This window comes from Paenibacillus sp. RC73 (assembly GCF_044908085.1).
GTDB lineage: Bacteria > Bacillota > Bacilli > Paenibacillales > Paenibacillaceae > Paenibacillus > Paenibacillus terrae_A.
The window spans coordinates 57,672-115,342 of record NZ_JBIYCV010000013.1; the positions used below are offsets into that span (position 1 = coordinate 57,672).

Annotated in this window: 52 protein-coding genes, 1 pseudogene and 1 riboswitch (2 of these 54 cut by a window edge); of the genes and pseudogenes, 29 read left to right on the forward strand and 24 right to left on the reverse strand. The window is 48.2% G+C overall.

All coding sequences use genetic code 11. The annotated features are described in order from the left end of the window. The 3 genes from ABH897_RS23795 to ABH897_RS23805 form a co-directional block, all read right to left on the reverse strand. Positions 1 to 378: the beginning of a copper resistance CopC/CopD family protein gene (locus ABH897_RS23795; protein WP_404592819.1), read on the reverse strand. 1,305 nt of this gene lie to the left of the window's left edge; 378 of the gene's 1,683 nt are visible here — the first part of the coding sequence; its start codon is at positions 376 to 378; its stop codon lies off the left edge, out of view. A gap of 268 nt (positions 379 to 646) precedes the next feature. Further along, positions 647 to 2,497, reverse strand: coding sequence for a bifunctional diguanylate cyclase/phosphohydrolase (locus ABH897_RS23800; protein ID WP_404521534.1), 1,851 nt, complete (start codon positions 2,495 to 2,497; stop codon positions 647 to 649). A 283-nt stretch (positions 2,498 to 2,780) separates the two neighbouring features. Next, complete coding sequence (locus ABH897_RS23805) at positions 2,781 to 3,374, reverse strand: DUF5317 domain-containing protein (protein ID WP_283654315.1); 594 nt, start codon at positions 3,372 to 3,374, stop codon at positions 2,781 to 2,783. A 202-nt stretch (positions 3,375 to 3,576) separates the two neighbouring features. Here ABH897_RS23805 and ABH897_RS23810 point away from each other — a divergent pair, with 202 nt between their 5' ends. The 7 genes from ABH897_RS23810 (at position 3,577) to nfsA (ending at position 11,218) form a co-directional block, all read left to right on the forward strand. Beyond that, on the forward strand, positions 3,577 to 4,812 hold the full coding sequence (locus ABH897_RS23810) for a multidrug effflux MFS transporter (RefSeq protein ID WP_283654316.1): 1,236 nt from the start codon (positions 3,577 to 3,579) through the stop codon (positions 4,810 to 4,812). A gap of 112 nt (positions 4,813 to 4,924) precedes the next feature. Continuing rightward, on the forward strand, positions 4,925 to 5,275 hold the full coding sequence (locus ABH897_RS23815; protein WP_283654317.1) for a metal-sensitive transcriptional regulator: 351 nt from the start codon (positions 4,925 to 4,927) through the stop codon (positions 5,273 to 5,275). 58 nt (positions 5,276 to 5,333) lie between these two features. After that, positions 5,334 to 5,534, forward strand: coding sequence for a copper ion binding protein (locus tag ABH897_RS23820; protein ID WP_283654318.1), 201 nt, complete (start codon positions 5,334 to 5,336; stop codon positions 5,532 to 5,534). Positions 5,535 to 5,646: 112 nt separating this feature from the next. Next, entirely contained in the window at positions 5,647 to 8,112 is a 2,466-nt protein-coding gene (locus tag ABH897_RS23825; protein WP_404581134.1) for a heavy metal translocating P-type ATPase, read from the forward strand. A gap of 193 nt (positions 8,113 to 8,305) precedes the next feature. Then, entirely contained in the window at positions 8,306 to 9,406 is a 1,101-nt protein-coding gene (locus ABH897_RS23830) for an AAA family ATPase (protein WP_283654320.1), read from the forward strand. 5 nt (positions 9,407 to 9,411) lie between these two features. Further along, on the forward strand, positions 9,412 to 10,170 hold the full coding sequence (locus ABH897_RS23835) for a DUF3226 domain-containing protein (RefSeq protein WP_283654321.1): 759 nt from the start codon (positions 9,412 to 9,414) through the stop codon (positions 10,168 to 10,170). Positions 10,171 to 10,474: 304 nt separating this feature from the next. Next, positions 10,475 to 11,218 carry an oxygen-insensitive NADPH nitroreductase gene (nfsA, locus tag ABH897_RS23840; RefSeq protein ID WP_283654322.1) on the forward strand — a complete coding sequence of 248 codons (744 nt, stop codon included), beginning with the start codon at positions 10,475 to 10,477 and terminating at the stop codon, positions 11,216 to 11,218. Between the two features lie 142 nt (positions 11,219 to 11,360). Here nfsA and ABH897_RS23845 read toward each other — a convergent pair whose 3' ends face one another. The 5 genes from ABH897_RS23845 to ABH897_RS23865 form a co-directional block, all read right to left on the reverse strand. After that, complete coding sequence (locus ABH897_RS23845) at positions 11,361 to 12,215, reverse strand: TatD family hydrolase (protein ID WP_283654323.1); 855 nt, start codon at positions 12,213 to 12,215, stop codon at positions 11,361 to 11,363. Continuing rightward, positions 12,212 to 13,159, reverse strand: coding sequence for an ABC transporter ATP-binding protein (locus tag ABH897_RS23850; RefSeq protein WP_283654324.1), 948 nt, complete (start codon positions 13,157 to 13,159; stop codon positions 12,212 to 12,214). The genes ABH897_RS23845 and ABH897_RS23850 overlap by 4 nt, the downstream gene beginning before the upstream one ends. Positions 13,160 to 13,204: 45 nt before the next feature. Next, entirely contained in the window at positions 13,205 to 13,981 is a 777-nt protein-coding gene (locus ABH897_RS23855; RefSeq protein WP_283654325.1) for an ABC transporter permease, read from the reverse strand. Beyond that, positions 13,978 to 14,271 carry an MTH1187 family thiamine-binding protein gene (locus ABH897_RS23860; RefSeq protein ID WP_283654326.1) on the reverse strand — a complete coding sequence of 98 codons (294 nt, stop codon included), beginning with the start codon at positions 14,269 to 14,271 and terminating at the stop codon, positions 13,978 to 13,980. Before ABH897_RS23860 ends, ABH897_RS23855 begins: the two co-directional genes overlap by 4 nt. Before the next feature lie 399 nt (positions 14,272 to 14,670). Next, positions 14,671 to 15,717: an ABC transporter substrate-binding protein gene (locus ABH897_RS23865; RefSeq protein WP_283654327.1), complete on the reverse strand. Its 1,047-nt coding sequence runs from the start codon at positions 15,715 to 15,717 to the stop codon at positions 14,671 to 14,673. 200 nt (positions 15,718 to 15,917) lie between these two features. Next, a riboswitch (TPP riboswitch) is annotated at positions 15,918 to 16,027 on the reverse strand. Positions 16,028 to 16,292: 265 nt separating this feature from the next. Here ABH897_RS23865 and ABH897_RS23870 point away from each other — a divergent pair. The 6 genes from ABH897_RS23870 to ABH897_RS23895 all read left to right on the forward strand — a co-directional run bounded on the left by ABH897_RS23870 (position 16,293) and on the right by ABH897_RS23895 (position 23,797). After that, the gene (locus tag ABH897_RS23870) at positions 16,293 to 16,727 is read left to right on the forward strand and encodes a pyridoxamine 5'-phosphate oxidase family protein (RefSeq protein WP_134911456.1); all 435 of its coding nucleotides are present in this window, start codon (positions 16,293 to 16,295) and stop codon (positions 16,725 to 16,727) included. Positions 16,728 to 16,949: 222 nt separating this feature from the next. Beyond that, the gene (locus tag ABH897_RS23875; protein ID WP_404592807.1) at positions 16,950 to 19,052 is read left to right on the forward strand and encodes a bifunctional 2',3'-cyclic-nucleotide 2'-phosphodiesterase/3'-nucleotidase; all 2,103 of its coding nucleotides are present in this window, start codon (positions 16,950 to 16,952) and stop codon (positions 19,050 to 19,052) included. A gap of 273 nt (positions 19,053 to 19,325) precedes the next feature. Further along, on the forward strand, positions 19,326 to 20,387 hold the full coding sequence (locus tag ABH897_RS23880) for an EAL domain-containing protein (protein WP_404592808.1): 1,062 nt from the start codon (positions 19,326 to 19,328) through the stop codon (positions 20,385 to 20,387). A gap of 401 nt (positions 20,388 to 20,788) precedes the next feature. Beyond that, a complete protein-coding gene (locus tag ABH897_RS23885) occupies positions 20,789 to 21,802 on the forward strand; it encodes a zinc-dependent alcohol dehydrogenase family protein (RefSeq protein WP_283654330.1) in 1,014 nt (337 codons plus the stop codon). Positions 21,803 to 21,833: 31 nt separating this feature from the next. Further along, positions 21,834 to 22,991 carry an SMP-30/gluconolactonase/LRE family protein gene (locus ABH897_RS23890; RefSeq protein WP_283654331.1) on the forward strand — a complete coding sequence of 386 codons (1,158 nt, stop codon included), beginning with the start codon at positions 21,834 to 21,836 and terminating at the stop codon, positions 22,989 to 22,991. A 17-nt stretch (positions 22,992 to 23,008) separates the two neighbouring features. Then, on the forward strand, positions 23,009 to 23,797 hold the full coding sequence (locus ABH897_RS23895) for an SDR family oxidoreductase (RefSeq protein WP_283654332.1): 789 nt from the start codon (positions 23,009 to 23,011) through the stop codon (positions 23,795 to 23,797). 208 nt (positions 23,798 to 24,005) lie between these two features. Here the strand turns inward: ABH897_RS23895 and ABH897_RS23900 are convergent, their stop codons facing one another. After that, a complete protein-coding gene (locus ABH897_RS23900; RefSeq protein WP_283654333.1) occupies positions 24,006 to 25,097 on the reverse strand; it encodes a hypothetical protein in 1,092 nt (363 codons plus the stop codon). Positions 25,098 to 25,370: 273 nt separating this feature from the next. On the opposite strand from ABH897_RS23900, the gene ABH897_RS23905 reads away from it, so the two are divergent. Then, the gene (locus tag ABH897_RS23905) at positions 25,371 to 27,071 is read left to right on the forward strand and encodes a glycoside hydrolase family 13 protein (RefSeq protein WP_404519838.1); all 1,701 of its coding nucleotides are present in this window, start codon (positions 25,371 to 25,373) and stop codon (positions 27,069 to 27,071) included. Positions 27,072 to 27,187: 116 nt separating this feature from the next. On the opposite strand, the gene pdaA is transcribed toward ABH897_RS23905, so the two are convergent. Further along, positions 27,188 to 27,985, reverse strand: coding sequence for a delta-lactam-biosynthetic de-N-acetylase (gene pdaA, locus ABH897_RS23910; RefSeq protein ID WP_283654335.1), 798 nt, complete (start codon positions 27,983 to 27,985; stop codon positions 27,188 to 27,190). Positions 27,986 to 28,320: 335 nt separating this feature from the next. On the opposite strand from pdaA, the gene ABH897_RS23915 reads away from it, so the two are divergent. Together ABH897_RS23915 and ABH897_RS23920 are read left to right on the forward strand one after the other, a co-directional pair. Beyond that, on the forward strand, positions 28,321 to 29,343 hold the full coding sequence (locus ABH897_RS23915) for a methionine ABC transporter ATP-binding protein (protein ID WP_283654336.1): 1,023 nt from the start codon (positions 28,321 to 28,323) through the stop codon (positions 29,341 to 29,343). Further along, the gene (locus ABH897_RS23920) at positions 29,340 to 30,005 is read left to right on the forward strand and encodes a methionine ABC transporter permease (protein ID WP_044646264.1); all 666 of its coding nucleotides are present in this window, start codon (positions 29,340 to 29,342) and stop codon (positions 30,003 to 30,005) included. Before ABH897_RS23915 ends, ABH897_RS23920 begins: the two co-directional genes overlap by 4 nt. 24 nt (positions 30,006 to 30,029) lie before the next feature. Here the strand turns inward: ABH897_RS23920 and ABH897_RS27570 are convergent. After that, positions 30,030 to 30,107, reverse strand: a pseudogene (locus ABH897_RS27570) (CysS/YqeB C-terminal domain-containing protein); the annotation flags it as partial. 237 nt (positions 30,108 to 30,344) lie between these two features. Between ABH897_RS27570 and ABH897_RS23925 the strand changes: the two are divergent. Then, complete coding sequence (locus ABH897_RS23925; protein ID WP_283654338.1) at positions 30,345 to 30,779, forward strand: hypothetical protein; 435 nt, start codon at positions 30,345 to 30,347, stop codon at positions 30,777 to 30,779. 71 nt (positions 30,780 to 30,850) lie between these two features. Here ABH897_RS23925 and ABH897_RS23930 read toward each other — a convergent pair whose 3' ends face one another. From ABH897_RS23930 to ABH897_RS23940, 3 genes are all read right to left on the reverse strand, one after another. Then, entirely contained in the window at positions 30,851 to 31,954 is a 1,104-nt protein-coding gene (locus tag ABH897_RS23930; RefSeq protein ID WP_283654339.1) for a WG repeat-containing protein, read from the reverse strand. A 92-nt stretch (positions 31,955 to 32,046) separates the two neighbouring features. Continuing rightward, positions 32,047 to 32,436 carry a MerR family transcriptional regulator gene (locus tag ABH897_RS23935; RefSeq protein ID WP_283654340.1) on the reverse strand — a complete coding sequence of 130 codons (390 nt, stop codon included), beginning with the start codon at positions 32,434 to 32,436 and terminating at the stop codon, positions 32,047 to 32,049. A gap of 51 nt (positions 32,437 to 32,487) precedes the next feature. Further along, entirely contained in the window at positions 32,488 to 33,948 is a 1,461-nt protein-coding gene (locus ABH897_RS23940) for an alpha/beta hydrolase family protein (protein WP_404592809.1), read from the reverse strand. A 261-nt stretch (positions 33,949 to 34,209) separates the two neighbouring features. On the opposite strand from ABH897_RS23940, the gene ABH897_RS23945 reads away from it, so the two are divergent. Next, positions 34,210 to 34,362: a hypothetical protein gene (locus tag ABH897_RS23945; RefSeq protein WP_014279467.1), complete on the forward strand. Its 153-nt coding sequence runs from the start codon at positions 34,210 to 34,212 to the stop codon at positions 34,360 to 34,362. Positions 34,363 to 34,434: 72 nt separating this feature from the next. Here ABH897_RS23945 and ABH897_RS23950 read toward each other — a convergent pair whose 3' ends face one another. Together ABH897_RS23950 and ABH897_RS23955 are read right to left on the reverse strand one after the other, a co-directional pair. After that, positions 34,435 to 35,811, reverse strand: a complete 1,377-nt coding sequence (locus ABH897_RS23950; RefSeq protein WP_283654342.1) for a transcriptional regulator — start codon at positions 35,809 to 35,811, stop codon at positions 34,435 to 34,437. A 138-nt stretch (positions 35,812 to 35,949) separates the two neighbouring features. After that, positions 35,950 to 37,713 (reverse strand): alpha-glycosidase, encoded by a 1,764-nt coding sequence (locus ABH897_RS23955; protein ID WP_404592810.1) that lies wholly within the window; start codon positions 37,711 to 37,713, stop codon positions 35,950 to 35,952. A gap of 150 nt (positions 37,714 to 37,863) precedes the next feature. On the opposite strand from ABH897_RS23955, the gene ABH897_RS23960 reads away from it, so the two are divergent. The 5 genes from ABH897_RS23960 to ABH897_RS23980 are packed head-to-tail and all read left to right on the forward strand — an operon-like array spanning position 37,864 to position 42,347. Next, a complete protein-coding gene (locus ABH897_RS23960) occupies positions 37,864 to 38,538 on the forward strand; it encodes a response regulator transcription factor (RefSeq protein WP_404592811.1) in 675 nt (224 codons plus the stop codon). Next, positions 38,538 to 39,929 carry a sensor histidine kinase gene (locus ABH897_RS23965; protein WP_404592812.1) on the forward strand — a complete coding sequence of 464 codons (1,392 nt, stop codon included), beginning with the start codon at positions 38,538 to 38,540 and terminating at the stop codon, positions 39,927 to 39,929. Before ABH897_RS23960 ends, ABH897_RS23965 begins: the two co-directional genes overlap by 1 nt. Before the next feature lie 59 nt (positions 39,930 to 39,988). Then, positions 39,989 to 40,906 carry an ABC transporter ATP-binding protein gene (locus ABH897_RS23970; protein WP_404592813.1) on the forward strand — a complete coding sequence of 306 codons (918 nt, stop codon included), beginning with the start codon at positions 39,989 to 39,991 and terminating at the stop codon, positions 40,904 to 40,906. Continuing rightward, the gene (locus ABH897_RS23975) at positions 40,903 to 41,619 is read left to right on the forward strand and encodes an ABC transporter permease (protein ID WP_283654346.1); all 717 of its coding nucleotides are present in this window, start codon (positions 40,903 to 40,905) and stop codon (positions 41,617 to 41,619) included. The genes ABH897_RS23970 and ABH897_RS23975 overlap by 4 nt, the downstream gene beginning before the upstream one ends. Further along, positions 41,619 to 42,347, forward strand: a complete 729-nt coding sequence (locus tag ABH897_RS23980) for an ABC transporter permease (protein WP_404592814.1) — start codon at positions 41,619 to 41,621, stop codon at positions 42,345 to 42,347. The genes ABH897_RS23975 and ABH897_RS23980 overlap by 1 nt, the downstream gene beginning before the upstream one ends. 652 nt (positions 42,348 to 42,999) lie before the next feature. Here ABH897_RS23980 and ABH897_RS23985 read toward each other — a convergent pair. Continuing rightward, complete coding sequence (locus ABH897_RS23985; RefSeq protein ID WP_283654349.1) at positions 43,000 to 43,956, reverse strand: L-lactate dehydrogenase; 957 nt, start codon at positions 43,954 to 43,956, stop codon at positions 43,000 to 43,002. A gap of 592 nt (positions 43,957 to 44,548) precedes the next feature. Here ABH897_RS23985 and ABH897_RS23990 point away from each other — a divergent pair. The 3 genes from ABH897_RS23990 to ABH897_RS24000 all read left to right on the forward strand — a co-directional run bounded on the left by ABH897_RS23990 (position 44,549) and on the right by ABH897_RS24000 (position 46,597). Further along, complete coding sequence (locus tag ABH897_RS23990; RefSeq protein WP_404592815.1) at positions 44,549 to 45,370, forward strand: MerR family transcriptional regulator; 822 nt, start codon at positions 44,549 to 44,551, stop codon at positions 45,368 to 45,370. A gap of 172 nt (positions 45,371 to 45,542) precedes the next feature. Next, positions 45,543 to 46,358, forward strand: coding sequence for a serine/threonine protein kinase (locus tag ABH897_RS23995; RefSeq protein ID WP_404592816.1), 816 nt, complete (start codon positions 45,543 to 45,545; stop codon positions 46,356 to 46,358). Positions 46,359 to 46,498: 140 nt separating this feature from the next. Then, the gene (locus ABH897_RS24000) at positions 46,499 to 46,597 is read left to right on the forward strand and encodes a YjcZ family sporulation protein (protein WP_412177974.1); all 99 of its coding nucleotides are present in this window, start codon (positions 46,499 to 46,501) and stop codon (positions 46,595 to 46,597) included. A gap of 169 nt (positions 46,598 to 46,766) precedes the next feature. On the opposite strand, the gene ABH897_RS24005 is transcribed toward ABH897_RS24000, so the two are convergent. The 4 genes from ABH897_RS24005 to ABH897_RS24020 all read right to left on the reverse strand — a co-directional run bounded on the left by ABH897_RS24005 (position 46,767) and on the right by ABH897_RS24020 (position 50,838). Further along, positions 46,767 to 46,949, reverse strand: a complete 183-nt coding sequence (locus ABH897_RS24005) for a hypothetical protein (protein WP_044646279.1) — start codon at positions 46,947 to 46,949, stop codon at positions 46,767 to 46,769. Positions 46,950 to 47,055: 106 nt separating this feature from the next. Next, on the reverse strand, positions 47,056 to 48,609 hold the full coding sequence (gene gntK, locus ABH897_RS24010; RefSeq protein ID WP_404519821.1) for a gluconokinase: 1,554 nt from the start codon (positions 48,607 to 48,609) through the stop codon (positions 47,056 to 47,058). A 41-nt stretch (positions 48,610 to 48,650) separates the two neighbouring features. Further along, positions 48,651 to 50,012 (reverse strand): GntP family permease, encoded by a 1,362-nt coding sequence (locus ABH897_RS24015; protein WP_404592817.1) that lies wholly within the window; start codon positions 50,010 to 50,012, stop codon positions 48,651 to 48,653. Positions 50,013 to 50,142: 130 nt separating this feature from the next. Continuing rightward, positions 50,143 to 50,838, reverse strand: a complete 696-nt coding sequence (locus ABH897_RS24020; RefSeq protein ID WP_283654354.1) for a GntR family transcriptional regulator — start codon at positions 50,836 to 50,838, stop codon at positions 50,143 to 50,145. A 215-nt stretch (positions 50,839 to 51,053) separates the two neighbouring features. Here ABH897_RS24020 and map point away from each other — a divergent pair, with 215 nt between their 5' ends. Further along, positions 51,054 to 51,800: a type I methionyl aminopeptidase gene (gene map, locus ABH897_RS24025; RefSeq protein ID WP_137061384.1), complete on the forward strand. Its 747-nt coding sequence runs from the start codon at positions 51,054 to 51,056 to the stop codon at positions 51,798 to 51,800. Between the two features lie 488 nt (positions 51,801 to 52,288). Here the strand turns inward: map and ABH897_RS24030 are convergent, their stop codons facing one another. Both ABH897_RS24030 and ABH897_RS24035 read right to left on the reverse strand, forming a co-directional pair. Next, positions 52,289 to 52,786, reverse strand: coding sequence for a CcdC family protein (locus ABH897_RS24030; RefSeq protein WP_283654355.1), 498 nt, complete (start codon positions 52,784 to 52,786; stop codon positions 52,289 to 52,291). A gap of 168 nt (positions 52,787 to 52,954) precedes the next feature. Continuing rightward, positions 52,955 to 53,431: a disulfide oxidoreductase gene (locus tag ABH897_RS24035; RefSeq protein WP_283654356.1), complete on the reverse strand. Its 477-nt coding sequence runs from the start codon at positions 53,429 to 53,431 to the stop codon at positions 52,955 to 52,957. A gap of 239 nt (positions 53,432 to 53,670) precedes the next feature. Here ABH897_RS24035 and ABH897_RS24040 point away from each other — a divergent pair, with 239 nt between their 5' ends. Next, positions 53,671 to 54,297, forward strand: coding sequence for a nitroreductase family protein (locus ABH897_RS24040; protein ID WP_283654357.1), 627 nt, complete (start codon positions 53,671 to 53,673; stop codon positions 54,295 to 54,297). Positions 54,298 to 54,390: 93 nt separating this feature from the next. Here ABH897_RS24040 and mprF read toward each other — a convergent pair whose 3' ends face one another. Continuing rightward, complete coding sequence (gene mprF / locus ABH897_RS24045; RefSeq protein WP_283654358.1) at positions 54,391 to 57,033, reverse strand: bifunctional lysylphosphatidylglycerol flippase/synthetase MprF; 2,643 nt, start codon at positions 57,031 to 57,033, stop codon at positions 54,391 to 54,393. Between the two features lie 213 nt (positions 57,034 to 57,246). On the opposite strand from mprF, the gene ABH897_RS24050 reads away from it, so the two are divergent. Next, on the forward strand, positions 57,247 to 57,671 hold the 5' portion of the coding sequence (locus tag ABH897_RS24050; RefSeq protein ID WP_283654359.1) for an AAA family ATPase. Its footprint extends 337 nt past the window's final position; the window shows 425 of its 762 coding nt (coding positions 1–425); its start codon is at positions 57,247 to 57,249; its stop codon lies beyond the right edge, outside the window.

Genomic DNA, 57,671 nt, shown 5'->3' on the forward strand with positions numbered 1-57,671 from the left:
GGCAGCGGGGTCCGTATACGCATTGGAGCCGTTGCCGACCTGGAATGGAATCACTCCGTTGATCGGATGTCCGTCCGCCGATAAGGCTCTCCAATTGACGGTATAAATTCCATTTTTCATCCCCGGAGTCAGCTTGATTTCCATCGTGTTTTCATGTTCCGGATTGAGCTGCGCTTTTCCTGTATCGACCCGTTTTCCTGTTTCATCGGTCACTTTCATCGACATAAAAGCGGATTGCAAATTCTCATTGAAGGTGATTTTTACCTGTGAAGGCGGCTTGTCCAAAACCTGATTTTCGGTCGGACTGGATTCAACGATAAATGCATGGGCCCATGATAAGTGAGGAAACAGTAAAAGTAACGGTAGACACAGCAGCAGAAGACAAGCCGCGCGGGCTGGTCTGGACAGGTGCAACATGCCCGTGGATTCACCTTCTCTCGATTACTTGAAGCGAGGATGTCCTAAAGTACGACATCTCATACGGTCAAGCCTAAATTCATATCTCTAATCATAGTGCATGTGGCGGAAATAGATGGAGCGAATTATGACATTTATATGAAATTTGAAATAATATGAACACCCCTACCGTTGTTGAAATCTGGACGATTTTAACAACGGTAGGGGTGATGGGCAACCTTATGTGGAATTAGTGGTCTGCTTCTATAGAATCCATGAAAGCAGGCTGCTTATGCCGGACATGGTGGATAAAAATAGCCGTTAGCTCCGGATCGAATTGGCTGCCAGAGCAGGCACGCAGTTCCTCAATCGCTTCCTCAAACGTTTTGGTGGGTTGGTAGGGACGCTCAGTGGTCATGGCATCGAAGGAGTCAATAATCGTCAGCATCCGGCACAGCCGTGGAATTTGCTCGCCCTTGAAGCCGAATGGATAGCCTCCCCCGTCATAGCGTTCATGATGTAGCTCCACAAAAGGAACCAGATCTGCGAATCGTTCGTTGGCCTCGATAATTCGTTTGCCCCACATGACATGTGCTTGCACCATCGTCCATTCCTCACAGGACAGCTTTTCTTTTTTATTGAGAATATTCCACGGAATTTCCAGCTTGCCAATGTCATGAATGAGAGCACCCAATATAAACCGCCGTTTATCCTCCGGGCCGAGCTGAAGCACCTCGCTCATATCTGCTGCATATCTGAATACCCGTTTGGAATGCTTGAAGGTATTAATATCCTTGTACAAAAACAGATTAAGCTGCTGTTCAATATCACGAATATCCTGTCCCAGATCGACTTCACGTTCCAATTCATTTAAACTGCCATGTGTGTGAACGATATTTTTTCCCTGCTTCTTGGCGTAGTACAGTGCTTTATCTGCCAGATCGACCAGCTGTGATTTGTCGTAGATGTCGATGCGGCTTTGTGCAATGCCTGCGGAGAAGGACAAGCAGCCGTGTGGGAAAATTTCCACGCCCTCGTAGCGGGAATCATTCAGCCTTTTTCGGATGGCATTGACCGTTTCGTAGGCTTGCTCCGCGGTATGGTCAGGCATAAGCAGCGTGAATTCTTCTCCGCCATAGCGGGAGACGATAATATTGGAGCCGGAAGTTTCCTTTTTGAGAATCTCTCCGAGGAATCCTAACAGCTGATCGCCTTTCAGGTGACCGAAGTGATCGTTGTACTTTTTGAAATCATCAATATCAATCAGGGCAAGGCTGAGGGGAGTATTCTGGGATCTGGCTATATTCAGCTCGGTTTCGAGTACATTTTCAAAATAACTGTGATTGTACAGCCCTGTTCTGCGGTCCATGTTGGCTTTTTCTTCAATTTCCCGATACATCGTAAACAACTGCTTGAACGCGTGGGATAGAAGCATACTTAGTGCAAGGAACAGCAGAAGCCCCAAAATACCGTTGTGGTAAATCAGTGTGGTCAGTACGAGAGACAGGATGAGTGTGCATAAGTAAACAAGCAGGGATTCAGCGAGAAAAGCCTTTTTTAGCTCATTGAGAGAGCCTTTGTAAGCAATATAAAAGTAGAGACCCAGTGTAACGGTATTCACCGCAAAGTAGCAGAACAGTGCCAGCAGGTAGGCAGTAAAATGCTCATCGTTCAAGCCTCCCTGCGTTCCGCCGCTAAGCTCAAAGACGGCAGAAGACAGGAAAATAGAAAGCGCATAGATGGAAAAATTGGCGGCATGCTTCCACCAGGACAGTTCTCTATACCGTATTGCGGCAATGAGTACATTGAACAATAAAATGAGAATAGCGATTTCAGTGCCATGTACAAAAATACAAGCGAGATACACAGAGGAATCCATCGACTGCTTGTTACTGGCTGGCGGCAGCTGGAAGGTAAAATGCTCCAAAATCAGAACTGCTCCCAGCAGGGAGTAGATCGTGACCCACTCTGTAGGCGAATAGTGCATAAAGGACCAATGATTCGTATACAAGAGGATGCCTAAGCCTGCCATACATATGAGAAAAACGTATAATCCCGTCGCGCTAACCCGTTCTTGCAGCTTTTTTATTATACTCATCATTTCATTCTCCTGCCTTGTCGTATCTTGATGTCAAAGCTACCAGGGGGTAAATGGGATAATTTACAATTTTGTAATCGAAAATTTCACATGAAAAAACAGGCCGGAATCCAGCCTGTTTTGTTGAGCCTGTGCTTCCCTTTTCCTTATCGGTAATTAGCCTCCGATTTTGTAACCGGAAGTCAAAGCGATTACGACAGAAGCGACGATAATAGCGTTGATAATCACACGGGAATATTTCAAATTTTTCATAGGGTTCACTCCCTTCCTTGGAATAAGGCGCACACTAGGCGTGGCGGGGATGGGTTTCTTGCTGAGTGGTCTTCTTTTTGTTCACGACCATGACGCTTTGAATAAACAGGAACATCCCAAAGTTCATGACGACATCTCCAATACTGATCACCTGCGTACGGGGATAGGGCTTGGAGAGTGGAATAATATCACCCAAAAATGATAAACGCGTACCCACATCCATCATGTAATGCTTCGAGATAACGTTTCCAGATTTAAGCATTTCCGTATAATAAGGGCCTAGCACCTCAGAAGCGCTCAACGAGACTGGCATCCTGCCGCCATTGACCGCCATGACGACAAAATTCAACAGGACTCCGATTAAAATAAGCTTGAATCCCTTGTGGTGCCTGTTCAGCCAGAGAAAAATCAATCCAACCCCATAGATGCCCATAAACAGATACCCGTTGATGGACGCAAGCCAGGCCCATTTTTCCTGAGCATAAAAAATAATGAACTGCACCAGCAGTAGCACAGGGAACATCCAGCCAGCTATGAGGCGAATTTGGCTAAAGCGGATTAACCCCTGCTGCCAGCCTCCTCTGAACAGACCTACAATGAGACCAAGCAGCACTCCATCATAGACCATAGTTATTCTCCAGCTTTCGCAAATTTTTTTGTTTTGGTTAAGGTATAATTCGACCTTAAATTGGTAAATTCCTGCCTGATATGTAGCAGTTTCGAAAAAAAATTGCGGATTAGCGTGTAAATGATCGAAGCAGCGTAAAATGAATGTTATCATAATATATTGAAGTGATATTTCTTATTTTCAGAAAAGGATGATTGTTATTATGAATCGGTTTTCCAATACGGTAATGGTTGCCGCAGATATGACCAAATCCCGGATTTTATGGATTGCCTTTGTTCTGGGAGCTTTGAGCGCTTTCGGACCCTTGTCCATAGATATGTATTTGCCGTCATTGCCTACATTAGCCAACAATTTGCATACAACGACTTCGCTGGCCCAGCTCAGCCTGACCGCCTGTCTGTTGGGGCTGGCAGTCGGGCAGATCGTTGCGGGGCCGCTGAGTGATGTAAGAGGACGTAGAGGTCCGCTGGTCGTATCGCTTGTCCTGTACGCTGCCGCTTCGCTGTTATGCGTGTTTGCGCCGAATATCGGCGTGCTTATCGGGCTCCGCTTTATTCAGGGTCTTACCGGGTCTGCGGGGATCGTCATCTCCAGAGCCGTTGCGCGTGATCTATATTCGGGCAAAGAGCTGACGCGCTTCTTTTCACTGCTCATGCTGGTGAACGGTGTGGCTCCGATTGCTGCTCCTGTGCTGGGCGGTGTTCTGTTGAATTTTGTATCCTGGCGTGGTGTGTTCATGGTGCTTTGCGTAGTCGGGGTGGCTATGTTAATTGCCGTCGTGTTGGGGCTACCGGAAACACTGCCTGTCAGCCGCCGTTCGTCGGGTGGTTTGAAGCAGACGCTTCGTACACTCGGTCATCTTTTTACGGATCGGCGCTTTATGGGATACGCCTTCTCGCAGGCGCTCATTACAGGAGCCATGTTTGCGTACATCGCTGGCTCGCCGTTCGTGCTTCAGGATATTTTCGGGGTTTCACCTCAGACATACAGTATTATTTTCGCGGTGAATGGTTTGGGGATTGTACTGTTTTCTCAATTGACCGGGAGGCTTGTCGGCCGTTTCAGCGAACGGCAGTTGCTCTTATCGGGTTTGGTGATTGCGGCTGTAGCCGGAATTAGCTTGCTTACTGTGGCTTTTACCGGAGGTCAACTGTTTGCTGTTCTAGTTCCGCTATTCTTTGTTGTTTCCTGCGTCGGGATCGTGAGCACCACCACCACTTCATTGGCAATGCAAAGCCAGCAGCGCTCCGCAGGCAGTGCGTCCGCTATGCTCGGCTTGCTGCCTCTGTTGCTTGGCTCCATCGCTTCGCCGCTGGTGGGTCTGGGCAGTGGAACAACGCCTATACCAATGGCTATCGTCATCGCTATAGCGGAAGTCGGTGCGTTGTTAAGCTTTATGGTGCTTGCCCAAGGAAGTGCGCGCGAAGGCCTGAAATAAGGCAAACAGGTGACATTTTTCTGGAAGGTTGACATACCCCATAGGGGTATATTATGCTAGAAGCATATTAACAAATGCATGAATGCATATACACAACACAGGAGGCTGATGTATGGCTGAAGAGCAACCTGTTTCCAACGCTGAAGTCCATGAGGCTCATTGCGGAACAGAGGGGGAAAAGACCGTCAGAAAAAGTCATCACTCGGCAGAATTCAAGAACAGCCTTACATCCCGATTGAACCGTATTGAAGGTCAGGTTCGAGGAATCAAGGGCTTGATCGAGAAGGATACCTACTGTGACGATGTGCTGAACCAGATTGCGGCTGTCCAGTCCGCCCTGAATGGTGTCGGCAAGCTGCTGCTGGAAGGGCATATGAAAAGCTGTGTCATTGAGCGCATGCAGGCCGGAGAGCCGGAAGTGATCGACGAGCTGCTGGTTACGGTCAAGAAGCTAATCCGTTAAGAGCAATACCCATACACATGAATCGGGTACATGAAGTACCCCGGAGGAGGAAACAGAAATGGCACAAGTAACGTTGAACGTTGAGGGCATGAACTGCAATCATTGTGTGAAAGCAGTAGAAGGAGCCTTGGAGAAAGTCGGCGCTTCCGGCAAGGTCAGTCTTGAAGCGAAACAAGTGGCTGTAGAATACGATGAGTCCAAGCTGAACGTGGAAGCTCTGAAAACTGCAATCGAAGACCAAGGCTACGACGTCGTTTAAGTTGGATATTTAATGCGTAAAAAAATTGGTTTTAAAGGAGAAGCTTCCGTAAAGAGGCTTTTTCTTTTGAACATGAATATACCCCATAGGGGTATGTAGGAGGAGAGTAACTATGGAAAACCGTGTGACCGACGGTGACAAGCAGACAACGCTTCATATTACGGGGATGTCCTGTGCTGCCTGCGCCAGCCGTATTGAAAAAGGTTTGAATCGAATAGACGGCGTGGCGCAGGCTAATGTGAATCTGGCTCTGGAGCAGGCGTCGATATCGTATGATCCGAAGCAGGCCGACATTCCGGATTTTCGCGATAAAATTGCTTCGCTTGGCTTTGGAACCGTGAGTGAGGAAGCCAATCTGAATGTGACGGGCATGACATGCGCAGCCTGCGCGACCCGGATTGAAAAGGGTCTGAACCGGATGCCGGGTGTGACGGGCGCTACGGTGAATTTGGCGATGGAAACAGCGCATGTGGAATATGCGGCGGGAAGTATTGCGGTCGGTGATCTGGTGAGCAAGATTGAGCAGCTTGGCTATGGAGCCATCCCGCAGAGTGCCGAGGATAACATCGCAGACGTGCGCAGCAAAGATTTGAATCGTAAAAAATGGAAGTGGATCGTATCTGCGGTGCTGTCGCTTCCGCTGTTGTGGGCGATGGTGGCTCATTTCTCCTTTACCTCATGGATTTATGTGCCTGGCTTATTTCTGAACCCGTGGTTCCAGCTTGTGCTGGCTACACCGATCCAGTTTATCATTGGATGGCAGTTCTATGTAGGTGCGTACAAAGCACTGCGTAATGGCGGCTCGAATATGGATGTACTGGTTGCACTGGGCACGTCTGCGGCTTATTTCTACAGTTTGTACCTTACATTGCGACCGTCTACCGTGATGGACAGCATGGGAGGTATGGCAGGGACGCCTGTCATGAAAATGCCTGAACTGTACTATGAGACAAGCGCGGTGCTGATTACGCTCATTCTCGTCGGTAAATGGTTCGAGGCAGTAGCCAAGGGCCGTTCGTCCGAGGCGATCAAGAGCCTGATGAGTCTCCAGGCGACAACAGCGCGTGTGGTACGTGATGGGCAAGAGCTTGATATACCGATTGAGCAGGTTCGTGTGAAGGACATTTTTATTGTACGTCCCGGCGAGAAAATTCCTGTCGATGGTGTGGTCGTGGACGGACGCTCGGCGGTGGATGAATCCATGCTGAGTGGCGAAAGTCTCCCGGTGGAAAAAGAAGCGGGTTCTATGGTCACAGGAGCTACGCTCAATAAAAACGGTGTACTTCGTATCCAGGCCCAGCGTGTCGGTGGCGATACGGCATTGGCCCGTATTATTAAGGTCGTGGAGGATGCGCAAAACTCCAAGGCTCCTATTCAGCGGATCGCGGATCAAATCTCGGGTATTTTTGTACCCATTGTTGTTGCTGTTGCCGTGGTGACCTTTTTCGTCTGGTTTTTCCTTGTGACACCGGCTGATTTTGCAGGTTCACTGGAGAAGATGATTGCAGTTCTCGTCATTGCTTGTCCTTGTGCGCTCGGATTGGCTACGCCAACGTCTATTATGGCGGGTTCGGGACGTGCCGCAGAGTATGGCATTCTGTTCAAGGGCGGCGAGCATCTGGAAACGACCCGCTCCATCAACGCGGTGGTACTGGATAAGACGGGTACGGTTACGAACGGCAAGCCGGTGCTGACGGATGTTATGGTCGGAGAAGGAAGCTTGAGTGAAACGGATTTGCTGCGGTTGTTGGCTGCGACGGAAAAAAGCTCGGAGCATCCACTGGCAGAAGCCATTGTAAGAGGGATTGCGGATCGCGGCATTGAGCTAGTAGAGCCAACGGATTTTGAAAATATTCCGGGCTATGGCGTGATGGCTCATGTGGAAGGCAAGCAGGTACTGGCAGGTACACGTCGATTGATGAGCAGGGAAGGCATCGCGATAGCTGACTCTGCCGAGCAGCATATGCATGAGTTGGAGAACGCGGGCAAAACAGCAATGGTGATTGCGGTGGACGGTTCCTATGCCGGACTGGTGGCCGTAGCGGATACGATCAAGGAAACGTCACGGGAGGCGGTTGCCCGTCTGCGTGCGATGAACATTGAGGTCATCATGATTACGGGTGACAATGAACGGACCGCGCGAGCTGTTGCTGCTGAGGCCGGAATTGCTCGGGTGCTGGCTGAGGTGCTGCCGGAGGGCAAGGCTGAAGAAGTGAAACGGCTTCAGGAGCAGGGCCTGATCGTAGCTATGGTCGGAGATGGCATTAATGACGCGCCCGCGCTGGCTACCGCTAATATCGGGATGGCCATGGGCACGGGTACGGATGTGGCGATGGAAGCTGCGGATATCACGCTTATGCGCGGCAACCTGAACAGCATTCCCGATGCGATCGAAATGAGCCGCCGTACGATGACGAATATACGGCAAAATCTGTTTTGGGCGTTAGGTTATAACGTGATTGGCATCCCGATTGCAGCTTTGGGTTTTCTGGCCCCGTGGCTGGCGGGAGCGGCCATGGCATTTAGCTCCGTCTCGGTGGTGCTGAATGCACTGCGTCTCCAGCGGGTGAAGCTGTAGATATCAAGGGTTGTCCTTAGGGCAACCCTTTTTAAAATTCAAACCCTAAGTAACGGTTCTTTGATAGAATGGAATTACACGATTCACAGAGGAGGATACATAATTCTTCTAAAGGTTTTTTATATTGTAAAAGTATTTAGTCAATAATGAGGAATATAATGAAGTATGAGCACGTTAGGGAGGGGCGATAATTTTGAATCATATAAATGATTTATATATTGAAAATTTTCGTGGAATTAAAGGCTTGGAGTTGAAAAATTTAAGTCAGTTCAATCTTTTAGTGGGGAAAAATAATGTAGGTAAGACTTCCATTTTAGAAAGTATTGAATTAATAACAAGTCCAGGGGATATATTTCAGCTTATTGCTACTTCTAAAGGGAGAGATAGAACATTTTCAATATTATCTCGGAAACTATCGACAGTAGACTCTGTTCTATGGACTTTTCCAGTTGCATTTTACGGGACTGTTAATGAGTTAGTCAGAGAACGTATTAATTTAGGAGCGAAATTAGAATCGGGATTTATAGAATGTAATATTGAATGTCATGAAACATCTGTTATGGATTTAACGAATAGTGTGAAACAACAGGAGAAAATTGGAGAAGTAGAAGAAGAACGAGCAGTTGAAATCATGTTTAGAACTAAAGTACTCAATGATGAAGTAGAGCAAAAGTATTTGATTACCGATTCACAAAGAGTTATGCGAAGAGATCGGAAAAATGTTATTTTCAAGACAAATCTGGTATCTCCTGTGGATCATCGTGTAATGCCTATCTCAGCAAAAGCGATTTCAGCAACTATTATGTCGGGGAATAAAAATAGTATCATCAACTTACTTCAAGATTTTGATGAGAATATTGAGGGAATAGAGATATTAGATCCTAATGGCAACAGATCTACTCCTTATTTTAAGCATAGGACGATGGGGTATGTTCCGATTACGGTCTATGGTGATGGTGTGCGGAGAATTTTAACTATTGCGACCGCTATATTACAGTCTAAAAACGGTGTGTTGCTAATAGATGAAGTTGAAACTGCTATACATTCCAAACTATTTAGAAAGTTCTTTGATTGGCTTGTCAGCAATTGTAAAGATTTTAATGTACAGCTGTTTGTAACAACTCATAGTTTAGAAGCCATTGATGCGATATTATCAGCAGATACAGAAAATTTAAACGAGCTTACTACCTATAGATTAGAGAAACCTTCGTCGGATAGTAGAACATATTCAAAAAGGTTTATAGGTGAGGATATGTACTCATTGAGATATGAGCTGGGTCAGGATGTGAGGTAAGCAAAATGGAATATGCATATTTGGTTGTCGAAGGTCCTCACGATGTTGAAGTAGTGGGGAAAGTTTTGAAATCGAATGGTTTTAAAAGAGTTCAACAACTTTCTAAATTAGACGAGTACTGGCTAGATATAATACCAAAGAACTTTCCTCCTGAAGGCGATTTACTAAAAAGAGTTTCTATTCCAGTTTTCTTTCAGAGCAACAACTTCTCAGTCGCTGTACACTCTGCCGGAGGAATAACCAAAATAGCAAAAGTGTTGAGGTTAACTTTGTTAAATATTTTGAAGAAGGAAAATGGTTTTTTAAGTGCAGTTGGCGTTCTGATTGACGCGGATGATGAAGAAGCCAAGATAAGTTGTCAAAATATAATTCAGACTTTAGGAGATGACGACTTAGCGTTTTCGAATATAGGATCTCCAGGTGAGATTATAGAAAATATCCCTCGTATAGGAATACATGTTTTCCCTAATAATAGAGATAAAGGCACATTGGAGGATGCATTAATTCAGTGTGCTGAAGTTGTGTATCCAGAGATTTTAAAAGGTGCCTTAAACTATGTGAATAATATCGATGATCAGTATAGACATAATTGGGGAGTAACAGACGAGGCAAAAGTTGTAGTTGGTTGCATAGCTAATATTTTAAAGCCAGGAAAAGCAAATCAAGTCTCTATACAAGACAATGATTGGATTTCCTCAAGCACATTGGGCCTGATACCAGTCAAAGAAATTACTGACTTTTTGAAAAACTTACTAAGGTACTGAGTGGATGTAGAAAGAACTTTGACTCATATAATATTTATAAGATTTGGGTAGCGACATTATTAGAATACAAACAGACTGTTTCTTAGCAAGTACGCAGGGATTTAACCTCCAGCGTGCTTGCCTTTTTGCTATGTTCAGCTTTTTTTATCAATGCTGTCACCCTTCATCCTGTCGGGTTGCTTATCCTACGCTAAAGTTTCATAATATTTGTAGGAGTGCCATGCAAGCATGCAAGAATTTCTTCGTATGCTCACAGCTTGACGCAGATAAAGAGCTTATATTATGGATTAGGGGTGAAGCAGTCATGAATGATACGATTTCCTTGTTGATGAATCATCGGTCTGTACGAAAATTCAAGTCAGATGCCGTTACTGACGAGCAGCTCGCAGCTATTGTGGGAGCAGGCCAGATGGCTTCCTCGTCCAGCAATGTACAGGCTTATACCGTCATTGCCGTTACAGAGCCTTCTTTGAAAACAAAGCTGGCTGAGTTGGCAGGTGGCCAGGCTTACGTTGAGCAATGCCCGGCGTTCCTCGTGTGGTGTGCAGATTTGTACCGCTTGAAGCAGGTCACAGTTCACCATCAACCGGGCAAGTCCTCCTATGAAGGTTCCGTCGAAAATTACACGGTTGCGACCATTGATGCCGCGTTAGCTGCACAGAATGCAGCGGTAGCCGCCGAATCACTCGGTTTGGGCATTGTCTACATCGGGGGCATCCGTACAAAAATAGCCGAGGTATCCGAGCTGTTGGGATTGCCTGAGCTGGTATATCCAGTGTTCGGTATGTGTATTGGTGTACCGGATCAGGAAGAGGGTTTACGTCCACGTCTTCCACTGTCCGGTGTTTTGCATATGAACGGCTACGACAAAAATCAGACGATGAAAGCTGTGGATCTGTATGATCACACATCGGCTGAATATTTGAAGGAACGCACAGGTGGCCAGCGGTCTACCCCATGGTCAGAGCAGATGGCAGCAAGACTGACCGAGCCTGCACGTTTGCAGATGAAGTCTTTTTTGGAGCAAAAGGGATTTTTGAAGCAATAAAAGTAGAGCAGCCATAAAAATAAAGCAGGGACCTATTCACAACTTATAGATCCATGCACAGGCTTAAAAATACAAAGAACCTCCGGTTACGCTGGCAATAGGATGCGTACTCGGAGGTTCTTTGCTTATGCTGTAAACGACTTTATAAATTAGACAGTGCGTAAAAGCGTCTCGTATTGTCATAAAATAATTGCCGAACAACAGTTTCATTTTGACCTGTCAGCTTGCTATACGCCCGAATGACTTCGGCGGTCATGCATGGATGGGTCTGTTGTTCGGAAAAAGGCCCTTCAAAGGGCCAAGGGCCGTCCGTTTCCGCCATCACCTGACCGAGAGGATACTGTGTTGCCAAACTTCGGATTTCATCCTCATACAAGAGATCCGGTGTGAAGGAGACATAATAGCCGTTACGGGCCATGCGTTCGGTCGTGGCGGCAGAGCCTTTAAACCAATGGAAATGCGCCTGCGTGACGCCGTGGCGTTCCAGTAAATCGCAGGCAATGTCCGCGTCCTCATAGACGGCATGCAGCACAATCGGCTTGTTATGTTTTCCCGCAAATCGGACAAAACGTTCCAGCAGTTCTATGTAAGGAGCAAGGTCAAAGGAAACGCCTCTCTCCAAGGCTTCCAGCCGATTATAATAGGGCAAGCCGACTTCACCTACGGCGACCATATGCTCTGCATGCTTGTCCATCCAGTCGAACAACAGATTAAGCTCAGCTTGCGGTGGAAGAGGCTGTTCGGGATGAAAGCCAAAGGCGGGTCGTACCAGCCCGGGAAAACGCTCAGACAAGCACAAATTGGCCCGGCTGGAGGCGAGATGCATGGACACGGCTATGACGGCTTCGACACTGCTATCTGCAAGCGAAGCGAGCAATAGCTCTTGCTGCTCAGACGGATAGCTATCCACATGAATGTGCGCGTCGATTAGAGGCGCGGGTGCTGGCGTCGTCGTTGGTGCTGCCGTGTCCAGTTTTTTATCCTTCGAGTCATTCATAACGGCTTCGCCCCATTACCTGAAGTATCCTCACGGACGCCTCCAGTGTTGTCCGTGTCGCCTTCCAGTCTGTGCTTTTCCTCGCGCATCCAGCCTGTCATTTTCCGCTTCCATTCGATAAAGCGCGGGTCGAGGGTGATTTCTTCCCTGCGAGGGCGAGGGAAGGGAACGTCTACGACGTGTATCACCGAAGCAGGTCGTGCTGACAGTACATAGATACGGTCGGAGAGCAGCAACGCTTCCTCAATGCTGTGGGTAATAAACAGCACAGAGCGGCGGTTCTTCTCCCACATCCGCAGGAGCCATTGTTGCATGTCTCCGCGCGTCAGCGCGTCCAGTGCGCTGAACGGCTCATCCAGCAGCATCAGCTCTTGCGGACTGAGTAGCGCGCGCAGGAAAGCCGCCCGCTGCTGCATGCCGCCAGAGAGCGTATGCGGATACGCCTTAGCGAATGGGCCAAGCCCGACCTGCTCCAGCCATTGCAGGGCTTCCTTACGGCGTTCGCGTTCGCTGCTGTGCCGGAGCTGCGCTGTTGTATCTTTACGCCGCGCATTTTCCTGCCCGAGCAGCACGTTGTCCAGCGTGGTACGCCACGGGAAAAGCGCGGGCTGTTGAGGCATATAGCTGATATGCCCGCGTTCCCCAGTCACGTCCTGTCCGTTCATACGGATGTGCCCCAGCTGCGGCTTGAGCAGCCCACCGATGATGTGAAACAGCGTGCTTTTGCCGCTGCCGGACGGACCGATCAGGGAGACGAATTCCCCAGGTCGAACGCTCAAGGATACATCCTGCAATACAGGCAGCGAGCTTCGCTTTTCCCGGAAGGCCAGGCTAATACCGTCCAGTTCCAAGGCTGGAGAAGTGGAAGAATGCTCCTGCGGTTCCACGGCTCGTTGTCCACCAGCCATATTTTGCGGTGATAAGTCAGTAGGATGCAGACTCATACGCGCCACGTCCTTTCTTTGGTATCCTTTGGTTCCATTTGGAAGCTATTCCTGGTCGGGTTTCCAACGTACCAGCCATTTTTCCAGCAGTAGAATAGCTACGAACATTAGCAAGCTAAGTGTAACAATAATGCCAATAGCGGCAAAAATCAGATCCGTGCGGTAGGCTGATTTTTGCAAATTCATATAATATCCAATTCCTTCACTGGCTCCGATCCATTCCGCAATGATCGCGCCCATCACGCTGTAGGTGGCGGCAATCTTGATGCCCGAAAATACTTGTGGCAGGGAATGCGGCAGCTCCAGCTTCATGAAAATAGCCATACGGCCTGCGCCCGACATGCGCATATAGCTCATCATCGTGCGGTCCGTCCTCGTCAGCCCGTCCATGGCCGCTACAGCCACAGGAAAAAAGCAGACCAGTGTAATAACCATCAGCTTGGGCAACACGCCAAAACCAAACCACACCATCAGCAATGGGCCGAGAGCGATGGTCGGAATGTTTTGACTAAGAATGAGCAGCGGATACAGAGCCGATTTGAGAAAAGGGATGGTATGAAGAACAATGGCGATCAATAGTCCAGTTGCTGTGCCGATAGCAAATCCCGCCAGCGTTAAGCGAACGGTAGCCCAAGTATGGGCACCAAGCAGCGCCGACTGGGCCATTCCTTCCTGCACGATCAGGGACGGAGCTGGCAGTAACCAGGATTCAACATGTAAATAGGAAACCGCCCCCTGCCAGGCGGCTAAAAAGAAGAGGACCGCCACAAGGGGCGGCCATACGCTTTTCCACCAGGATGCGCTTTTGCCTTTCGGATTCATGGGCGATATTTCTCGGTCAGCTTATCCATGCTGATGCCCTGCGGGTTATGTGCGATTTTGATTTGTGAAATGATGCTTGGACTGCCTGCTTCCGTCAGTGCCTCGTGCATTTCTTTAACCACCTTCAGCAGCTCGTCCAGCTCGCCTTCCATGGTCGTATCCAATGGGTTCACCTGATGTTTGACACCGGAGCGCTGAATAACTTCAATTGCCGTATCTACATATACGTAAGAGTCCTCGTTATTGGGGGTTTTAGGAATTACTTGAATACTGAGCAGTGTGTTAGCCATGTGAATTCACCTGTCCTTCATTGGATTGTTTTTAGGGGAATATGGTGGTTTAAGGCGGGTGAGACCGCTCCGCGTTTCATTTGATCTTACGATCGCTGTTGCCGTGGGATTCATTGAATAAATTTAAAAGGTAAGAATCCCACGGCAAAGGCGAACGCTGCGCTTCTCCAGATTCAAATGAACCGCTGCGCTGCCAACCACCTTAAAACCATCATATTTTTGGGTTTTATTGGTGTGGCATTTTTACAAAAGCAAAATGAACATAAAAACGAAGTGGACGGAATGGTGCTGTACAAGCGTTAGCGGTCGCTTTAAAAGCCTTCCATAGGGAAGCTCGCTTCGGAAGCATCAACCGACTGCGTAGTGGCACAAAGGTACTTTCAAGTTCGATTTACAAGATTAACGCTTGGGCAGGAAGTCGTTTGTGAAGGCTTTATCGACTTCCAAAGGCTTGCTGAGCAGCTTGCGTTCGTACATCCAGTCGGAGTAGTTTTGCCATACTTCCGTTTTTTGTACGCCCCATTGGGCGGCATCGTCCTGATAACGCGGGCTTAGCCATTTTTGGCTGGCGAGTACCAGCTTTTTATCCAGTTCCGGAACCGCTTTGGTCAAGATGTCTGCGGCTTCTTCCGGGTGAGCGATGGTATATTCATAGCCTTGGGCGGTCGCGTCCATGAAGGCCTTGACCAGTTCGGGATCATTTTTAATGGTCTGTTCGTTGCTCACGATGACGGGTGTATAGTAATCCAGACTTTTGGAATAATCTTTTACATACAGCATATCCAGTGGTTCACCCCGTAGTTGGGCTTCAATCCCGGTCCATGCGTAGAAAATCCAGGCAAAGTCGATATCCCGCTTCACGGCTGTAAAATAATCGGCATTACCCATGTTGATGATCTTCACCTTGCTTACATCGCTCTTGTCTGCGTCCATGATGGATTTCATGACCGCTTCTTCTACGGGCGAACCCCAGCCGCCGTATTTTTTACCTTCAAAATCCTTCGGGCTCTTAATCCCGCGGTCAACCGGGGCTGCGAAGCCTGATGTATTATGCTGAATGACCGCAGCGATGGATACGAGCGGTACCCCTTGCGTACGAGCTTGTGTGACTCCCTCCTGATAACTGATACCAAAAGGTACAGCATTGGAAGCAACCATTTGATCGGCTCCGCCCGAACCGGGCTGAACGATCTGGACATTCAAGCCTGCTTTTTCGTAAAATCCTTTGTCCTTGGCGACATAGAGTCCCGTATGATTCGTATTTGGCGTCCAGTCGAGCACGACTTTAACATCCTTGAGTCCCTTGGTCGGGGAGGTCGCTTGGGTATTGGCGGCAGGAGCCGCGCCTTGTGGTGCAGAGGGGGAGCCTCCGCCGCAGGCGGTCAGAGTCAGGGTCATGAGCCACAGACTGATCAGCCCTAGGCTTAACATTTTCATGCGCTTCATCGTTGTGTTCTCTCCTTTTATTACCCGTAATCCGTCGGATCAGACAGCTTATGTTTCCCATTTTACAAAAATAACTTCTGCCGGACGCTATCTGTTCCAACAACATCATCTTCAACAAAAAAAGCGCCCCGATGTTCCGGGACGCTTGCGCTTGTATATACCAAAGTAAGGGATGGCCCGCCGTAATAAGAAAAAAGGGGCGCATCTTGCTTAAGCATTCCTACGCTGGCATTACCCAGATCAGGTTGTAAGGGTCAGTGTCTTGGGACACACTCTCAGCCGGCCGATTCCAGCACCCCTGGCATTGTATAGTCGAATGGGTTATTCAATTCGGGTTTACTACGACGATTATATGCCTAGAAGGCGGGTCTGTCCAGCATTGGGGAAGAAGTGACGGTTCATTTGCTGTACGCTAGGGTACACTTTTACTGTGAGCTTTGTTCTGAAAATGACCATGATCCCATCGGTTGATGTTGTTTTACAGAACTGCCGCAGGTATGGTTTGATGAGCTGGTGTCGGATCATGGCATGGGCATTCACAGGAATTCTAATTTGCGAAAAGGAGTTGTTGTACCGTGGGTAAAACGGAAACATTGGATCGCAGCCAACTGGAACAAGCCATTGTAAAGGCTTTGGATAACAACAAATTTTGCTCGTTGGGTACAGTAGAAGGCGGCAAGCCGAAGGTGCGCTATATGGCTCTTTTTAACGAAGGGCTGAACATTCATCTCGCGACAGATCGCAAAACACATAAGGTGGAAGAGCTGAAGGATAATCCAAACGCTTATCTGCTGCTGGGCTATGAGGTTGGCGGTACGAAGGAAGTCGTGGAGGTTGAGGCTACTGTCCGGGTAACGGCTGACGAGGGACTCCGCAAACAAGTGTGGAATGATTCGTTGAAGGAATGGTTTTCTGGCCCGGATGACCCCGATTATGTCATTCTGGATGTGAATCCGACTCGTATTGAGTATGTGGGTAAGCAAACCGGACGTCAGGTGTGGGAGAAATAGAATTGGATAGAATATGAGGAAACCAGCAATTCTCCGAGTTATTTGGGAGGTTTGCTGGTTTTTATGTTTGCGGAAAATTAATTATTTTTTCATAAATAAATGGAGTAAATGACTACTCTTTTGTCCGGCGTTGGATTAAAATAGGAATGGTGGGCTCAAAGCTTACATATATGTGCAAAAGTATGTGTATGAGGCCTACATCTTAATGAGGAGGGATATATTTTGATATTTCATAAAAAATGGTTTAGAGGGCTTACAGCAGCAGTCGTTGCCTGTAACATGCTGGTGTTTTCAGCCGCTCCGTCTTGGGCTGCCAGCGAATCCAAGGATAGCGGTACAGTGAATTTGCGGATCATGGAAACAACGGATATTCATGCGGCCTTGATGAATTACGATTACTATGCGGACAAGGAAACGAACGAATATGGCTTGATTAACACAGCTGGACTGATCCAGCAGGCGCGCAGTGAAACGAGAAACAGCCTGTTGTTCGATAACGGCGACTTGTTGCAGGGCAATCCACTGGGTGATTATATGGCCAGAAGCAAAACCTTCGAGAAAGAAGGCGGTGTCCATCCAGTCTACAAGATGATGAACTTTATGGGCTATGATGCGGCTACGGTGGGGAACCACGAATTTAACTATGGTCTCGACTTTTTGGAAAGATCACTCAAGGGAGCTGATTTTCCTTACGTAAATGCGAATGTGTATTACGATGATGGGGGCCAAGGGACTAAAAATTATTTTACCCCTTATCGGATTCTTGATAAAACGGTAACGGATGAGAAGGGGAAAGAGTATACGCTCAAAGTGGGCGTGATTGGCTTGGTAACGCCCCAAATTACACAATGGGATGAAGGCAATTTGAAGGGAAAGGTCGTTACCAAGGACATTGTGGAAACGGCAAAAAAGTTTATTCCTCAAATGAAAACCGAGGGTGCTGACATTATTATTGTGCTGGCACACACAGGTTATGAGGATGTACCGCAGACTCCGATGATGGAAAATGCCGTTAAATATTTGAGCAAGGTAGACGGAATTAACGCTATTTTATTTGGACACGCGCATAAATCCTTCCCCGGCCCTGATTTTAAAGAAATGAGCGGTGTAGACCGGGATAAAGGAACGATCAATGGTGTGCCGGCTGTAGAAGCTTCCTCATGGGGCAAGGAGCTAGGTATTATTGACCTGACCCTGGAAAAGAAAAAATACGAGTGGAACGTAACAAATTCACAGTCTGAAGTGCGTCCGGTTGTGAATCCCAAAACTCAGGCTGTGCAGATGAATCCTGAGTTTAAACTGGTAGATGCGATCAAGGAAGAGCATACAGGAACGCTGGATTATGTTCGTCAACCGGTAGGAACCACAACCGCACCGATTAACAGTTATTTTGCATTAGTGCAGGATGACCCATCCATTCAGATTGTGACGAATGCACAAAAATGGTACGTACAGAACCATCTTAAAGGGACCGAATACGAAAATCTTCCCGTATTGTCGGCTGGCGCCCCATTCAAGGCTGGTGGCCGAAACGGTGCCGAGTATTACACCAACATTCCTGAAGGCACGATAGCCATTAAAAACGTGTCCGATCTGTACGTGTACCCGAACACGGTTCAGGCCGTAGAAGTTACCGGTGCTGAAATTCAGGAATGGCTGGAGTGGTCTGCGGGCCAGTTCAACCATATCGATCCAAAGAAAACCGAGGAACAATCGCTGATTAACAAAGATTTCCCTACCTACAATTTTGATGTCATTGACGGTGTGAAGTACCAGATTGATGTGACTCAGCCTGCACGATATGATGCCAAGGGAACCGTTATTGATCCTTCTGCTCATCGTATCAAGGATTTACAATACAACGGGAAAGCAATTGATCCTGCACAGAAATTTATCGTAGCGACCAACAACTATCGTGCTTCCTCATCCAAACTGGCAAATCCGGATGGCAAACGCATTGTGATGGCAGCACCGGACGAAAGCCGCCAAGTCGTTATTGATTACATCCGTACGAACGGAACGATTAATCCGGCTGCGGATGGCAACTGGTCTATTGCTCCTTTCGGTGAGGCTAAGGTTACCTTCGAATCCTCGCCTGATGCAAAAGACGTGCTTGCCGGAAACCAGCAAATTTCATTCCTCGGCAGCGCGGCTGACGGCTTTGCAAAATACAGCTTGAAAGCTGGCGCGAAGCCCAATGCAGCAACGACTCCTGTAAAGGAAACCGTGACTCCAGCGAAGGCAACAGCGAAGTCTGCCGTAAAAGCAACCAAACCTGCGGTAGCTCAACCAGCTAAAACAACCAAACCGAAGGCTTCCAAATAAGTCTGGGTTTCTGGGTCCATTTAAATTCAAAATGAAGCAGCAAGTCTCCGTAGCCGAGAGACTTGCTGCTTTTTAGTTTCCACGGACAACGGTACTTGAATTTATAAATGGTGCAAAAGGCTTTATTTTTTGTCGAATATACACTTAAGTCCTAGGTTGTAGCCGAAAATAACCTTATTTTTTGTAAAAACACGTAATTATATAGTTCTTTTGTTCTAGTTATTTGTGATATAATGGTGAAAAAACCGGAAAATTGTTCCGAGGAGGACCATTATGACTTGCAGCAATTGCAGCATCATATTACCTATTAAGGACCAGGGATTGCTGAAAATCAGGCATTCCAGGGTGTCGCTTACTCAAGTGCTGAGCAACTTGGGTATGCTGTCGGAACAAATGAAACAGGAACAAGGGCGCGAGGACGGCATTGCGTTTCGCTATGACAGTCCTGCGGAGCTGGAGCAATTGATGGACAGACTTGCTTGTCTGCCGAAGGAATGGTTGTTACATATAGAGGTTGTGGTGACCGGATCGTTTCATGTCGAAGGGTATGAGGATTGGCTTCCATTCAGCCAACTGCAAGCACGAATCAAGCATCCAGATGTCATGAATGTTATTGTGGATCAGAGCTTTTCCAGCCATATGCAGCCTATTATTGACCACAAGCTGGACATTATCGGGTTTGAATTTTTGTTGCGTCCGTCACATCCACAGAGACCCTTTCAGCCTTTTCGGCTGTTTGAAATCGCACGTGAAGCCGGATTACACGCTCATCTGGATCGGTCGGCCCGTATTTCTGCGATTGAAAAAAGTGCAACATGCCTTCCTGCGGGAATCAAACGTTTTATTAACTTTCTTCCTTCCACCATTTATAATCCGACCTACTGCTTGCATCATACCTTTGAGACGATTGACCGGTTGTGCATGAATGCGGAGGATTTTGTATTTGAAGTTGTAGAGACGGAAGAAATAAATGATCTGAATTTTTTGCATCGAATTTTTGAACAATATCGAAAAGGGGGAGTTTCCGTGGCATTGGATGACGTGGGAGCAGGGTATTCTACGACAGAGCTGATGAATCGGCTCCAGCCGGATTATGTGAAAATTGACCGGAGTTTAATTAATGGCTGCTACCGTAACAGTGACCAGCAACGACAAATTACGGGGATCGTGGAATCGGCCTTTCATTTTGGCGGTCAAGTGCTGGCTGAAGGAGTCGAGCAGATGGAAGATTTTGAGTTTTGTCGTGAATCAGGAGTATCGCTGGCTCAGGGTTATTTATTTGGTAAGCCGAATCCGAATCCGCCCTCCAATTTTATGCTTAGTAGCGTAATATAGTCAGAAACAAATTTAAGTAGACGTAGTCTATAAAAAGTGGAGCTTTAAATAGGGCTGTCCCATAAGCAAATTTCAACCGTATTGGACAGTGCTTATATCACCATTAATGTAAAAAAACGCGAGTTGCAGAGGTTTTTTCACCCCTGCAACTCGCGTTTTTTGGTCTATGCTTGCCCACCTGAGCAAGTTATGGGCAAGCGAAAGCCACCCTGCCTCCAATTTTACCTGGTAAGGAACGTTAAAAAACCGGAGGCAGTTACGACATGTTTTATTTTTAAAGTAAAGATTGACGTTTTGAAGACAAATGGATACAGTGTATTGTATAGGAAACAGTGTTTCTTTCGCAATACACTGTATCCATACTAGGTAAAAAGTTTAACATTACAGGGAGGACAACCAAAATGAAAGCAGTGCAACTGAAAAACGGTTTTGGCTTTGAAGAGTTAGCCTTGACGGAACTCGACATACCGGTGCCGGGACGGCTGGAAGTCCTGATCCGCATAAGGGCAGCGTCTCTTAATTATCGAGATTTGGTAATACTTAATGGAGTAATGCCGATCGGCATTCAATTTCCCTTCATTCCGTTATCCGATGGAGCGGGTGAAATTGTGGCTGTGGGGGAAGGGGTGACAAAATTTCAGGTTGGACAAAGGGTAGCGGGAAATTTCCAACAGAAATTCATTGGCGGGAGCACCAGAGCGGAGGTATTAAAGGACAGTCTGGGAGGCCCGCTCAGTGGAGTGGCGGCTGAATATATCGTTCTACATGAAGAAGGGGTCGTCGCCATTCCGGATCACCTTTCTTGGGAGGAGGCTTCCACCTTGCCGATTGCGGCATTAACCGCATGGAGCATGCTGATGGAATCCGGCGGGCTGCGAGCGGGGGATACGGTGCTCTTACAAGGAACAGGCGGTGTTTCCATCTTTGGGCTTCAATTCTCTCTGATGGCGGGAGCACGGGTAATTATCACATCGAGCAGCAATGACAAGCTGGAACGGGCAAAAGCTCTCGGCGCATGGCAGACAATCAACTATTCGGAAGTTCCCGAGTGGGATAAGGTGGCTCTGGAACTGACAGGCGGCGGAGTCGACCATGTCCTGGATGTAGGGGGAGCGGCAACAATGGCGCAATCCATCAATGCACTTCGTACCGGAGGGACTGTGAGCATGGTCGGATTCTTATCGGGCTTGACCATTCCTGAGTTCGATGTCACCAGCATTTTGCAGAAGGCTGCGACGATTCGCGGCAGCCAAGTCGGTAACCGGGAACATTTCGAAAACATGAATCGTGCCATTTCCCGCCATCGTTTACATCCTGTCATCGACCGGGTATTCCCGCTCAGCCGAATCGGCGAAGCCTTCGCACTTTTGGCTGAAGGAAAACAGTATTTCGGTAAAATCGTCGTTCAAATATAAATATTATTCACATCACATAGGAGGCACTCTAATGCCCAGTAAACCTGATTTGTCTGTCAAAGATTCTCAAGGAAGAAAGAATAAGAAACCGCGTAAATGGGTACGCAGAACCGGATTATCGCTGCTGGCGGTAATCCTTCTGGGAGTGGTTATTTTTATGCTCATCCCTTCCCCTGTCCAGCCTGCAAAATGGCTTGCACCTACGGCCCCCTCTTTTGAACAAGCGGGTCCATGGCAACAAAACAACAAACTCAGCTCCGCAGAGCTTGTTACAGATGCCCCTAAGTTTCCGGAATTTATCACCTTTGACAAGAAAGGAAATTTATATACGGGAGACTCCGACGGGAAAATTTATAAGGCTGCCATTGATACAAAGGGCAATCCGCAAAAGGCCCAGCTTTATGCAGATACCAAAGGAACGCCCAATGGACTTATGTTTGACGCAAGTGGAAATCTGATCGTTACGGATGTTAAGAAGGGGCTGCTATCGGTAGATCCTTCCGGAAACGTGACGGTGTTGGCCGATCAAGTCGACGGCACACCGATCTATTTGGCCAACGAGCTGGATATTGCCAAAGATGGTACCATTTATTTTTCTGACACCTCCAATTATGGCAGTGTAGTCTTCAAAGAAATCGCCGAGAACAAGCCACATGGACGTTTGCTGAAATATGATCCGGCGACCAAGCAGACGACAGTTCTGTTGGAAGGCCTTTATTTTGCGAACGGGGTTGCCTTGTCTGCGGACGAAGATTTTGTGCTTGTGGCAGAGTCGTATCACTACCAATTGACCAGATACTGGCTCAAAGGGCCAAAGAAGGGGACTTCGGATATTTTTGCGGATAATCTCGCCGGTTTTCCGGATAACATTACGCGTGATGATCAAGGCCACTTCTGGGTCGGTCTCTTCACGACACGTATTCCCTTTGTAGATCAGATGCATAAAAGCCCGTGGCTGGCTGGAATGATGGCCAAATTGCCTCAATCGCTGCTCAGCGGTGCAAGCGCACCTGTGAAGCATGGGCTTGCTGTGGAGCTTAATCCGCAGGGTAAACTCATCGGAAGCTGGCATGATCCTGAAGGCTCGGTTTATGGGGTAACCACGGTTGTAAGCCATGACGGATATTTATATATAGGCACAGCTCCTGGAGGCAGTCAGGGCGTTCATCGCGTGCTTTTAACCAAATAAGCTTGGGAGGGTTTAACATGATATTGGATGAGTTGAAATTATCCTGGAAAGCGAAGGAAAGCCTGGCCGGGAAAGTAGCTTTGGTAACAGGCGCAAGTAGCGGCATTGGGGCATCGATTGCAAAAAAACTGGCAGAGCGAGGCGCGTATGTAGCTGTATTGGCACGCCGTCAGGAGCGATTGGACGAATGGGTTCGCGACTTGCACCAAGAGGAATTGTACGAGGTCATGGCAATACCTGCCGATATCCAAAAAGCTGAAGACGTACAGCAGGCGGTCCACGCCATTCTTGAACGCTGGGGGCGGCTTGACATTATCGTTGCCAATGCCGGCTTCGGGTATCGAAGCCCATTGGCAGAAGTGGATCTGGAAAGATGGGAGGAGCTTTACAAGACGAATGTGCACGGTCTTGTCCTGACACTGAAGTACGGGCTTCAGCCAATGAGGGAACAGGCCAAGGGGGATGTTGTCATTGTCTCCTCTATTGCAGCGAAGGAAGTGGTTGCCGGAGGAGGACTATACAGCGCTACCAAGTACGGCGTTAGCGCCATAGCCTCCGCATTGCGTTTGGAGACCAGTACGCAAGGAATTCGTGTAACTGCGATCCACCCCGGGGCGGTGGCGACGGAATTTTCGCAGGTGGCCGGGTATCCCGAGCAGGAAATTCGGGCGTTTGCTTCGAGCGTTTTGCCGCTGCATCCTGATGATGTTGCAGAAGCTGCCCTTTATGCACTGGAGCAGCCGGAGCATGTCAACATTCCGGAGTTGACCATTATGCCTTCGAGGCAGGTCCAGCGGTTCAAATAGAGCGGTATTTATTCTGCTGATCCAAAAAGCGCGAGTTACAGGGGGAAAATAACCCTTGGACTCGCGCTTTTTTTACACTAATGACGAAGCGTACACTGTCCAATTAAGTTTAAAACCAGCCTTTGGGACAACTCCATTTACTATAGCGCAGACCATATCCTGTGAAAATTTTTGCCCTATGTTCGCTATCCAGTCATCGTGAGTATAGCTATAGTGTGATGACGTACAGGCCCAACGGCGTGGTTGCGCTGCCTGCAATCATAAAACTTAGAGAATAGCTGGACTTGCCGGGGGGCACGCTGATATCAGCCAATCGGCATACCTTGGTATTATCTCGTAGCAGAGGGATACCATATACATGATTATCCACACGCACAGACCCGGCGAACGCTCCCCCACGCGGATTGGCGTAGATGCGGACCGTACGTTCCTCGTGACCGTCGTTAACGATGGGAATCGTAGCGTTATATATGACACCGAATTGTCCACGATTATCAAGCGCAGGGCATAGCTCGCTGCGAGCCCCGGTAAACAGTAGATCGGCGGGAGTCTCACCGTTCAATTTTTTGGTGGCACATGCTCGGTAGTTGGCGCATTGCCCAATCACGTACTCCGGCATTCGCGCGTTTGTTTCGGAAAAGGACCATGTACCGCGCGGATGCGCCTGCGGCGGCGGTACGGGTGGTAGCGGCTCCGCATGAATCCCGCGCAGGTCGGTCTGTATATCCTTGCTGACCACGGTGCGGATTACATAGTCCAACGTACCGTGGCCTTCGGCATATTCCACAGTGAGATCATAGGTGAATCCGGCCAGCGATCCTTCAGGCAGCTCGAATTCTTCCAGCAGCGCTGTACCTTTGCCGAATTTATGACGGTCTACCGGCTTCAAGCGCTTCATCGTACCCGCCAAACAGCTTTTGGCAATATTCTGCCCGACATCCATAATCCAGTTACCATCCTCAGGCGCAATCTCTAAAGCCCGCTCGATATGACGTACCTCCAGCGCAGCATCGCTTTTATTCTCTACAGTGATGCCCAGTTTGACGGGGGCGTCGATTTTGTTGTAATGCCAGCCGAAAATGCGATGCTTGACCGTCCGGGTTGTCGTGCGCACCACGTCATGCCACAGGGTAGCTTGCCGGGCAGGTACAGTCACGGGGGTGAGCGTCTCCGGGTTATCGCTAAGCATCAGGCGGCGCTTTCCCCCTTCGGTGGCTGATTCCACATCCACATTGATATTTGGCGGGATCACAGCCGACTCCACAATCAGATCCTTTGGCTCTTTGGGACGATGGTTCATGTGAGTTCCTCCTTTGATTTAGAGAATGGGACCTCTTCTGGCTTATGGATATGGGCGGTTCATATATATAGGTAACGCCAGAGTAACTTTTACAACCTGTTTTTTTAAAAAAAATTTCAAAAAAATTCGAATGCCTCATCATGGCTCTGCGATTGCGTCGAAGCAAGCTTCAAACTTCCTTTTCCGCGTCACACCAACGATTCGTCCGCAGGTATTGCGTGTATGTTAAGAGCATATGCTATTGGATGTACAGAGAAACCACAGGAGGAAATCATGCCTAAAAAGATATGGTGGAAGGAAGCCGTTGTGTATCAGATTTATCCGATTAGCTTTCAGGATTCGGATGGAGACGGAAAAGGAGATTTACAGGGGATTCTGTCCAGGCTGGACTATCTGAGTGAGCTGGGCATTGATGTCATCTGGATTTGTCCGGTGTACAAATCGCCCAATCATGATAACGGCTACGATATTAGCGATTATTATGCCATTATGGATGAATTCGGAACGATGGAGGATTTTGATAAACTCCTTTACAAGGCGCATGAACGAGGCATCAAGATTATGATGGATCTGGTATTAAACCATACTTCGGATGAGCATCCATGGTTTACAGAATCACGCTCGTCCAAGGATAATCCGAAACGAGACTACTACATATGGCGAACAGGCAAAAATGGCGGATATCCGAACAATTGGGAATCGTATTTTTCCGGTTCTGTGTGGAAATATGACAAGCTTACAGACGAATATTACATGCATCTGTATTCCGAGCATCAGCCGGACCTCAACTGGAACAATGAAGAAATGGTCGCTGAACTGTACCGCATGGTGGAATGGTGGCTGAAAAAGGGAGTCGATGGCTTCCGATTTGATGCCATTGCCCATATTGTCAAAACCGAAGGGCTGCCGGACGCCAATAATCCCGAGAAACGGACATTGGTACGGGCCTATCAGCTTTTTTCCAATTTGGAACAGGTGCATGTGCTTCTTCGCATGCTGAATGAAAGGGTGCTGGAGCGGTATCCCTTAATGACCGTCGGTGAGACATCAGGCTTAGGCCCTGAACAGGCGCTCGATTATGTGGGGGATCAGCGACATGAACTGAATATGGTTTTCCAGTTTGAACACATGTTTATAGATGCCCAGGGACAGGGAACAGAAAAGTGGAAACCCAAGCCGTGGACACTGGTAGAGTTAAAAAAAATAATGAGTCGATGGCAGACGGTGCTTCATCAGGAGGGGTGGAATGCGAATTATCTGAACAACCATGATCAGCCGCGCGCCCTCTCGCGATTCGGGAATGATGGACAGTACCGTGTGGAGTCGGGCAAAATGCTGGCAACCTTCACGCATATGCTCGAAGGTACGCCGTACATTTATCAGGGCGAGGAAATAGGCATGACGAATATCGCTTACTCGTCGATTGATGATTACCGGGACGTGGAGACGTTGAATTATTATGAACAGCAACGGAAGCTTGGCCAACCGGAAGAGCAGATTATGGCGGCAATTTGGAGAAAAAGCCGGGATAATGCGCGGACGCCCATGCAGTGGAATGGAGGCCATGCGGCCGGGTTTACCGATGGAGAGCCGTGGATGAAAATCAATAATAACTACACGCACATCCACGCTGAGGCGGAAAGACATAACCCGGATTCGATTTTTCACTATTATCGTAAGCTGATTGCCCTACGTAAACAACATGAGGTGATCGTTTATGGTGAATATAAGCTGCTGCTGCCGCTGGATACCGAGTTGTATGTGTTTACCCGCACGTTGGGGAAGGAGCATCTGCTAGTCATTTTGAATTTCTTTGATCATGACCCGATGTTCCACTGGCCTGAGGAGGAGGGCTATCCTGCCGTCAAAGCGGAGCTGCTTCTGTCCAACTACGAACCATCGCAAGGGGAGAATCTGCATGCTTTGAAGCTGCGCCCTTATGAAGCAAGGGTGTATAAGCTAACCTTAAAATAAGTATATGGTCCCTTACCTTCCTTAATTGTAAAGCAAAAAGCCCGATTGACACTGTCTGCTGTACACAGTGTGGATCGGGCTGATTATATTTAGCCATTCATCCAATTCAGCTATTTTTATTGGTAATGCTTAACCTTAAGGTCGTCCAGGCTTTTAAACTCATATCCTTGCTTGCGGGCTTCGTCAATAATCGAAGCCAGCGCCTCGGTATTGTCCTTGGATACGGAATGGAGCAGAATGACTGCTCCAGGGTGGAGCTGACGTATAACTTGTTGGTAGGCATAGTCTGCTCCCTGCTGGATATTTGTGTCCCAGTCCTTGTAAGCCACAGACCAAAATACGCTCGTATATCCGGCTTCTCGGCAGGAGGCCAATGCCTTTTCGCTAAAAATGCCGCGAGGCGGGCGGACGTATTTCATTTCCTTTTGTCCGGTGAGCTCTGCCGATGCATTTCGTACCCGATCCAGCTCAGACCGGATCTCTGTCGAAGAAATGGTACTCATATCAGGATGACTCCATGAATGGTTGCCAATAATATGGCCCTCACTTGCCATGCGGCGCATCAAAGCTGGTTGATCCTTCACAAAATGTCCGGTTACAAAGAAGGCGGCCGGAACCTTTTTGGCCTTTAATACATCCAGCACCTTGGGCGTATATCCATTCTCATAGCCGTTGTCGAACGTGAGAAATATTTCTTTTTTGGTAGTATCTCCGAGAAAGATGCCCCCCTGTTTTTCAATCAGGTGCATAAAGCCCTCCTGTGCGATAGAAGGCAGCTCGCCCCCCTTGCTTTTTTTGAATCCAAAATGATAAGGCTGTTCGTCAACAGTTTGAGCAGCTAGCGCGGATTCACCCGAAACAGCTAACATCCCCATAACCGCAACGCATAGCCACAAGGCAAATATTCGTTTCATTTAACTTCCTCCGCTTCCGTCCCATTTGGGCAAGGTGTGTATGCTTCGGCATATTCCATAGCGTCTGCAATACCACGCCTGTTTATGCAAAAAATGCTCTCAACCTTAGGACGAATATGGGTTTTGACAATCCCTGTAGTTAGATGACGATGCCCTCAGGGCTAAAGTTTAATCGTTGGACCTCAAAAAACGCATATTGACATGAATATTAAATCGAAGTAGTATACTTTATAAAACTTACTAGAATACTCGGATTTAGTGGATTAACGATAAAGGGATGCAAACAGCTCAATGACATCTTACATTCTTAGAGGGATCGGAAGGAGCTAGAAGTAATGATTGAACTAAAAAATGTATCCAAAACCTATGTGAGAAAAGGCTTAAGCATTGAAGCGCTAAAAAATATAAATATCAAAGTGGATAAAGGTGATATCTTCGGTTTTATCGGATTCAGCGGCGCAGGTAAAAGTACGCTGATCCGGTTGGTTAACCGTCTTGAGAAGGTCACCAGCGGGGAGGTTCTTGTCGAAGGAGAGCAGTTGAATACCTATTCGACATCAGGGCTTCGGAAGGTAAGAAAGAAGATCGGAATGATTTTTCAGCATTTCAATCTGCTGGAGTCGAAAACGGTGTTCGACAACATTGCGATTCCGTTGGTGCTGCTCAAGCGCAACAAACGGGAGATTGAGCAACGGGTAAAAGAGTTGCTGGAATTCACAGGCTTGTCTGACAAGGCGAACAGCTATCCGAGTGAGCTTTCTGGTGGTCAGAAGCAGCGCGTCGGTATTGCCCGGGCGCTGGCGAGCAACCCGTCTATCCTGCTCTGTGATGAGGCGACTTCGGCGCTTGATCCGCAGACCACGCAGTCGATTCTGGATTTGCTTCGCAAAATCAACAAGGAATACAAGATCACCATTCTGATCATTACGCATGAGATGTCAGTCATTCAGCGGATTTGCAACAAGGTAGCTGTGATGGAAAAAGGTGAAATCATCGAGCAGGGCAATGTGCTGGAGGTATTCGGACAGCCGCAGCACCAGACGACGCAAAGCTTTGTGCGCACGGTTATTCATGATAAGGTGCCGGATAGTGTGCTGCAAACGTTCGAGCAGCAAGAAGCACAGCGGATTTACAAGCTGGAATTTATCGGACAGTCTGCTTCCGAGCCAGTGGTTCATGAATTGATTCGGCAGCATGAGGTCTATGTGAACATTTTGTTTGCCAATATGACGGAAATACAAGAGACGACAATTGGCTATATGACAATCCAACTTCGCGGCGAGGAGCATGCCGTCCAGCAGGCTGTTGATTTTATCAAGAGCAAAGGGGTCAACATTCAGGAGGTGAAGGCCATATGATGATTACAGGAACCTCTATAACCTGGGATCAACTGTGGGAGGCTTTGTATCAATCCTTGCTCATGGTCAGCATCTCGTTATTCATTGGCGCATTGATCGGTATACCTATCGGTATTTTGCTGGTCATTACCCGTCCGGGCGGAATTTTGGAGAGCAAATGGTTTTACGGTATTTTTAATCCGATTATTAATATTGTTCGTTCCTTGCCGTTTATCATATTGCTGGTAGCGATCATTCCGTTGACGCGTCTGATTGTAAATACATCCATTGGGACGAGCGCGGCGATTGTTCCGTTGATTTTCTATATTGCGCCATATATCGGCAGACTGGTCGAAAATTCGCTGCTGGAGGTGAATCCGGGCATATTGGAGGCAGCCGATGCGATGGGAGCGACCCCTTTTCAGGTTATTCGTTACTTCTTGCTCCCCGAAGCGTTCAGTTCTCTCATTCTGTCGTTAACGACAGCCGCAATCGGCTTGATTGGAGCCACTGCCATGGCAGGCGCAGTCGGTGGCGGCGGGATTGGCGACCTGGCGATATCGTACGGCTATCAGCGATTCGATACGGTCGTTACGCTCATTACCGTCGTGATTCTTGTTGTATTTGTACAAGTTGTTCAGTCCTTGGGTAACCTACTGTCCCGTAAAGTACGCAGGGGTTGATTTTTATAAGGATTATATGAACTTTTAGTTCTGAGCCCGCCAATATTGGCGGGTTTTTTCGTCGCGGACGACAAAGCCCGGCTTGGCGATTTCATAGTGTAAATCATGAGCAACTTCGGCGGGAAGGTCAGCACTGCTCCGAAGCTTCGTCCTCTGGGGTTCGAAACGTGGATAGAAGCAAAGATCGTTCTTATATTTTGACTTGCGGTTGTTAGGGAAGGTCTGTAGTTACTTATATTAGTGGGGGGAAATGATGCTGACATCCAATGAATGTGGAGCCATTCCGATGTACAGCGACTCCATCGCATCTCTTCAATACCATTTTAGGGGGAAACAAATATGGAAAGAACCGCCAAAACCTATGCAGCAGCAATTGACTCTTTAAATGTTGAATCCAATTATTTACCTAAGGGGGGTGTTACTCATTGTAACGAATTTGCACAAGATGTAATGAAGAAGATGTCGGCCGCCCTGCCTGGTGGTATAGCTAATGAAATGGCAGATGCATTGAGTAATAAAAAAGCTCCCGGTTGGTACGCTGTCACATTCAGCGACGCTCAAAAAAGGGCCAACCTCGGTTATCCAACAATCGGTATCAAAAAAGAGACAGGTCATGGTCACGTGGTGGTGGTCAGACCTAAAGGCTCATCCATTACAGTATTGAAAGAAGTACAGGTTGCACAGGCAGGCACTTCTAATTTTAACAGTAAAACGATCAATTGGTCGTGGAAGGCGGCAGACCTGCCAGGAGTGAAATTTTATACGCACGATTAATTAGGCTGAAAGCGGCAGTAAACAACCCAAAGGCGCGGCTTTATGCTTTCCGCACCTTTGGGTTATAAGATTTACTTTGAAGGTAAGTGCTTGGTAAGGAGAAATGCAATACCCTGTTCTTTCGATGCCACGGCGTAGCCATCTGCAAAAGAGGAGGATATATTCAAATATTGAAGTTTGGTCAGCAGCTTGCCTTGGCGGTCAATGTAGCCGAACTTACCGTCAGAATTCGTTCCAACACCCACGAGGGCAATGCCTTCCTTGAAAGACTCGGCTCGGGTATATTTCTGATAACCAATGACCAATTTTCCTTTGGGATCAATGAAACCGACTTTGCCGTTTTGATTATAAACAGCGGCTAAACCTTCGCTAAAATAACTCGCATCCGTATACCGAAAAGGAATAACGTTCTTTCCCTGCTTATTGATAAAACCCCACTGACCTTTGGTGTTTTGCACGGCAGCCAGCCCTTCGGAGAAATCGCCCCCTGATTTATATTGCAGAGGAATAACAACTTTCCCTGTCGTATCAATGTACCCATACATTCCTTTACTGCTTTTAACCAGAGCCAGCCCTTCGTAAAATCCACGGGAAGTGGCATAGTGATAAGGAATAGCTAATTGTCCTTTTTTATTGATAAACCCGATTTTATCGCCTTTTGGATTGTATACCAGAGCCAAGCCATATGTGAAATGATAATCTGAGCTATATTTTTGCGTCAAACGGGTAACGTTCTTTCCTGTTCGGTCGATGAGGAAATCTCTTTTGGTATCTGCTGTTATTACGTGGGCCAAGCCTTCGGAGAAATTCCCTGCATCTGTATATTGGCAAGGAATAGCCAGTTGTCCTTTCGTGTTAATGAAGCCGTACAGATTCGTTTTATTGTTTTTAACCAGCGCACGTTGCTCGTTAAAATCGCTGACAGGTGAAATATAGTCGGGAAGGGTAAAGGCCTCTTTCCCTTTCGCGTTATAGTACACAAGCGAGCCGTTGGATTGTTCCGCAAATAGCAAGCCATCATGAAAGTTCCCGTCACTTTCAGGTATAACCATATTATAATCGAGAGGTGTTTGAGAAACTTCAAGAGTTGGCGTGTTGCTAGATGCGAAGCCTGTGCTCGTCATTGTGAATGCAGTACATAACAGTAGTAAAGCTAATGCTAACTTTTTTTTCATTTCAATGCTCCTTTATGGGTTTCATTTTATAGAAAATAATTCCATGGATATAGACGAACAATTTGTAAATAAGTTTCTTTATACTGTGTTTTTTATTCAGGGATATGAAATGATTTCAAATAGTTTTGGATATCGGTCTGAGGGGCTTTAAGCAAGCCCAGCAGTAACGATTGCAGGGTGTGCAGCGTGTCTATGTGGGCTTCAATCTCAACAATCTTTTTTTGAACAATTTCCCTCAATGTGTCTTCGTCCATCTCCTGACTGAGCAGTTGGAGCGTTTCTTGTATTTCCCTAAGTGAATACCCTAATGATTTGGCATCTTTAATAAACTTGATCTTTACCAGATAGTCATCCGTATATATGCGGTATCCATTCGCAGCCCGCTTGGGAGCAGGCAAAACACCACTATTCTCGTAATAACGAATGGTTGCCATGCTCAATCCGGTACGCTGTGACAGCTCGCCCCGTGTCATTCCCTCCATGCCTGAACCTCCGATTTTCTAGTAAAATCGCTACTTTTATATCAGAAACAGCTATGATCTCTTTTTCGTATACGTTGGATCGAACGACACCTCGGGATATTCAGGCGAAGCGCCTTTTAATAGCGGCTGCTGTTCACCTTTAAGATATTGGTCGAAAAAGGCTCGTACATACGATCTCGTAATATCAATATTATGCACAGGGTCTATATTTTTAGCAAAAAGAGAGGGTGAAATCAGGGCCAGATCCGTAAAGCTCTGATGGAAGAGCTTATCAACCGTCAAATAATAGGTATCATTTTGACTTTTGGTCATGACAGACTTTAGATCGGGGGCAAATTCCGTATAAAAGACTTTATCTTTTTTCGTAACCGACGGTTTTAAGCTCTCGGCCGTGGTTCCTGTCATCATATACATGAAGGGCTGCTGCAATCCGGTATGGGCGACGGTTCCCCAGAATCCACCCTCCAGGCTGACACCCGCTTTAAAACGCTGGTCCTGCGCCAAGGTTTCAGCTGTTGTCGCCCCGCCGTAGGAGTGTCCGAATATGCCCACATGTTCCAGATCCAGCTTGCCTTCGAACAATCCGTTAGGATCTTGTGTATTCCATGTCGTAAGCGTGTCCAGCACGAATCGGGAATCGGCTGCGCGAATGCTGACACCCTTTACGTTATTTTCATATAGCTCAGCCGATGTCGGGAATTCGGGCTCCGGCGTGTAGGGAATGACCCGACCATCAGGGAAGGAAACTTTAGCTGAAGAGTAGGGATGATCCATGCCCACTACAATATAGCCATGACTCACGAGTTCCTCCACAGCCGTCATGCTCTGGAAACGGGTAGAACGGACGCCGGGTGAGAACAGCAGCACCGGATATTTTGCCTCAGCGTTTGATATCTCCGCACCTTGGACGACATGCGTAGGAATCGTTGTGAGGTAACTGAATAGCTGCTTCGGTATTCCGAATACAAGGCTGATGGCTTCTCCCAGCTCAGCAGGGTAGGGCTCTTTGGGTTTTTGTTTTGCAACATCGGGGTCGACAGGGTACCAGACATTGACCATCAATTCCCGCTTGTCGCCAGGTACTGCACTGAGGGTTTCGTCACGGCTTTGATCGGTCAAATGCTGCGAAATGGTGCCAATAGCATATTTCCCCGTCGGTTCAGGGAGCGAGAAGGCAGGCAATACATGCGTCAAGTACATAGATCCGGCTGTTAAAGCCATAACGACCATAGTTAGCAGCCCCTTTTTCATATATATATTTTTTCGAGTTTGGAGACGTTCTTTAGCTTGGGGCTTGATGATTCTAAGGATAAATCCGAGGATCAGTATCCATGCAACAAGATAGGTCGGAAGCATTTGCAAGCGAAAATGATCCATATTTCCATGCAGCAGTACGACCAATACGAGGGAAGATAATACGGCTGTATCCAGCCGCCTTTCTCTTTTTCTAAACACAATAACGCCTGCGGCGGCCAAGCTGACCAGCAGCACAGCGATCTCAAGTGTCCTCATGATGTAATACCTCCATCCTTTAGATCAAGCATAAACGTTGAAGTATACTACAAGGTCAAGCACCAGGTATTTTCCAACCCTCAGCCTCTTTTCTACTATGATCTACTATTCGCCGATACAACTTCTCCTACTCTAGCATATTCATATAACATATCTCTTCGCAGTTGAGATCGACTCAAGGATGGTTTATATCCGTCTGAACAGGGGACTCGCAAATGAGAGATTTAAAGGAAAATCACGTATTTTAAGGAGGTAATTGCTTTGGGAAGAAAGAGACGAAGCGGCTTTAAAAATAAGAAAATTTCGGTAGACGTCAGACAATCTTCTTCAGCTCAGTCTGGACAAGGTGGCAACCCCATTTCTATCAATGCTTCTGATGTCGGGGTAGTAAGAACAGATATTCAAAATAAATAATCTGTTAAAAAAGTTATGTAGCCAACGCGTGCCGATACTCAATCGACGCGCGTTGTTTGAGTTTAGCCTGAGTTAGTCATCATCGTTCAAATACATTCCGTCCATTAATCTCTTATATTCTGCATCAGTTTCACGGGACGCAAATAATCGGGAATGCTCATAAAGCCCAATATATTTAATGATACAGGATTTATTATTGACCTCAAAGGCTTTTTCCATACCGTCGATTAGATACCGAAAACCAACGTCAAATGCCCCTCTGCTTAAATAATAGTGTGACAACTCATACAGAAAAAGAATATATAAATCTGGCGTGATCTTGTGCGTATACGTAACAATAGCTTTTTCCCGCGCAATAAAGGCTGCAATGTCTGTGTCGAACTTTTTAAGAAAATAGTCTACCTTGATATTCTGTTGATTGGCGGCTCTGACGATTTTAAACAATCCCGGCATCAGCTCCGTTTGTGAAGCTTCAATGCATTTAACATAATCCAAAATAGCGCTTACATCTCCGGTTAGCATTTTATATAAAAATAGACTGGACCGTGCCCATCCTTTACATTTGTTCAGCCAGTATTGAGTTTCCTCATCCGTCTCCTTCACCCAGCTTAGATCAGCATACGCATACGTATATTGTAGTGCTTGCTTGTAGTTTCCCTGGGCCTCACAAATGTTCGCACGAAGATAGTTAGAATAGGCCATATAAAAGAACATTGGTCTTTGTGGCTTTTTGAGTGGTTCCTGATTAACTTTATTGGGCTGGTGCATAAGAAGGTATTGAATATTAGCCTCATCGTCCATATCCTGAGCCAGGTCCTTGGATAAATCCCAAAATTTTCCTTGTATATATGCATTCGCCAGTTCTCTTAATGCGTCGAGTCGGTCGATGTCGTCAAGCTGATCCAAAAGGGTAAAAACCCGGTTAGCAGCCTCCACGTTTTGTTCTTTATCAGGCCCCAGGCCAAGAATAAACAAGCGATACTGGCACAAAGCCAGTCTTTCTGAACGTCGGCCCCCCTCCCTTTTGACGATATTTTTATAAAGAAGGGCTGCGGCGGCATGTTTGTCATGTTTGAAAAAATCCTCAGCTACTTCGAACAACAGAGGAGCGTAAGTCGCATTATTCAACCCTAAATAGCTGATTTGCTGAATGCAATCCAGCTTGTTCAGTTCTTCACATCGGTATAAAAAAGGTTTAATATTGCGCCAATCATGGGCAGCTTGGACCAAATATTCCTCGATGTAATGCCCATAAAAGTGGCCTGGATTCAGTCGCATACCATATGTAACCCGATCCAGTTGCTCTACCGAGAATAGCATTTTTTTGCCCAGAATAGCATGGACTGTTTCCGTTTCTACATCCGCCATTTCACAAAATTGCGTAATGCTTAGGTCTTCTCGTGCCATGAATTGCTCCAGCTCTGTGCGTATCGTGGTTGTATGTTCCAAATAAACCACCCCTTTCACAATCCGGATGCTAAATCAGCGATTATCTGAATATATTATATCACCGTTTTGGGAATGTTTGTATGTAGATAGGAGTAGCCTCAAGGGATGAGACTACTCCGTTTATTAAAAGGAGAGCGTCTATTCCATCCGCGTCGCAGGCATTGTCTTCAGCACGGCGTAGCCATAGGCTGGAAGCTCAGCGCGTAAGCCCTTCGCTCCTGCGGACCACTGGCTTTCGCCAAAAGCCAATTCCCATTCCTGCTCGGGAATGTCCAGCTCAAACACATGGCTCTTACCGGAACGGTTAAACAGCACGAGCAGCATCTCTTCCTCGCTGCGGCGCTCATAGGCGAGGGATGCGCCTTCCGGCTCTGCCTCCAGGAAAGTGAGGCTTCCCACAGCACGCAGTGCCGGGTGCTCCTTACGCAGCGCAATCAGCTCGCGGTAAAAGTCGAACAGCTCGCGGTCCTGCTTGTCAGGGTCCCACTCCATGCACTTGCGGCAGCCTGGATCGGCATCTCCATCCAGACCGATTTCATCACCGTAATAGATGCAGGGCGCGCCCATGTACGTGAATTGGAACAGAGCGGCCAGCCGCATCAGCCGCTTGTCATCGCCACACAGCGTCAGGAGGCGTGGCGTGTCGTGGCTATCCAGCAGATTGAAGGCCACTTCAGAGGCCTGCTGCGGATAGCGGGCCAGCTGCCGTCCGATGGCAAAGGCGAAGCTTTGGGCATCGGACTCTTTTTTGACGAAAAAATCATTCACCGCATAAGTGAACGGATAATTCATCGTCGCATCGAACTGGTCACCCTGTAGCCATTCAGACGATTCATTCCACATTTCACCCAGAATGTACGCATCCGGGTTGGCCTGCTTGACCGTAGTGCGGAACTCTCGCCAAAAGGCGTGATCCACCTCGTCTGCCACATCCAGCCGCCACCCGTCGATGCCAATCTCATCGATCCAATATTTTGCCACCTTCAGCAGGTACTTCTTCACCTCAGGATGCTCAGTGTTCAGCTTGGGCATCATCGGCTCCAGCCCGAAGGTATCGTAGGTCGGTGTATCATCCACCACTTCCAGCGGGAAGCTATGTACGTGGAACCAGTCCTTGTAAGGGGAGGCTTCGCCTTTTTCCAGTACGTCCACGAACGGCTTAAAGGTACGTCCCGAATGATTGAACACTGCATCGAACAGTACCCGGATTCCCCGGTCGTGGCAGGTGTCTACCAGTTTTTTTAACGTCTCCTTGTCCCCAAAATGCGGGTCCACCTCCATATAATCCTCGGTATCGTATTTATGGTTGGTCGTCGCCTTGAAGACAGGCGTCATATACAGGGCGTTAATCCCCAGCTCGTTCAGGTGGTCCAGATGATCTAGGATCCCCTGTAGATCGCCACCAAAAAAATTGTCGGTCCGCGGCGTGTCCCCCCATGTCTCGGCACCTTCCGGGCTTATAGAGGGGTCACCGTTCGCAAAGCGTTCCGGGAAAATCTGATAAAAAACCGCATCCTTCACCCATGCAGGTGGTTTGAGAATATCAATTGGATTCAAAAACGGGTATTGGAACAGGCCGTCTGCATTTTGAGGTTCTTGGGTGGTAAAGTCGTTCTCGTTCATCCATAATTGTTCTTCTTCGTCTTCCAGAAAAAATCCATATTTCAGTCGGCGGTGAGTGGGCTTTACGGTACATTGGTAGTAATCAAATCTGCCGTCGGTGGCGAATTTGGACATCGGAATGAGCTGTCGGGTACGATCCCAGTCGTATTTGTCCCCGGTGAGAGCGTGCACAGCGGTCAGGTCATTTTTCTTCACACGAAGCCGTAAAAATAGGGTTGCATCATCATAACCAAAAGCCCAATTGCGCTTCGGATGGTGATATATCGCTTCCAGCAGCATATGGCATTCCTCCTTTTTGCGAGCCGTAGAATTTGAAATCATATAGCATATGTCGTATAAGGTAGTTATTAACCTTTTTACGCGGGTTATGTATCATAAATGCTATAATGCCCATTACATAAAAGAAAAACGATAAGTAGGTGTGTGTCAATGAAAACAAATGTGTTATATATCGAGGACGATCAGGATATCGGCGCTTGGATGCATCAGTATTTGGAAGAGCGGAATTATGCTGTGGTGTGGCTGCGCAGCGGGGATGGAGCTGTGGAAGCATCCCATACATGCCAGCTTGTGATTCTGGATGTGATGCTACCTGGTCTGGATGGATTTACGATTGGAAAACGGCTCAAGAAGGAGCGGCCGGCGCTTCCGATTCTTATGCTGTCAGCCCGAACCTCCATTGACGATAAGCTGCAAGGGCTGGATTTTGCCGACGATTATGTGACGAAGCCCTTTCATCCGGACGAGCTGATTGCACGTATGGAGGTTTTGCTGCGTCGTTCAGGTACGGTGCCCGAGGAATCCTTGCAGTTGGGACATCTGACAGTGTACCCTCCCGATAACCGTATTGTGAACCGTGATACCGGGGAAGAAATTACGCTGACAGGCAAGCAATATCATATTTTTGCTTATTTGCTGCGCCATTTGGGCCAGATTATGACGAAGGAGCAAATGTATGAAGCCGTGTGGGGCGATCCATATATCGACGGGGACAAAACCCTAATGGTCCACATCCGGCATCTGCGTGAAAAGCTGGAGGTTGATCCCGCTACTCCCCGCATCATTGAGACGATCCGTGGTGTAGGCTATCGGGTGAAGGCATAATGAACGGACTGCGAAAGGGAACACGTTTCCGAAATTCGCTGCTGTTCCGTTATCTGATCATTATTGTGGTTGCCATGATGCTGTTGCCGATCATGTTGCCTACTATGATAATTGTAAGTAGTGTCTTGTCTGGTTGGGTTACGGATATGAAGCCTGCAAATCCACATTATCCCTCCAGTTCCCGGACCGAAGATAGCTGGCATCGTGAAGCCGTAGCCTTAAAAGAAGCCACACCGGAGCAAATTTCAATCCATTTACGCAAAATACAGGGAGATACTTTTCCCGATTCACAGATATTTTGGGTGGATGCAGCGGGGAAAACAAGGCTGGAGCTCCCCGCACAACCTGACGTTCCAAAGCAATGGGATGCGACGCAGGCTGTTGTATTTATGAAGCAAGCCATGAATTCAGACTTATTTACTGTAGTTTCATTTATTGGCGGTGGTCAGAAGAACACCGATCAGGGCTATATGGTATTAAAAATTCCTCGCTCGTTCTTTGATCAGCAGCGTACGGACAATAGCATGATGCTGTACTACCTCTTTTTTATTTTACTGATACTTGCAGCTTTTATATTCGTATCTCTCCTGTTTTTTGGAGGCATTCGGCGCAGACTGGTGCGGCTTCAGGTAGCTATGTCACAACGGGGAGAGGATGGGTTGCCCATTCTTGTCAGCACTGGACGGTCGGATGAAATCGGCAAGCTGGAGGAAGCGTTCAATCAGATGGTCGAGCAACTGGCCGAGAGCCGGGGACGTGAGCGCCAAGAGGAAGAACTGCGAAAAAGGCTGGTCGCTGATCTGTCACACGATATTCGGACGCCGCTTACGGTCGTACGTAGCCACCTGTACACATTGGACGACGAAAACCTGAGTGACAGGGGAAAACAGTCTATTTCATTGATGGAAAACAAGCTAAAAGACCTCGGAAGTCTGATCGACAACCTGCTTGCCTATAATCTTCTCTCCAGCGGCAAATACACGTTGAATAACGAACCGCGTGATATCCTGCGGCTGGTGCGGGAGTGTGCGGCCAGCTGGTATCCGGTTTGGGAAAAGGAAGGCTTTGAGGTGGATATCGACTTGCCTGAGCATAGTATCGTGTGGAAGGTCGATGAGCAGGGCTTCCGCCGTTTGCTGGACAATCTCTTTCAAAATGTAGTTCGCCACGCCGCCTCAGGCCGATATATCGGTATCCATATAGAGGAACATAACGGGAAAGAGGCATTAGTCATTGTGGATAAAGGGCCGGGAATGGAGCAGCAATCCAATGAGAAAGGAGCCGGGATTGGGTTGGCGATTACTGAATTGCTGGCCCGTGAAATGAATCTGGAGAGGGACATTGTCAGTTCATCCGTCGGGACACAAATCCGTTTTTTAAACAAAACTTAAACTAAGAGTTCCCTTGGTCTTAAACTTGGCACGTTACGATAGGTGTCGAGGTGAGGAACTTGAACGAATACATTATTGAAACGAACGGTCTCAGCAAATTATACAAAGGACGTCCTGCGGTTAACCAGCTGGATCTGAAAATAGGGCGGGAAGATATTTACGGCTTTCTCGGCCCAAATGGAGCGGGGAAAACGACAACCATCCGTATGCTGCTCGGACTCATTCGCCCGACTCGGGGAACGATTCGCATATTCGGTAAGGATATCCGCAAACATAAGTTGGATATTTTGCGTAAAGTAGGCTCGCTGGTCGAATACCCTTCGTATTACGGTCATTTGAACGCAGTGGAAAATCTGGAGGCCATTCGTCGCATTTTAAATGTGCCCAAGGAGAACATTGCGGACGTGCTGGAAGTCGTTCGACTGACCAAGCATGCCAAACGCCCGGTCAAGGGCTACTCGCTGGGCATGAAGCAACGGCTTGGTATCGCCGCCGCGCTGCTAGGCCATCCGGAATTGCTTATTTTGGACGAGCCTACCAATGGTTTGGACCCGGAGGGCATTCAGGAAATGCGTGCATTGATTCAGGCGATGCCCAAGGAACGAGGAATCACCGTGCTGGTATCCAGCCATCTGCTGAGCGAAGTGGAGCATATGGCGAATACGGTGGGAATTATCCGCGAAGGAGAACTGGTTTTCCAGAATACGATTCACAATCTCCGTCAGGAATCCGCAGGGGGTATTCGTATTGTGACGTCGGACCCGGAAACAGCCCAGCTCATTGCACGTGAGCAGGGTTATCATTCGGTGAGGGACGGGGCTGCTCTGGATTTTGAAAACATGAATGATGCGGCTGTAGCGCTGCTGGTCAGAAGGCTGGTCGAAAATACGCATGCTATATACCGGGTAGAGGAACGCCGAAAATCCCTGGAGGATATGTTCATGCAGGTCGTCGGCAAAGGAGGGACTTCCCTATGATGCTGCGAGCGCTGACTGCGGATCTGCTCAAAGCGCGCAGGAAGGGGATCTGGTTTCTGGTGTTCCTTGGCCCCCTTGGGCTGGTGGCGATGCAGGCGCTGAATTTCGGGCTTCGTTATGATTATCTGATTCCGCGCAGCAAGGGTCATCTGTGGGAAGCCTTGATGGATAACATCGCTGTTTTTGTTCCCATTGCACTGGTGTTAGGGGCCGCGATGGTCGCTTCCATGCTGGCGAATGTGGAGCATTCGTCCAACTCATGGAAGCAACTGCTGGCCTTGCCGATCTCCAGATTCAGCGTCTATATGGCCAAGCTGACGCTGGCTATCGGGATGCTGTGTGTATCCTGCCTGCTACTTACCGTTGGAACGTGGGGACTGGGCATGATACTTGGCTTCGGGGGAGAGCCTGCTCCGATAGGAGAATTGCTGCGGCTCGGGTTCTGGCCCTTGGGAGGTACACTGCCCATTCTCGTACTACTGTTGTGGCTAACAGTCACGTTTCATAATCAGGCACTGCCTGTAACACTGGGCATTACGCTAGGCATCGGCAGCTTGTTTGCTTCCCAGCTATCTGGGTATTTTCCGCTGGCTTGGCCCCGATTCGCATGGGCTGCACCTCAAGCGTGGATGTTTGCGTCCATTGGCTGCGGAATGGGTGCGCTTCTCAGTCTGCTGACGGCGGCTCATTTTAGCAGAAAGGATGTGGCGTAATGCTCGGAGGATATGTACGACTGCTTTCTGTCGAACGTTTGAAAATAGCCAAGTCGCCCGTCTGGTTGCTTGCGCTCGTCAGCCCGGCGATTGCCGTTCTGATCGGACTACTGTCGACCCCCGGAGGGAATTGGCTGGCATTGTTATCTAGCATGCTCACAGTGCATGCGCTGCTGTTCATGCCGATGCTGACCGCCGTATTTGCATCCATGGTCTGCCGATTCGAGCATGGGGGCGGCGGCTGGAAGCAACTGCTGTCGCTGCCATTATCCCGCACCAGTCTCTACGCAGCCAAGCTGACGATGATTATGGCTTTGGTGGGGCTGACTCAGCTATTGTTCGGGGGAGCGCTGCTGGGTGTCGGAGCTGTGCAGGACATGAACGGGCCGATCCCTTGGGCAATCATTGCCCAAAGTCTGCTCGCAGGCTGGGTAGCCTGTCTGCCGCTGGCTGCGTTACAGCTGATGGTGTCTTTCCTGTGGTCCAGCTTTGCCGCGCCGCTCGCTTTGAACTTTGTTTTCACAGTGCCCAATATTCTGGTCGCCAACTCACAGACTTACGGTCCGTACTATCCGTGGGTACAGCCTGTGCTGGCGATGATGCCTGCCGGAAGAGACAGCTTCGGGGCATTCATCGTACCAGCCGATACGCTGATTACGGTTGTCCTGGGCAGCTTTGCTGTGTTTGGGATTGCGGGCCTGACGGTATTCCGTCGTAAAGAAATATAGGACGGAATATGAGGGTTCAGCTCTATCTGTTTTTTCAAGGGCTCTATTAAAACAAATGACCCTCTTATGGGTCATTTGTTTTAAAGTTATCATTCTTCCGGGTCACATTTCAGCATGGGTACATAAAGATCAGTCAACTTCTAGCTCGGGAAGTTATTCTAAATGCGGCATAGGTCGTCAGGGCATAAATAATACCGTACATCGCCCATGCGTCCAGGTTAGATTTAAAGGTAGCAATATTTGTTGTGATAAACAGGAGGGGAAGTAAAAGAGCTACACCTACAGCCAGTAGAACCCTCGAATGGAGAATTGCGCACATAATTCCAATTATAATGGCGATTAGAGGGCAGATGAGCAGAGTGGGGACAAGGGGGTTCAGTTGGTGAAAAACTATATAAATCATAAATACACCTCGCCTTGAAGGAGTGTGGCAACTTCGTAGCTAATTTGTGCCAAAAAAACGAACCATTTCTTTATCGGAATGATAGCTCAAGGGAATGACAGCCTCGTGAACCACAGATTCAATATCATGGTCTCTCTACAGCTTTTAGAATGAAGATAGTGTATTGGATAAGTGGATTTTTTTTGAAGTACAAATCGCGCCGGATTGATAAAATATGATAATACATCTCAATCCGGCGTATGACACATTTTATACTAAGCCCGACATGGCACGGATATTATCGCTGATGAAGCGGCAGGAGGCGTCGAACTTGGCTTGTTCTTCCGGGCTTAGCTCCAGCTCGATGACCTCCTGAATTCCTTTGCTGCCGATGATCGCCGGAACACCTGTGCAGACATTCGTGTGCCCGTACTCGCCATCCAATACGGCAGAAACCGCTATAATTTTACCGTCATCATTTAAAATGGACCGGGTAATATACGCCAGCGCATTGGCAATACCGAAATAAGTAGCACCTTTGCGAGTGAAAATCTCCCAGCCTGCATCCTTCGTTTTGCGGGCGATGTCATCCAGATCGACGTGGCTGAACCGCTCCTGATGCTGACGCAGGATGTGCAGGATTGGCTTGCCGCCAATGGTAACGTGTGACCATGCAACGAATTGGGAATCGCCGTGCTCGCCAAGAGCATACCCCTGTACGCTGCGCGGATCTATGGAAAACACCTCGGAAAGTAGCGTTTTAAGCCGGGACGAGTCAATGGAGGTGCCCGTGCCGATCACCTTGTTGCGTGGCAGACCGGATATGCTTTGTACAAGATAGGTCACAATATCGACAGGATTAGCGGCAATGACGAAAATGCCGTCAAAGCCGCTCTCCATAATCGCCGTTACAATTTCGCGCGTAATGATCACCGCATCATCCAGTACGGACAGACGATCTTGACCTGGTTTGGGGTTAGCTCCAGCCGTAATAATGACAACGTCCATATCCGTGCAATCTGCATATGTTCCTGCATGTACCTTGGTACGTGTGGACGTAAAATCCATACAATGAGACAGATCCAGTGCATGGGCCAAAGCCCGGTCATACGTGCGGTCAATCATCATAATTTCGTCACAAATGGACTGATTGACCATTGAGTAGGCACAGCTCGAACCGACCATACCCGCGCCGACAATAGCTACTTTCCTTGCCTTCCCCTTCATTTATGTTTCCTCCTCGTTCCAGCGAACGTTAATGTGCTATAAATTATGTCTGAAACCCATTTTACGTTACATAACATAACATATTGCTGGGCTTTTGGAAATATCCATTGTTTTGCCTTCATTCCGAAAAATATAAAAACAACTATGACCAGAGGCACATATATATGCTGAAATATAGAGAATACGTGGAATACGCAGTGTTTTTGCAGGTGTGGATTGCAGGGAGTGAGTAGCTTCTTTTGAGGTGGTATCCGCATTGTTTGTACTTTGCGACGCATTGATGATAGGAATTATGCCATAGGATCATGTGAAGTGTGACATTTATGTGACGGTTCTAGAAAGACGCCCTATTGAATGGGGACTAGGCGAGGTACCACGTACTTTGTCATATTTTATGTTCAGCTGGTTTATCCGACTGTATATGGTTGATTTGAAGTCGCTTCTTGCATTTTTATAAAATATTCGCTTATGACAAAGGTTCCTAGCAGTCCGCAATATTAGAACATTTTTGCCAAAGGGTTTCCATTTGATTCCGCGAATTGTACATATACAAGCTTATTTCTTTCCATACCATCCGGGGAGGTAATGATCAATGGAAGAAAGCAGATCGACGACGGAAGCGGCAAAGCAGTTGGGAATCGGGGCCAGTACCCTTCGTAAATATGCGGCAGCGCTGGAGGAGCAGGGCTATGTGTTCCCGCGTTCCGCCAATCAATCGAGAATGTTCAGTCCAGAGGATGTAGAGTGCTTGAAGCTGATGCGAGGGGCGTTGCGTGAGGAACATTTGACGATGGAGCAGGCGGTTCAAGTGGTGCTTGAGAGGGTAACCGCACCCTTCCAGATCGAGGATGCAGGTGTCCGCTTGCCACCCGTATCGGATGGTGAGTCGCTGGCTGCAACCTGGGAGGAAATATTGGCTGCCGCAGAGGGCAGGGATGAGTCTGTAATGCAGGCGCAAGCCGCTGCTACTCTTGAATCGGCAGGATTAGAGGATGAAGTGAGCGTGCAGGAACAACAGATGCATACCTTGGCGCTAACGATTGAGCACAGACTGGAGCAAACAAGGGAGAGGGAAAAAGAAGAACTGGAACAAACACCAGTGCAGATACAAACGCAGGAGCCTATAGAGTCCCAAGCACTGACGGAGATGCAGATTATGGTGCAGAGTGCTCTACTGGAGATGCGAAGTCGTTTGGAAGAGCTGGAAACTGAGCATAGCAGTTTGGTGGAAAAGAACATCAACCTTTCCAATCAGTTGGAGGACCAAAAGCGCTGGATGAAAGAACGGGTGGAAGAGGAACGGGATCGACAGTTAATTACCAATTTGCGCACCTATCAGGGCAGACAGCGTAAGTCCCGCGGTTCGCTGCTGTCCTGGCTCGGTTTGGCACCACGCAGACGTAGAGAGGCATAGATCATCCACAATAAGACCATCAGACCTTCCCGGTTCTGGTGGTCTTATTGTGGATGGTATAATAGCGGAACAGACCGGAGTGAATGGATTTAGGGCACCTGGCGCATACAAGAAGACTAGAGCAAGCCACATATATAACATGCCGCAGGATGAATAGGAAAGGGTTATTAGAATGTTTACTTGGTTACGGAATGCTTACGAATCTTGGATAGATTACCCGAAACAGCCTGGCGATCTGCTGGGTGGACGTTATCATATTCTTTCGCTGCTGGGTATGGGAAGCTATGGTCTGACCTACCTCTGTCTGGACAAGCATAATGGGCAGGAGGTAGCGGTCAAGCTACCCAGACCGAGCAAGCGGGCGAAAGGTGTTCAACTGTTGCAGCGTGAGGCCGACATTATGCGACAAATGGAACATCCCTATATCCCGAGGCTGCTCGAAAGTGCGGAGCATCGGAATGAACTGTACTTGGTCATGGAATATATCTCCGGTATGACGCTGGAGGAGCTTATATTTGAACAGGGGCGTTCTTTTACCGAACAGGAATGTATCGTCTACACCCTGGAGCTAATGGAGCGGGTTCTGCATGTGCATGAACAGGACTACATCCATCGGGATATCCGCATTCCCAATGTGATCCACCGCGAAGGGAAACCGTACCTGATCGACTTTGGCCTTGCACTGGCGATGGGCGAGCAGCAGGAGGATGTATTTACCCAATCTATGCTGGAAAAGCGTGCACCCGAACGACAGGATGTCGCCATCTACAGCGATTTGTACGATGTCGGGCATTTGATGCTTTTTATGCTGTATAGCAGTTACGAGCCTCAACCGGATCAACCGCCGGGAAGCTGGCAGGAAGAATTGAAGCTGAGTCCACCTGTACGCCATCTGCTGGAACGTCTTTTTCAGATTGGCCCAAGGTATGAACATAGTCGCCAGTTTATGCTGGAGCTGGAGAAGGCGTTGGTGCAGCAGGAAGGCTAGTCCATAAAGATCATCCATAAAAATAACGGGCATTCGCCGTAAAAATGGGGTAATGCCCCCCTTACGCATCTGACCGTATCTACATACAATGATCCTGTAAATGAGCGAAAGGAGTGTTGTAAATGAGTCATATGTGTGGGATGGGCGGTATGGGGTACGGCGGAGCCTGGACCTCTGTAGGAGCGATTCTGGTTCTGTTTATTTTGCTGGTAATCATATCCAAAACTCTGTTTCTGTAATTTTGTTAATAGACGATTTCTTGTAAAATGCACAGATGTTGCCCTGCATAACGCCGGGCGCACAACAATAAAGCGAAGGCCCTTGATGAGAAGGGTCTTCGCTTTATAAGGTTTGAAGGAGCCACTGGCTTCCTTCCTATGCCTGGTTTCATTCGTCGCAGCTCTTTACTTACGAACTGGAGTAATGACGGCGTTTGTCCTTGTAATATTGGTGCCCGTTATGGCTGTTCTTGTATCCTAAATCGGATGAAGAGCGGCGTTTACGTTCGTAATAACGGTCCGAGCTGCTGTATTTCCGCTTATGAGAATGAGAGGTGGAATGTAGCAGGCGGTGCAGTAATTTTTTGAGCATCGTCTAATCCTCCTTCTTATCCTGTCCAACTGATTTTTAGATCGTTTTCTGACATAGACAGGTTCTTATGAAACGGTAATACGCAGCGGTGTTGGGACGGGTTCCACTATTTTAAAGGTTTTAAGGATTTGGCCTGAAACTCGGCAATATCCTTGAACTCATCTTCAAATTTACGCGAAATACGGATATAGATCGGCAGTAAATCACGGTAAATATCCACATGCTCTGCCACGGGCTTATGCTGGTGAGTGGTGCCGATCATACCGGATACAGCGTCCAGCGAATCAATCCGTCCCAGTGCGTACAAGCCCAAAATAGCTGCGCCAAGGCAGGAGCTTTCCAGACTTTCCGGGATAATGACCTCCTGATCGAAAATATCCGCCATGAGCTGTCGCCACAGCTCCGAGCGTGCGAATCCGCCAGTGGCGTGAATGACCGAAGGTCTGTCGATGACCTCTTCCATGGCCAGCATAACCGTGTACAGGTTGAACAGCACACCTTCCAGAGCGGCGCGGATCATATGCTCTTTTTTGTGACGCAGGGACAAGCCGAAGAAGGAGCCGCGGGCATTCGGGTCCCACAGGGGCGCACGTTCACCGGACAGATACGGGAGAAAGAGCAGGCCGTCCGAGCCGGGGCGTACCTGTTCCGCAATTTGGGTCAGCACATGGTACGGATCAAGCCCCAGTCGTTTGGCGGTTTCCACCTCGGAGGCTGCAAATTCATCGCGAATCCAGCGGAACACAATGCCGCCATTGTTCACCGGGCCGCCGATCACCCACAGCTTTTCGGTCAATGCGTAGCAGAAAAAACGTCCCTTGTCATCGGTCAACGGCTTATCGACCACGGTACGGATGGCTCCGCTGGTACCGATCGTGACAGCGACAACCCCCGGTTTGATGGCATTCACACCAAGGTTGGACAAGACACCGTCACTGGCTCCGATGACAAAAGGAGTCGTCTCCAGCAAGCCCATGTCATGCGCATAGGTCGCATCCAGTCCCTTCAGGACATGAGTCGTGGGAACCAGCTCAGACAACTGTTCCTTCGTCACACCGGCAATACGCAGTGCTTCCTCGTCCCAATCCAGTTGCTCCAAATTCATGAGGCCGGTAGCGGATGCAATCGAATGATCCACGACATATTGCTGGAACAATCGGACAAATACGTATTCCTTGATAGAAATATATTTGTACGTTTGTGCAGCAATATCCGGCAAATCCCGTGTAATCCACATCAGCTTCGTCAGCGGCGACATGGGATGAACGGGGGTCCCGGTGCGCAAGTAAATGTCATGTCCGTTGTATTCATGCTTGAGCGCTTCAGCCCACTTGGCGCTGCGGTTATCTGCCCACGTGATGGAGGCGGTCAGCGGCTTGCCGTTCTTATCCACCGCCAGAACGCTGTGCATGGCCGAACTGAAGGAGACAAACAGCACATGCTCGGCTGCTACTCCGCTTTGTTTCATGACCTCCTGCACCGTTGTCACGACGGCTTTGAAAATATCCTCCGGGTCCTGTTCGGCCGCATCCGGCTCAGGTGTATGGAGCGGATAGCCCACATGATGCTGAGCAGCAATGTTGCCGTTTTCTTCGAAAAGCACTGCTTTCGTACTGGTCGTACCGATATCGACGCCGATCATATATCGGGTTTCTGCCATATTCAATCTCCCCTTCACTTACCGTTATTAGCTCATTATCGTTAAATTAACACACTCAGCAGCATAATCAAACCGAAGGCGACTAGGGAGAGGATGGTTTCCATAGCGGTCCATGATTTGAGAGTCTGGGGAACCGTCATGTTGAAAAATTCTTTGATCATCCAAAAACCGGCGTCATTCACATGCGAAAGGATCAGCGATCCCGCCCCTGTAGCAAGGACAACCAGCTCGACATTCACGCCGGGTGTAAGTGCCAGCACAGGTGCGACAATACCGGAGCCTGTCGTCATCGCGACCGTAGCGGACCCGGTGGCTACACGAATGAGCGCAGCGACCAGAAAAGCAAACACGATTACATTCATATGCGCCCCCGTAGCCACCGCTGCAATGGCCTGACCTACGCCGCTGTCGATCAATACGGTTTTAAACGCGCCCCCACTGCCGATGATTAAAATAATAGAGGCTGTGGGGGCCAGACATTCACTGGTAAAACGGGATAAATCCTCTTTCTTCAAACCGTGTGCGTAACCAAGTGAGAAAAACGAAAATACAGCCGCAATCAGTAACGCCATAACCTCATCACCGATGAATTTGAAAAATACCGTAAGTGGATGCATATTGGACGGGTCCACAATTTCAGCGACCGATCCGCTGAGCATCAGGATAACAGGCAGCAAAATCGTAAACAATGTGATCCCAAAAGGTGGCAGCGGCCGTCCTGTTGTATTGGTGAACTGCTCGTCCAGCTTCTCGGAGGGTCTGACCATAATTTTTTTGCCAATCCAGGCACCGAAGACCGGACCTGCAATAATAGCGGAAGGAATACCGACGATGAGCGCATACCCTATCGTGCGTCCGATATTGGCGTTAAAGGCTTCAATCGCGATCATCGGAGCCGGATGGGGCGGCAAAAGTCCATGTACCGTCGATAGCCCCGCCAGCATGGGAATACCGATTTTCAGCAGTGACATATTCATTTTACGGGCGACCGTGAACAGAATCGGAATTAATAAAATAATGCCAACTTCGAAAAATACCGGAATACCCACGATAAAGCCTACGATCATCATGGCCCAATGGACACGTTTTTCACCAAACCGGTCCATAAGTGTGGTGGCAATACGCTCGGCACCGCCGGATTCTGCCATCATTTTACCGAGCATGGTGCCCAGCCCGATGACGATGGCGATGGACCCAAGCGTGCTGCCAAGGCCCTTGGTGATGGAGGCAGTAACTTCATGTCCCGGCATCCCGTTAACCAGCCCGAGAAATACGGAGGAAAGCAGTAGTGAAACAAAGGGATTCCATTTAAACTTGGCAATCAGCAAAATCAAAAGAATGATGGTAATTAGCGCCCACGTAAGTAGTGAAGCGTTATGGCTCAAGCCGAATAGGGTGTTCATGAAGTAGTGCCTCCTTATGCGTTAATGTGTAGTACATGTATACTTGTCGACAACTTTAGTCTAAAAGGAACTGCGCCAGCTTAGAACACATAAAGCGTGGTGCAGCGGCTCTTTTTATACCTTTTGCAGATTAGGACAGACTCTTGCGGTAAGGGGACAGAACGCTGTCGTTTACCGCGTTGCGGGTGTCCCGGTAATGATCCTCGATAAATTCGGACAGCTCCTGAGCGCTCCCTTGGTTTAAAGCGTTTGCAAAGGTACGATGTTTGTGAATCGTGACTTGGGATTCTTCAATCTTGGACGTAAAGCGTTGTTCTGTGGCAGCCAGCATGACCGTCAGGATCAACTGCCTCATTCCGTTCCAGGTGTGGAGAATACGAGTATGGCCTGCTTCCAGCACCAGAGTCTCATGAAAATTGAAGTCCTGAAGAGAAAATTCAACGACGTCTCTGTGCTTGAGAGCGACTTCCATTTTATCAATCATCCGGTTTAAAGCGGTCACCAACCCTGCATTGTCTCTATGTACAAATCTTTGTACAACAAAATGCTCAATCAGCATTCGCACATCGAAAAGCTCCTCCATATCAGCGGGCGTCATGCCTATGACAATCGCTCCCATGCGTTCCAAGCGAAGCAATCCTTCACTGGAGAGCACTTTTAACGCTTCACGAACAGGAGAACGGCTGGTGCCAAAATCGGCAGCAATCTGATTTTCAGATAATACCGTGCCGGGTGCCTGCATACCACGGATAATCTGAAGTCGAAGCTCACAAGCAATCCTTTCACCAAGCGATGCACCCTGTAGCCAGACTGACGGATATTTCATGTGCATACTCCTATCTGGAAATTTCGGTTGCCTCTTTCGGGCATACTTGTATACAAGTTATGAAGTATTATATACCCCGTAAAAGATACTTGTAAACGGTGTCAATGGACATCGGTTCCATTTCAATGCTTTTAGCGTTACAATAGAGGCAGAAAAGAAGCAGAAAAAAGCAGCAGTGAAAGTGGAACGAACACGGAAAAGAAGGAGACCGTTTAATGATTATTATTAAAACCAAAGAACAAATTGAAAATATGAAGAAAGCTGGCGAAATTTTAGCTGCTTGCCACCGGGAAATTGCCAAAATGATCAAGCCGGGTATTACAACATTGGAAATTGATGCCTTCGCGGAATCGTTTATGAAAAAGCATGGCGCAACGCCGGAACAAAAGGGCTACAACGGTTACCAGTTTGCGACTTGTGGATCGCCTAACGATGTCATTTGCCACGGTTTCCCGAACAAGACACCGTTGAAGGACGGGGACATTGTGACGATTGACATGGTTGTAAACCTGAACGGCTGGCTGGCGGATTCCGCCTGGTCGTATGCAGTGGGTAATGTTTCCGAGCAGGCACAAAAGCTGCTGGACGTTACCAAGGAATCCCTGTACAGAGGGATTGAGCAGGCTGTAATCGGTAACCGGATCGGCGATATTTCCCATGCGATCCAAACCTATGCGGAAGCGGAAGGCTTCTCGGTTGTACGCGAATTCATCGGTCACGGCATCGGAGAAGATATGCATGAACAACCGCAGGTGCCGCATTATGGACCACCGCATCGCGGACCGCGCTTGAAGGAAGGCATGGTCATTACAATTGAGCCGATGCTGAATACGGGCACCTACCGCAGCAAAGTGGATGCGGATGGTTGGACGGCGCGTACAATGGACGGCGGTTTGTCGGCGCAATACGAGCATACGCTGGCGATTACAGCGGACGGCCCGATCATTTTGACACAGCAATAAACCAGGTAGGCGTATTACAGAAAAGGGGCTGTCCAAAGGGCAGTCTCTTTTAGCATAGGCACCTCGCTGTTATGTATATTCGCCTTTTCTCGCCTTGTTTAAGGGAGATCATTTGGGCAAGGTGCTAGTCAAAGTAAGTGATGCTGATATGTAACTCTCCGAGCGTCAGAGTCAGTGCGAAGAGCTGATCGAGCAGGCGGATCGGATGCTGTATACTGCGAAGACGGAAGGGCGCAATCGGGAAGCTTTTTCCGGGCAGGTGTGATGCAGCTCTATAACAAGCCCAAAAGACACGACTCCTGTTGGAAGATCGTGTCTTTTGGGTTCAGCATTTTGTAACATTCGATTCCCAACGCTCGAAAGTACAATAGATAGACGAACTAAACCGTTTCGATCTATACATTGCTGATTTGAAATCGCTCTTGGGATTGTTGCAAAATGCTCGGGTGTATGCAACAACATGCTTGCAGCACGCGAGTATCTGTTTGTCAGATTCGGACTTCTGCCTCATTCGGATTAAGCTGACGATATTGAAAATACATACGAAGTCGCCAGTGCAGCAATGTCCCGAAGGCGAGGATGAAAAATAGCCCCGCCGTCTGTGGAATGGTAATGTAGCGCTGGATAAACTCATGCAGCAGCAGGCGAACGATCAGCAGACTGATCAGGATAAAAAAGAAGGTGCGTGAGCGTTGTACAAAAACTTGTCCTTCTTGCATCTCAAACTTGGTGCTGCGGATCAGCGGATACGAGAAAATAAACCAGCCGACCAGAAAAGCACCCATTGCCCAAAGCCAGGGAACTCGTACCTCTGGCACGATAAACATCATAAAGCCAGTGCTCATACCGAGCGGAGGGATGATAATCTTTTTGGCATTAACCGGGCGATGACCTGTCTTCATACGGATGAAAATAGCCGAAACAGCGATCAAGATCATGCCGAAGGTTGCGCCATATTGCAGAATTGGGGTGCTGATATGAATCATGGACTGGGCCCCCTCTATAAGAAATGTAAGCGTTATTGGCCAGACTGCAAATCTTGTTCATTATACCACATATGTAATGGATATATTTAGTTACAGTCTTTCCTCCGGCAAGCGGATTATACGCTCGATTGTGGTGACTGACCCCACGTCCTTGGGCCTCTATCATACTTATGCAAGATTCTCTGCTTGTACCTCTCCTTGCGCCGATTTTTTCTCCTGACGCATGATATACCCCATGGCTGCAATAATAAGGATAAAAGCGATGAGTGCGAGAAAAGGAATGGTAATAAAATCAAACCAGTTCAGATAATCCTGTTCACAGGATACTCTGCCACAGGAGGTTGAAGCCTGCGTAGCCGCTTTGGCGGCTGCATGGATACGCTGAATCGTAAAGTGATAGGCCGAAATGGCGCCTCCAATAATAGCCAGCGGCATGACATAACGACGTATTCCCGTATCTCCCCGAAAATAAGCGATTCCGAGCAAAAGGATTAGGGGATACATCAGAATGCGTTGAAACCAGCACAGCTTGCAAGGCTCGTACCCCAAAATCTCGCTGAGATACAGACTGCCTAATGTGGCCACACAAGCCACAACCCAGGCGGCAAACAAAGCTATATCTGTTTTTTTAAACGATCCAATCATAGTAACGCTCCTTTTTGGATTCAAATAAGAACAAAATGAACTCACCGTGTCTTGTCCGATCAGCAGGCATCTGCTGATATGGATGTCTTATCCATATTGTACTGTATTTTGAGTGCAGGGTCATACTTAAACATATTGACATCATTCACTATCGTTTTTATAATTACAATAGTTTGGGAAGTTAATAAGGATTCAAGATCAGATATATATAATATGAGAAACTTGGGAGTGTGTCCAGAATGTCGAGTATCCAAAAAAACGAAACTCTGTCTGTCATTAGTGAAAGACATGCGGTAAAAAGTTATGTTAAGGATTTTAAATTGCCAGAGGAAGACCTGGAAGCTATTTTGACAGCTGCGATAGAAGCTCCTTCTGCCTGGAATCTTCAACACTGGAAATTCCTCGTGATTGAAACCGAAGCTGACAAGCAAAAGTTGCTGCCTATCGCTTACAATCAGGGGCAAGTAGTGGAAAGCTCTGTGACCATTGCCGTTTTGGGTGATCTGGAAGCGAACCGTAACGCTGTGATTTATGATCAAGCGGTAGACGCTGGTACAATGCCCGCGGAAATCCGTGACGCATTGGTAGGTCAAATCAACGGTGCTTACCAAAACGCACAAGTAGCTCGCGATGCAGCGGTCCTGAACTCTGCTTTTGCGGCACAAAACATTATGCTGGCTGCTAGATCGCTTGGTTATGACACTTGCGCTATGGGTGGTTTCATTCCTGCGCAATTGATCGAGCAATTCAACATTCCTGCACGTTACCTGCCAACCATACTTATTTCTGTAGGTAAAGCACAAGTACCAGCACGTCCATCAGGACGCTTCCCATTATCTGAAGTTGTTGTAAAAGGGAGCTTCTAAGAAGAATTTTTAACATAAAAAGGGTGTTCCTGCAACCGTCGTGGTTGGGGGAACACCCTTTTGTTATGCTTTCGTTGCAAGAAATGCTTCTACCTAATCCGAGCGTTTGGAGACCATATATACCAGCTCCAGCGTCAGAATAGGCAAAAAGACAGAAGCTGGATAGGCCAGATAGCGTGGCTCCCATTGCGGCTTGAACTTATCCTTGAAGCGGCGAAGCCCTTGAAAGCCGTAAAAATGTCCTCCGTATTGAAAAACGAGCCGGGCCAGTTTTTCCTCGCGCAACGCTTTTTCGCTTTGTCCTACTTGGGACAGCGGAGCCATGCCCAGATTGAATGTTGTATACCCGCTGTCTTTGGCCCACTCGATCACTCGTGTGAACAAGTAGTCCATCGTGCCATTCGGTGTATCGGGCAGATGACGCATCAGGTCTATGGAGACCGTCTGTCCACGGTCATAGGCAGGGGCCATCGTCGCGAAGGCGATGATCTTTCCTTCAGTGTCCTTTAATAGCGCAATCGGGGCTAACTGAAGATAAGGCTCCTTGAACCAGCCAAGCGAATAGCCCTTCTCCTTCCGTCCATCCAGCCAGATATTCGAAATGTGACGAAGCTCCTCAATTAATGCTCCATCCAAAGGCGGTTGGATCATCTCGAACGTGTACCCCTCGCGGTCAAAGCGGTTTTTGGCGCTGCGCAGCACCTGATTGCTTTTACCTGTCAGTGTAAAGGACACCAGCGACACCAGCGCTTCCTCGCCCAGCTTGAAAAACCGATAGCCGTTCTCATGGTAGATGGACAAATACTCTGGTGATGCCTGATAAAATACAGCCGTTAACGCATATCGGTCTGCGAAGCGCTGAAATTCCTGAATCGCTTCGCTCACACGTTCCTTCGGACCGAGGGGGTCACCTAACACAATCAGTTTGTCCCGGCTGCGGGCATAGGGAATAACCACTTGTTCGTTCTTGGTCCAATACAGATATTTATCGCCGAGAAAGAGCATATGAGAAACCAAATTGCCGCCCTGCTTTGCCAGAAATTCTTTTAGCTTATCCAGCTCTTGCGAGTCAGGTAGATTGCCGATTCCACGCTGGGGACGGAGGAAGAAATACACCGTCAGGAACACCCACGCCAAAATCAGACTGAACACCGCTGTAACCCCGTAATCGCTGCGATTCATAAAAAAGTCCAGATGGACCTTGGCGTGCAGATTGCGCATAAACGCAGTATTGGAGCCTGCCCCAATCATAAAGTAAGCACCGGTCACGAGCAGAGACAATCCGCCCCAGATTAAAATATTGTGCCGATTCAGCGGCGCACTAACCCGATAAAACCGAGAGCGCGAGATCCACAGCATCAGCGCTACGAACAACAGGAATAGAGCTTCCTCGAAATCCAGACCTTTAATGAAGGTGAAAATGGCCCCTGCAAGCAGCAGTACCAGCGTCAGCCGCAGGGCTCTGCGAATGCGCAGGGATATTCCGTGAGACAGCACCATGAGCATAATTCCGATGATGACGGAGATTTCATGCGACAGGCGCATGACGGGCAGACTGAGCAAATGCTCGGCAAAACGCAGCCGATATAGCAGACCAGGCGTAGCCGCCGACAGAAGGAGCACTACACCGGAGATGAGTACCAGCTTGCCAAGTGCCCATACCCCCAGGTCGGCCAGAAAGCGGAATTGACCAGGCCAGCCCCATACCTTTTGCCAAGCGTTGAGAGAGGTTTCCCAACTTGTCTCTGCCAGTTGACTCAGGCGTTCGCTGCGCGGAATCATTTCCAGCGCAGCCAGCACGAGGCCGATCAACCACGGAATGATGTAATAAAAGACGCGAAAGGCCAGTAGCACAGCCAATGCTCGATCCGAGTTGGCGCCTGCCATTTGCAGCCCGAGCAGGGCAATAATATCGAAGGCACCGACTCCTCCCGGCGCGAGACTGATCAGCCCGGCAATCGCGGCAATTACATAAATGCCGAACACGGCATTCATCGGCAGCTCATGCAACAAGTGCGAGCCGATCCATGCAAAGGTAAGGCCAGCCAGCAGCCATTCCAGCAGCGAAGCGCCGATGGAGGCGGAGATGGTGAACCAGGAAAGCTGGCCTGCTCCCTTGTTGAACCATGTGGCGTACCGTTTGGATCGCTGCATAATCAGGAACAGTGGCAGGTACAGCGCCATTCCCCATAACGCCCAATGAAGCCACGGATGAGCATCCAGCACGGGCTGTACCGGATATAGATGGGCAATCCCGCCCCAGGCCAGCAAAGAAAGCCCGGTAATGACTACAGGCGAAAGGAACACCACCGCAGAGGTGATGATTCCCAGCGGCACGCCGCTTTTTTTGTACAGCACCGTGCGCAATCCCGCTCCTGTAAAGCCAGCGAAGCCAAAGACGTTATTGAAGGTGTTCGAAATCCAGGCGTACCGGAATGTCGCTGCGGGCTTGACCTGTAGCTTGAAATGATGCCTGATCACGTAATCGTATGCGCTCATGGCGGCCACGGCTATCAGTGAGAACAAGCCGATTTCGATGAGAAAGGTAGCATCCATTCGCCGCAGCTCATGAAGCATACGTGCCAGATTGAAGCTTTTCAGCTCACGTCCGGCCTCCCATATAATAAAAGCCAATACAGCCAGCGGAAGCAAAATACGTGTCAGCCGCTGCCTGTAGATGGTCATCATGAACTGTACGATTTTAAAGGATTGGATCGGTTTGTGATTTGAATTCATAGATTCACCTGCCTGAAAAATAATGAAATAGATTCTGAATGATACACGGAGATATCATGCCCATGAATAGGCTACTATATATTATACCTGTATTAAACGCTTGAATAACAACAGAAGGGTTACGAAAGCTGGATTTTGGATTGATTGCCGTAAATAATTCCAATATAATGATGGAAAACCTAGTCATTTACTTGGTAATGGAGCTGAACGGAAATGAGTATGTGGGATCGTGATCTTTTTGTACGTCGATTGGAGCTGATGTGGCCGCAGGATGCTGACGAAAGCCGGTATCCATTTAACTTAAAAGCCATGCATCAATGGAATGAGCTGAAATTTCACCCGTCTGTTACCTATATTGTTGGAGAAAACGGTGTGGGTAAATCAACGCTTATGGAAGCGATAGCGGTCGCGTGGGGATTCAATCCGGAGGGCGGCACCAAAAATTTTAATTTCTCTACACAGGCCACGCATTCCTCGCTGCATGAGTATGTCCGGCTGGTGAGAGGGGCCCGCAAGCCGCGGGACGGTTTCTTTTTCCGTGCAGAAAGCTACTACAATCTGGCGACTCATATCGACGAGCTGGATCGGGAAGGAGGGGGCCGGCCCATCCGAGACTCCTATGGAGGAAAATCGTTGCA

Bases quoted from the DNA above. Each gene is read 5' to 3' on its own strand.
- ABH897_RS23855 (WP_283654325.1), bottom strand. From the start codon at position 13,981: ATGAATCCGAAAGGCAAAAGCGCATCCTGGTGGAAAAGCGTATGGCCG.
- ABH897_RS23835 (WP_283654321.1), top strand. From the start codon at position 9,412: ATGGAATATGCATATTTGGTTGTCGAAGGTCCTCACGATGTTGAAGTA.
- ABH897_RS24020 (WP_283654354.1), bottom strand. From the start codon at position 50,838: ATGAAATATCCGTCAGTCTGGCTACAGGGTGCATCGCTTGGTGAAAGG.
- ABH897_RS23880 (WP_404592808.1), top strand. From the start codon at position 19,326: ATGACTTGCAGCAATTGCAGCATCATATTACCTATTAAGGACCAGGGA.
- ABH897_RS23820 (WP_283654318.1), top strand. From the start codon at position 5,334: ATGGCACAAGTAACGTTGAACGTTGAGGGCATGAACTGCAATCATTGT.
- ABH897_RS24000 (WP_412177974.1), top strand. From the start codon at position 46,499: ATGGGCGGTATGGGGTACGGCGGAGCCTGGACCTCTGTAGGAGCGATT.
- ABH897_RS24015 (WP_404592817.1), bottom strand. From the start codon at position 50,012: ATGAACACCCTATTCGGCTTGAGCCATAACGCTTCACTACTTACGTGG.
- ABH897_RS23965 (WP_404592812.1), top strand. From the start codon at position 38,538: ATGAACGGACTGCGAAAGGGAACACGTTTCCGAAATTCGCTGCTGTTC.
- ABH897_RS24005 (WP_044646279.1), bottom strand. From the start codon at position 46,949: ATGCTCAAAAAATTACTGCACCGCCTGCTACATTCCACCTCTCATTCT.
- ABH897_RS23800 (WP_404521534.1), bottom strand. From the start codon at position 2,497: ATGATGAGTATAATAAAAAAGCTGCAAGAACGGGTTAGCGCGACGGGA.
- ABH897_RS23905 (WP_404519838.1), top strand. From the start codon at position 25,371: ATGCCTAAAAAGATATGGTGGAAGGAAGCCGTTGTGTATCAGATTTAT.
- ABH897_RS23895 (WP_283654332.1), top strand. From the start codon at position 23,009: ATGATATTGGATGAGTTGAAATTATCCTGGAAAGCGAAGGAAAGCCTG.
- map (WP_137061384.1), top strand. From the start codon at position 51,054: ATGATTATTATTAAAACCAAAGAACAAATTGAAAATATGAAGAAAGCT.
- ABH897_RS23865 (WP_283654327.1), bottom strand. From the start codon at position 15,717: ATGAAGCGCATGAAAATGTTAAGCCTAGGGCTGATCAGTCTGTGGCTC.
- nfsA (WP_283654322.1), top strand. From the start codon at position 10,475: ATGAATGATACGATTTCCTTGTTGATGAATCATCGGTCTGTACGAAAA.
- ABH897_RS23860 (WP_283654326.1), bottom strand. From the start codon at position 14,271: ATGGCTAACACACTGCTCAGTATTCAAGTAATTCCTAAAACCCCCAAT.
- ABH897_RS23845 (WP_283654323.1), bottom strand. From the start codon at position 12,215: ATGAATGACTCGAAGGATAAAAAACTGGACACGGCAGCACCAACGACG.
- ABH897_RS24030 (WP_283654355.1), bottom strand. From the start codon at position 52,786: ATGATTCATATCAGCACCCCAATTCTGCAATATGGCGCAACCTTCGGC.
- ABH897_RS23815 (WP_283654317.1), top strand. From the start codon at position 4,925: ATGGCTGAAGAGCAACCTGTTTCCAACGCTGAAGTCCATGAGGCTCAT.
- ABH897_RS24035 (WP_283654356.1), bottom strand. From the start codon at position 53,431: ATGATTGGATCGTTTAAAAAAACAGATATAGCTTTGTTTGCCGCCTGG.
- ABH897_RS23985 (WP_283654349.1), bottom strand. From the start codon at position 43,956: ATGAAGGGGAAGGCAAGGAAAGTAGCTATTGTCGGCGCGGGTATGGTC.
- ABH897_RS23850 (WP_283654324.1), bottom strand. From the start codon at position 13,159: ATGAGTCTGCATCCTACTGACTTATCACCGCAAAATATGGCTGGTGGA.
- ABH897_RS23805 (WP_283654315.1), bottom strand. From the start codon at position 3,374: ATGGTCTATGATGGAGTGCTGCTTGGTCTCATTGTAGGTCTGTTCAGA.
- ABH897_RS23935 (WP_283654340.1), bottom strand. From the start codon at position 32,436: ATGGAGGGAATGACACGGGGCGAGCTGTCACAGCGTACCGGATTGAGC.
- mprF (WP_283654358.1), bottom strand. From the start codon at position 57,033: ATGAATTCAAATCACAAACCGATCCAATCCTTTAAAATCGTACAGTTC.
- ABH897_RS23930 (WP_283654339.1), bottom strand. From the start codon at position 31,954: ATGAAAAAAAAGTTAGCATTAGCTTTACTACTGTTATGTACTGCATTC.
- ABH897_RS23915 (WP_283654336.1), top strand. From the start codon at position 28,321: ATGATTGAACTAAAAAATGTATCCAAAACCTATGTGAGAAAAGGCTTA.
- ABH897_RS24040 (WP_283654357.1), top strand. From the start codon at position 53,671: ATGTCGAGTATCCAAAAAAACGAAACTCTGTCTGTCATTAGTGAAAGA.
- ABH897_RS23900 (WP_283654333.1), bottom strand. From the start codon at position 25,097: ATGAACCATCGTCCCAAAGAGCCAAAGGATCTGATTGTGGAGTCGGCT.
- ABH897_RS23960 (WP_404592811.1), top strand. From the start codon at position 37,864: ATGAAAACAAATGTGTTATATATCGAGGACGATCAGGATATCGGCGCT.
- gntK (WP_404519821.1), bottom strand. From the start codon at position 48,609: ATGGCAGAAACCCGATATATGATCGGCGTCGATATCGGTACGACCAGT.
- ABH897_RS23890 (WP_283654331.1), top strand. From the start codon at position 21,834: ATGCCCAGTAAACCTGATTTGTCTGTCAAAGATTCTCAAGGAAGAAAG.
- ABH897_RS23995 (WP_404592816.1), top strand. From the start codon at position 45,543: ATGTTTACTTGGTTACGGAATGCTTACGAATCTTGGATAGATTACCCG.
- pdaA (WP_283654335.1), bottom strand. From the start codon at position 27,985: ATGAAACGAATATTTGCCTTGTGGCTATGCGTTGCGGTTATGGGGATG.
- ABH897_RS23940 (WP_404592809.1), bottom strand. From the start codon at position 33,948: ATGAGGACACTTGAGATCGCTGTGCTGCTGGTCAGCTTGGCCGCCGCA.
- ABH897_RS23955 (WP_404592810.1), bottom strand. From the start codon at position 37,713: ATGCTGCTGGAAGCGATATATCACCATCCGAAGCGCAATTGGGCTTTT.
- ABH897_RS23885 (WP_283654330.1), top strand. From the start codon at position 20,789: ATGAAAGCAGTGCAACTGAAAAACGGTTTTGGCTTTGAAGAGTTAGCC.
- ABH897_RS23980 (WP_404592814.1), top strand. From the start codon at position 41,619: ATGCTCGGAGGATATGTACGACTGCTTTCTGTCGAACGTTTGAAAATA.
- ABH897_RS23825 (WP_404581134.1), top strand. From the start codon at position 5,647: ATGGAAAACCGTGTGACCGACGGTGACAAGCAGACAACGCTTCATATT.
- ABH897_RS23925 (WP_283654338.1), top strand. From the start codon at position 30,345: ATGGAAAGAACCGCCAAAACCTATGCAGCAGCAATTGACTCTTTAAAT.
- ABH897_RS23920 (WP_044646264.1), top strand. From the start codon at position 29,340: ATGATGATTACAGGAACCTCTATAACCTGGGATCAACTGTGGGAGGCT.
- ABH897_RS23990 (WP_404592815.1), top strand. From the start codon at position 44,549: ATGGAAGAAAGCAGATCGACGACGGAAGCGGCAAAGCAGTTGGGAATC.
- ABH897_RS23810 (WP_283654316.1), top strand. From the start codon at position 3,577: ATGAATCGGTTTTCCAATACGGTAATGGTTGCCGCAGATATGACCAAA.
- ABH897_RS23975 (WP_283654346.1), top strand. From the start codon at position 40,903: ATGATGCTGCGAGCGCTGACTGCGGATCTGCTCAAAGCGCGCAGGAAG.